Annotated in this window: 42 protein-coding genes, 1 tRNA gene and 2 pseudogenes; 26 read left to right on the top strand and 19 right to left on the bottom strand. The window is 70.6% G+C overall.

Annotated elements, in window-relative coordinates:
• Positions 1 to 598, bottom strand: a pseudogene (locus QZ433_RS11690) (phosphate ABC transporter permease subunit PstC); the annotation flags it as partial.
• A 158-nt stretch (positions 599 to 756) separates the two neighbouring features.
• Positions 757 to 1,884: a PstS family phosphate ABC transporter substrate-binding protein gene (locus QZ433_RS11685; RefSeq protein ID WP_295783597.1), complete on the bottom strand. Its 1,128-nt coding sequence runs from the start codon at positions 1,882 to 1,884 to the stop codon at positions 757 to 759.
• 158 nt (positions 1,885 to 2,042) lie between these two features.
• On the opposite strand from QZ433_RS11685, the gene QZ433_RS11680 reads away from it, so the two are divergent.
• Both QZ433_RS11680 and QZ433_RS11675 read left to right on the top strand, forming a co-directional pair.
• Positions 2,043 to 5,987: a Pls/PosA family non-ribosomal peptide synthetase gene (locus QZ433_RS11680; protein WP_295783594.1), complete on the top strand. Its 3,945-nt coding sequence runs from the start codon at positions 2,043 to 2,045 to the stop codon at positions 5,985 to 5,987.
• Positions 5,984 to 7,282 carry a M1 family metallopeptidase gene (locus tag QZ433_RS11675; protein WP_295783592.1) on the top strand — a complete coding sequence of 433 codons (1,299 nt, stop codon included), beginning with the start codon at positions 5,984 to 5,986 and terminating at the stop codon, positions 7,280 to 7,282. The genes QZ433_RS11680 and QZ433_RS11675 overlap by 4 nt, the downstream gene beginning before the upstream one ends.
• A gap of 71 nt (positions 7,283 to 7,353) precedes the next feature.
• On the opposite strand, the gene QZ433_RS11670 is transcribed toward QZ433_RS11675, so the two are convergent.
• The 6 genes from QZ433_RS11670 to QZ433_RS11645 form a co-directional block, all read right to left on the bottom strand.
• The gene (locus QZ433_RS11670; RefSeq protein WP_295783589.1) at positions 7,354 to 8,139 is read right to left on the bottom strand and encodes a hypothetical protein; all 786 of its coding nucleotides are present in this window, start codon (positions 8,137 to 8,139) and stop codon (positions 7,354 to 7,356) included.
• 339 nt (positions 8,140 to 8,478) lie between these two features.
• The gene (locus tag QZ433_RS11665; protein ID WP_295783587.1) at positions 8,479 to 9,834 is read right to left on the bottom strand and encodes an HNH endonuclease signature motif containing protein; all 1,356 of its coding nucleotides are present in this window, start codon (positions 9,832 to 9,834) and stop codon (positions 8,479 to 8,481) included.
• A 293-nt stretch (positions 9,835 to 10,127) separates the two neighbouring features.
• Positions 10,128 to 10,661 (bottom strand): 4'-phosphopantetheinyl transferase superfamily protein, encoded by a 534-nt coding sequence (locus QZ433_RS11660; RefSeq protein WP_295783585.1) that lies wholly within the window; start codon positions 10,659 to 10,661, stop codon positions 10,128 to 10,130.
• Positions 10,658 to 11,596 (bottom strand): NUDIX domain-containing protein, encoded by a 939-nt coding sequence (locus tag QZ433_RS11655; protein ID WP_295783582.1) that lies wholly within the window; start codon positions 11,594 to 11,596, stop codon positions 10,658 to 10,660. The genes QZ433_RS11660 and QZ433_RS11655 overlap by 4 nt, the downstream gene beginning before the upstream one ends.
• Positions 11,593 to 13,761, bottom strand: coding sequence for an RNA degradosome polyphosphate kinase (locus QZ433_RS11650; RefSeq protein WP_295783579.1), 2,169 nt, complete (start codon positions 13,759 to 13,761; stop codon positions 11,593 to 11,595). The genes QZ433_RS11655 and QZ433_RS11650 overlap by 4 nt, the downstream gene beginning before the upstream one ends.
• A gap of 56 nt (positions 13,762 to 13,817) precedes the next feature.
• Positions 13,818 to 14,510 carry a response regulator transcription factor gene (locus tag QZ433_RS11645; RefSeq protein WP_295783576.1) on the bottom strand — a complete coding sequence of 231 codons (693 nt, stop codon included), beginning with the start codon at positions 14,508 to 14,510 and terminating at the stop codon, positions 13,818 to 13,820.
• A gap of 118 nt (positions 14,511 to 14,628) precedes the next feature.
• On the opposite strand from QZ433_RS11645, the gene QZ433_RS11640 reads away from it, so the two are divergent.
• The 4 genes from QZ433_RS11640 (at position 14,629) to QZ433_RS11625 (ending at position 17,847) form a co-directional block, all read left to right on the top strand.
• Positions 14,629 to 14,919 carry a hypothetical protein gene (locus tag QZ433_RS11640; protein ID WP_295783572.1) on the top strand — a complete coding sequence of 97 codons (291 nt, stop codon included), beginning with the start codon at positions 14,629 to 14,631 and terminating at the stop codon, positions 14,917 to 14,919.
• Positions 14,920 to 15,050: 131 nt separating this feature from the next.
• Positions 15,051 to 15,650 (top strand): FABP family protein, encoded by a 600-nt coding sequence (locus QZ433_RS11635; protein ID WP_295783569.1) that lies wholly within the window; start codon positions 15,051 to 15,053, stop codon positions 15,648 to 15,650.
• 2 nt (positions 15,651 to 15,652) lie between these two features.
• Positions 15,653 to 16,741 (top strand): glycine cleavage T C-terminal barrel domain-containing protein, encoded by a 1,089-nt coding sequence (locus tag QZ433_RS11630; RefSeq protein ID WP_295783567.1) that lies wholly within the window; start codon positions 15,653 to 15,655, stop codon positions 16,739 to 16,741.
• Entirely contained in the window at positions 16,738 to 17,847 is a 1,110-nt protein-coding gene (locus tag QZ433_RS11625) for an FUSC family protein (protein ID WP_295783564.1), read from the top strand. Before QZ433_RS11630 ends, QZ433_RS11625 begins: the two co-directional genes overlap by 4 nt.
• Before the next feature lie 7 nt (positions 17,848 to 17,854).
• Here the strand turns inward: QZ433_RS11625 and QZ433_RS11620 are convergent, their stop codons facing one another.
• Positions 17,855 to 18,643: a class I SAM-dependent methyltransferase gene (locus QZ433_RS11620; protein ID WP_295783562.1), complete on the bottom strand. Its 789-nt coding sequence runs from the start codon at positions 18,641 to 18,643 to the stop codon at positions 17,855 to 17,857.
• Between the two features lie 59 nt (positions 18,644 to 18,702).
• Here QZ433_RS11620 and QZ433_RS11615 point away from each other — a divergent pair, with 59 nt between their 5' ends.
• Positions 18,703 to 19,449 (top strand): phosphoglyceromutase, encoded by a 747-nt coding sequence (locus QZ433_RS11615; protein WP_295783559.1) that lies wholly within the window; start codon positions 18,703 to 18,705, stop codon positions 19,447 to 19,449.
• Between the two features lie 65 nt (positions 19,450 to 19,514).
• On the opposite strand, the gene phoU is transcribed toward QZ433_RS11615, so the two are convergent.
• Entirely contained in the window at positions 19,515 to 20,198 is a 684-nt protein-coding gene (gene phoU / locus QZ433_RS11610; protein ID WP_295783555.1) for a phosphate signaling complex protein PhoU, read from the bottom strand.
• A gap of 171 nt (positions 20,199 to 20,369) precedes the next feature.
• Here phoU and QZ433_RS11605 point away from each other — a divergent pair, with 171 nt between their 5' ends.
• Together QZ433_RS11605 and QZ433_RS11600 are read left to right on the top strand one after the other, a co-directional pair.
• Positions 20,370 to 21,584, top strand: a complete 1,215-nt coding sequence (locus tag QZ433_RS11605; RefSeq protein WP_295783552.1) for an ATP-binding protein — start codon at positions 20,370 to 20,372, stop codon at positions 21,582 to 21,584.
• Positions 21,581 to 22,264 carry a response regulator transcription factor gene (locus QZ433_RS11600; protein WP_108319321.1) on the top strand — a complete coding sequence of 228 codons (684 nt, stop codon included), beginning with the start codon at positions 21,581 to 21,583 and terminating at the stop codon, positions 22,262 to 22,264. The genes QZ433_RS11605 and QZ433_RS11600 overlap by 4 nt, the downstream gene beginning before the upstream one ends.
• Before the next feature lie 55 nt (positions 22,265 to 22,319).
• On the opposite strand, the gene QZ433_RS11595 is transcribed toward QZ433_RS11600, so the two are convergent.
• Positions 22,320 to 22,886, bottom strand: a complete 567-nt coding sequence (locus tag QZ433_RS11595) for a DNA modification methylase (RefSeq protein ID WP_295783549.1) — start codon at positions 22,884 to 22,886, stop codon at positions 22,320 to 22,322.
• A 171-nt stretch (positions 22,887 to 23,057) separates the two neighbouring features.
• On the opposite strand from QZ433_RS11595, the gene QZ433_RS11590 reads away from it, so the two are divergent.
• Both QZ433_RS11590 and ispD read left to right on the top strand, forming a co-directional pair.
• Positions 23,058 to 23,540 carry a CarD family transcriptional regulator gene (locus tag QZ433_RS11590; protein ID WP_056229249.1) on the top strand — a complete coding sequence of 161 codons (483 nt, stop codon included), beginning with the start codon at positions 23,058 to 23,060 and terminating at the stop codon, positions 23,538 to 23,540.
• A gap of 67 nt (positions 23,541 to 23,607) precedes the next feature.
• Positions 23,608 to 24,816, top strand: coding sequence for a 2-C-methyl-D-erythritol 4-phosphate cytidylyltransferase (gene ispD, locus QZ433_RS11585; protein WP_295783543.1), 1,209 nt, complete (start codon positions 23,608 to 23,610; stop codon positions 24,814 to 24,816).
• Here ispD and QZ433_RS11580 read toward each other — a convergent pair.
• Positions 24,813 to 25,274: a GNAT family N-acetyltransferase gene (locus QZ433_RS11580; RefSeq protein ID WP_295783540.1), complete on the bottom strand. Its 462-nt coding sequence runs from the start codon at positions 25,272 to 25,274 to the stop codon at positions 24,813 to 24,815. The two genes, ispD and QZ433_RS11580, sit on opposite strands and share 4 nt — an antisense overlap.
• Positions 25,275 to 25,342: 68 nt before the next feature.
• Here QZ433_RS11580 and cysS point away from each other — a divergent pair, with 68 nt between their 5' ends.
• Genes cysS through QZ433_RS11565 form a run of 3 tightly spaced genes read left to right on the top strand, consistent with a single transcriptional unit; the run spans position 25,343 to position 28,400 of the window.
• The gene (gene cysS, locus QZ433_RS11575) at positions 25,343 to 26,743 is read left to right on the top strand and encodes a cysteine--tRNA ligase (RefSeq protein WP_295783537.1); all 1,401 of its coding nucleotides are present in this window, start codon (positions 25,343 to 25,345) and stop codon (positions 26,741 to 26,743) included.
• On the top strand, positions 26,736 to 27,734 hold the full coding sequence (rlmB, locus tag QZ433_RS11570; RefSeq protein WP_295783534.1) for a 23S rRNA (guanosine(2251)-2'-O)-methyltransferase RlmB: 999 nt from the start codon (positions 26,736 to 26,738) through the stop codon (positions 27,732 to 27,734). Before cysS ends, rlmB begins: the two co-directional genes overlap by 8 nt.
• Positions 27,735 to 27,758: 24 nt before the next feature.
• A complete protein-coding gene (locus QZ433_RS11565; protein ID WP_295783532.1) occupies positions 27,759 to 28,400 on the top strand; it encodes an NAD(P)H-binding protein in 642 nt (213 codons plus the stop codon).
• 77 nt (positions 28,401 to 28,477) lie between these two features.
• On the opposite strand, the gene QZ433_RS11560 is transcribed toward QZ433_RS11565, so the two are convergent.
• Both QZ433_RS11560 and ugpC read right to left on the bottom strand, forming a co-directional pair.
• A complete protein-coding gene (locus QZ433_RS11560; RefSeq protein ID WP_295783529.1) occupies positions 28,478 to 29,800 on the bottom strand; it encodes a DUF4032 domain-containing protein in 1,323 nt (440 codons plus the stop codon).
• Positions 29,801 to 29,882: 82 nt separating this feature from the next.
• Positions 29,883 to 30,986 carry a sn-glycerol-3-phosphate ABC transporter ATP-binding protein UgpC gene (ugpC, locus tag QZ433_RS11555; protein ID WP_295783526.1) on the bottom strand — a complete coding sequence of 368 codons (1,104 nt, stop codon included), beginning with the start codon at positions 30,984 to 30,986 and terminating at the stop codon, positions 29,883 to 29,885.
• A gap of 214 nt (positions 30,987 to 31,200) precedes the next feature.
• On the opposite strand from ugpC, the gene QZ433_RS11550 reads away from it, so the two are divergent.
• The 3 genes from QZ433_RS11550 (at position 31,201) to QZ433_RS11540 (ending at position 32,704) form a co-directional block, all read left to right on the top strand.
• Positions 31,201 to 32,151, top strand: a complete 951-nt coding sequence (locus tag QZ433_RS11550; protein ID WP_295783523.1) for a thioredoxin domain-containing protein — start codon at positions 31,201 to 31,203, stop codon at positions 32,149 to 32,151.
• 42 nt (positions 32,152 to 32,193) lie between these two features.
• Positions 32,194 to 32,571, top strand: a complete 378-nt coding sequence (locus tag QZ433_RS11545) for a hypothetical protein (protein WP_295783522.1) — start codon at positions 32,194 to 32,196, stop codon at positions 32,569 to 32,571.
• 57 nt (positions 32,572 to 32,628) lie between these two features.
• Positions 32,629 to 32,704 (top strand) — tRNA-Thr (locus tag QZ433_RS11540).
• 31 nt (positions 32,705 to 32,735) lie between these two features.
• On the opposite strand, the gene QZ433_RS11535 is transcribed toward QZ433_RS11540, so the two are convergent.
• The 3 genes from QZ433_RS11535 to QZ433_RS11525 form a co-directional block, all read right to left on the bottom strand.
• The gene (locus tag QZ433_RS11535) at positions 32,736 to 33,209 is read right to left on the bottom strand and encodes a nucleoside deaminase (protein WP_295783519.1); all 474 of its coding nucleotides are present in this window, start codon (positions 33,207 to 33,209) and stop codon (positions 32,736 to 32,738) included.
• Between the two features lie 72 nt (positions 33,210 to 33,281).
• Positions 33,282 to 33,560 carry a hypothetical protein gene (locus QZ433_RS11530; RefSeq protein WP_295783516.1) on the bottom strand — a complete coding sequence of 93 codons (279 nt, stop codon included), beginning with the start codon at positions 33,558 to 33,560 and terminating at the stop codon, positions 33,282 to 33,284.
• 12 nt (positions 33,561 to 33,572) lie between these two features.
• Positions 33,573 to 35,462: an alpha-amylase family protein gene (locus QZ433_RS11525; protein ID WP_295783513.1), complete on the bottom strand. Its 1,890-nt coding sequence runs from the start codon at positions 35,460 to 35,462 to the stop codon at positions 33,573 to 33,575.
• Between the two features lie 259 nt (positions 35,463 to 35,721).
• On the opposite strand from QZ433_RS11525, the gene QZ433_RS11520 reads away from it, so the two are divergent.
• A complete protein-coding gene (locus QZ433_RS11520) occupies positions 35,722 to 36,663 on the top strand; it encodes a DMT family transporter (protein ID WP_295783511.1) in 942 nt (313 codons plus the stop codon).
• A 137-nt stretch (positions 36,664 to 36,800) separates the two neighbouring features.
• On the opposite strand, the gene QZ433_RS11515 is transcribed toward QZ433_RS11520, so the two are convergent.
• Positions 36,801 to 37,352, bottom strand: a complete 552-nt coding sequence (locus QZ433_RS11515) for a nitroreductase family protein (protein ID WP_108317329.1) — start codon at positions 37,350 to 37,352, stop codon at positions 36,801 to 36,803.
• A 14-nt stretch (positions 37,353 to 37,366) separates the two neighbouring features.
• Positions 37,367 to 37,774 (bottom strand): peptide-methionine (R)-S-oxide reductase MsrB, encoded by a 408-nt coding sequence (gene msrB / locus QZ433_RS11510; protein ID WP_108317317.1) that lies wholly within the window; start codon positions 37,772 to 37,774, stop codon positions 37,367 to 37,369.
• 71 nt (positions 37,775 to 37,845) lie between these two features.
• Between msrB and QZ433_RS11505 the strand changes: the two genes are divergently transcribed.
• From QZ433_RS11505 to QZ433_RS11470, 8 genes and pseudogenes are all read left to right on the top strand, one after another.
• A complete protein-coding gene (locus QZ433_RS11505) occupies positions 37,846 to 38,835 on the top strand; it encodes a DUF2332 domain-containing protein (RefSeq protein ID WP_295783508.1) in 990 nt (329 codons plus the stop codon).
• A gap of 9 nt (positions 38,836 to 38,844) precedes the next feature.
• Positions 38,845 to 39,099: a DUF3263 domain-containing protein gene (locus QZ433_RS11500; protein WP_295783505.1), complete on the top strand. Its 255-nt coding sequence runs from the start codon at positions 38,845 to 38,847 to the stop codon at positions 39,097 to 39,099.
• Positions 39,100 to 39,135: 36 nt separating this feature from the next.
• On the top strand, positions 39,136 to 39,738 hold the full coding sequence (locus QZ433_RS11495) for a LytR C-terminal domain-containing protein (RefSeq protein WP_295783502.1): 603 nt from the start codon (positions 39,136 to 39,138) through the stop codon (positions 39,736 to 39,738).
• 131 nt (positions 39,739 to 39,869) lie between these two features.
• Positions 39,870 to 40,070: a cold-shock protein gene (locus QZ433_RS11490; RefSeq protein WP_108317321.1), complete on the top strand. Its 201-nt coding sequence runs from the start codon at positions 39,870 to 39,872 to the stop codon at positions 40,068 to 40,070.
• 171 nt (positions 40,071 to 40,241) lie between these two features.
• Entirely contained in the window at positions 40,242 to 41,861 is a 1,620-nt protein-coding gene (gene groL / locus QZ433_RS11485; RefSeq protein WP_295783495.1) for a chaperonin GroEL, read from the top strand.
• Between the two features lie 126 nt (positions 41,862 to 41,987).
• Complete coding sequence (locus QZ433_RS11480) at positions 41,988 to 42,392, top strand: YbaB/EbfC family nucleoid-associated protein (protein ID WP_295783492.1); 405 nt, start codon at positions 41,988 to 41,990, stop codon at positions 42,390 to 42,392.
• Positions 42,393 to 42,528: 136 nt separating this feature from the next.
• Positions 42,529 to 42,711: a hypothetical protein gene (locus QZ433_RS11475; RefSeq protein ID WP_295783489.1), complete on the top strand. Its 183-nt coding sequence runs from the start codon at positions 42,529 to 42,531 to the stop codon at positions 42,709 to 42,711.
• Positions 42,708 to 43,033 (top strand): annotated as a pseudogene (locus tag QZ433_RS11470) (hypothetical protein); the annotation flags it as partial. The gene QZ433_RS11475 and the pseudogene QZ433_RS11470, both read left to right, overlap by 4 nt.

Raw genomic sequence — 43,033 nt, 5'->3', positions numbered from 1 at the left:
CCGTGATGATCCTCCCGATCGTCACGGCGAGGACGACCCCACCGGTGAACATCGTCGAGCCCGTGGTCGAGACCGGGCCCTGGAAGAGCGGGATCCAGCCCAGGTACTGGTTGAGGAACTCGCCCACCGGCACGAGCAGCGGGCGCATGACGATGATGCCCCACAGGCCGAAGACGATCGAGGGCACGGCGGCCAGCAGATCGACGATGTAGCCGAGGAAGCCGGCGATCCGACGCGGCGCGTAGTGCGAGATGAACAGCGCGATGCCGATGGCGACCGGCGTGCCGACGACCATGGCGATGAGCGCGGCCCAGATGCTGCCGAACAGCAGCGGACCGACGTACTCCCAGAAGTTGGTCCAGCTGCCGTTCTGGTAACCGGCGAGGTCGCCCTCGGTCCAGTTGCCGGTGATCGCGGGGATGCCGCGGATGATCAGGAAGATCGCCACCCCGGCGAGGATGATCATGATCGACACGGCGGCCGTGGTCGACAGTCCGAGGAAGACGGTGTCGCCGACGCGGCGCTTGCCGACGATCGTCGTGCGGGGCGGGGTCGGCGAGGACGGGGCGGTGTCTGTGTCGGCGACGGTGTCAGTCACGGGGGACCTCACGCTCGGCACGGGTCATGGGGTTCTCCTCGGTCGGGTGTTCGGTGAGGATGTCGGCTCAGCGGAGCGATCGACGCGGGTCGAGCGTTCCGATCAGCCCGGCCCGACCCGCGCGAGGAGCACGAGTCGGGCCGAGTCCGAACAGATGTTTACTTGATGGCCGAGAGGGTCTCGGCGGCGGCCTCGAGGACCGAGTCGGGCAGCGGGGCCGAACCGGCGTTCTTGGCCGCGACCTGCTGGCCGAGGGTGCTGGTGACGAAGCCGAGGTACGACTTGGTCAGCTCGGCCTGCTTCGAGTCCTTGAACGTGGTGCAGGTGATCGCGTACGACACGAGCGGGATCGGGTAGGTCTCGGCGGTCAGCTTGGAGTAGTCGAACTTCTTCGACAGGTCGCCCGCGACACCGTTGCTGGCGTCGACGGCAGCGGCCTCGAAGGTCGCGGTGACGGCCTCGGGGCTGTAGGCGACGGCGGTGCCGTCCTGGATGACCGCGGCGGCGTTGAGGTCGCCGATGGCCGAGTGGTCGGCGTAGCCGATGGTGCCCGTACCGGCCTTGACGGCCTCGACGACGCCCGAGCCGCCCTTCTGCTTCGAGACGTTGCCCTCGATGGGCCAGTCCTTGCCCGCGGGGGCGGTCCACACCGACGACTGGGTCGCGGCGAGGTAGTTGGTGAAGTTGGTGGTCGTGCCCGAGCCGTCCGAGCGCGCGACGGTCGTGATGGGACCGGCGGTCAGGGCGGTGCCGTTGTCGGCGGTGATGGCCGGGTCGGACCAGTCGGTGATCTGGAGCGCGAAGATCTTGGCGATCGTCTCGCCCGAGAGCTTCAGCTCGGTGACGCCGGGGATGTTGAAGATGATCGCGACGCCGTCGAGGTAGACGGGGATGTTGACGCCGCCCTCGGTGCACAGGGCAGCCGACTGCGTGGTCTGGTCGGCGTTCAGGGGGGCGTCCGAGCCGGCGAAGTCGTACGCGCCGCTCAGGAAGTTGGTGACACCGCCGCCGGAGCCCTGCGACTTGTCGTAGTTGATCGTGACGCCCTTGGCCTGCGCGTTGTAGGCGCTGGTCCACGCGGCCTGCGCGTTGGACTGCGCGCTCGAGCCGCCGGCGGTGATCGTGCCCGAGAGGTTGGGGTCGATCGTGAATGCCACGTCCGAGGACGAGGGCGACGAGGACGAACCCGCGGCGTCGCCGGAGCCCGAGGGGCCGGCGCAGCCGGCGAGGGTCAGGGAGGCCACGGCGGCCACGGTGCCCAGCTGGGCGAGTCGGGAGAGCTTCACGATGTGAATCCTTCGCATGTTTGGGGACGGAACCCGGTGCAGGGTTCGACGGGAACGCTAAACAGCGACTCTTAAGAGTCTGCGTTGCACGGGTGAACGGAAGGTGAACCGGGGCGGCCCGTCCGGGGTGTTTCCCTGGGAGTTGTACCCTTCGTGCCGTGACGACCTCCGCTTCCGCCGCCCAGGCCCCGCTCGACCGGCTGGCCGCTGCGGCGCCCGCGCGCACGTTGATCGACATCCTCACCGACGTCGCCGTACGGCATCCCGAGGCATCCGCCATCGACGACGGCTCGGGGGCGTTGAGCTACCGCGAACTGCTCGCGCGGGTCTGGCGTACCGCGGCGGCGCTGCACGAGGCGGGCGTGCGGCGTGGCGATCGCGTCGGCGTGCGCATGCCCTCGGGCTCGAAGGAGCTGTACGTGTCGATCCTCGCCGTCATGGCCGCGGGGGCGGCGTACGTGCCGGTCGACGCCGACGACCCCGACGAGCGCGCGCGCCTGGTCTTCGGCGAGGCGGGGGTGCGGGGCATCGTCGCGGGCGACGGCGAGTTTGTCGCGACGGATCCGGATGCCGCTCTCGTGCGCCTCTACGACGGTGACGCGCCGCACCCCGGCACGAACGCACTGCCGGTGGTGGCCCCGCCGACCGTCGACGACGATGCCTGGATCATCTTCACCTCGGGTTCGACGGGCGTTCCCAAGGGCGTCGCGGTGTCGCACCGATCGGCGGCGGCCTTCGTCGAGGCCGAGGGGCGCCTGTTCGTGCAGCGCGAGCCGCTCGGTCCGGGCGACCGCGTCCTCGCGGGGCTGTCGGTGGCCTTCGACGCCTCGTGCGAAGAGATGTGGCTGGCGTGGGGACACGGCGCGTGCCTCGTGCCCGCGCCCCGCTCGCTGGTGCGCTCGGGAGAGGACCTGGCTCCGTGGCTGCTGCGCCAGGGCATCACCGTCGTCTCGACGGTGCCGACGCTGGCCGCGATGTGGCCCGCGGACTCGATCGAGAACGTGCGCCTGCTGATCTTCGGCGGTGAGGCCTGCCCGCCCGAGCTCGCCGCGCGTCTGGTGGCCGAGGGCCGTGAGGTGTGGAACACCTACGGACCCACCGAGGCGACGGTGGTCGCCTGCGCCGCCCCCCTCGACGGCTCGCTGCCCGTGCGCATCGGTCTTCCCCTCGACGGGTGGGCGCTGGCGGTGGTGGATGCCGAGGGCCGGCCCGTCGCCGAGGGCGAGGTCGGCGAGCTCATCATCGGGGGCGTCGGCCTGGCGCGCTATCTCGACCCCGCGAAGGACGCCGAGAAGTACGCGCCGATGCCGACGCTCGGCTGGGAACGCGCGTACCGCTCGGGCGACCTCGTGCGCTTCGAGGCGGCGGGTCTGGTGTTCCAGGGGCGCGCCGACGACCAGGTCAAGGTCGGCGGCCGACGGATCGAGCTCGGCGAGGTCGAATCGGCCCTGCAGGACCTCGACCGCGTGAGCGCGGCGACCGTCGCGGTGCGCACGACCGAGGCGGGCGTGCCCGTGCTGGTCGGCTACCTCGTCATGGACGACGGCGTCGAGCTCGATCGCGCGGCCGCGCGCGCGGCACTGGCCGAGCGGCTGCCCGCCGCGACCATCCCCTTGCTCGGGGTCGTCGACGTCCTGCCGGTGCGCACCTCGGGCAAGGTCGACCGCGCGGCCCTTCCCTGGCCCCTGCCCGGGGTGGACGCTCCCGCGGCGACCGACTTCTCGGCTGACGAAGCCTGGCTCGCCGAGCAGTGGCAGGCCGTGCTCGGACTCGCCGTCACCGACCGCAAGGCGGACTTCTTCGACCTCGGCGGCGGTTCTCTGGCGGCGGCGCAGCTCGTCTCGCGCATCCGCGCGCGCGTGCCCGAGTTCTCGGTCGCCGACATCTACGACGTCCCGCGCCTGGGCGCGATGGCCAAGGCCCTCGGCCCGCAGTTGCACGACGACACCCCGTCGACCTTTCACCGTCCCGCTCCCACGCCCCGGTCGACGCAGTGGGTCCAGACGCTCGTGGGGGCGCCGCTGTTCATCCTCTCGGGCATCCGGTGGCTGCTGTACCTGCTGACCGCGTCGGCGATCCTTCAGCTCACCCCGGGCTTCGAGGTGCTGCCGGACGTGCCGTGGCCCGTGCTCGTGATCGGGCTGCTGATCTTCGCGACCCCGTTCGGACGCATGGCGATCGCCGTGGCATCCGCTCGTCTTCTGCTCGCGGGGGTGCGGGCGGGCGACTATCCGCGCGGAGGCTCGGTGCACGTCCGCCTGTGGCTCGCCGAGCAGATCGCGGATCAAGTGGATGCCGTCGGCCTGGCCGGCGCGCCCTGGGTGTCGTACTACGCGCGAGCGCTCGGCGCGAGGATCGGCCGCAACGTCGATCTGCACGCCCTTCCGCCCGTCACGGGACTCCTCGTCATCGGAGACGGGGCGTCGATCGAGCCCGAGGTCGACCTGACCGGGTACTGGATCGACGGCGACCTGGTGCGCATCGGAGAGGTGCGCATCGGCAAGGGCGCGACGATCGGTGCCCGCTCGACCCTGGCACCCGGTACGCGGATCGGCCGTCGCGCCGAGATCGCGCCCGGGTCCGCCGTCTTCGGTCGCGTCAAAGCAGACCAGTCGTGGGCGGGTTCCCCGGCTGTGCGCGTCGGCGGCACGGCCAAAGACTGGCCGGCCGAGCGACCGGCCGCGCCCACCCGCTGGCTGTGGGCCTACGCGGCCTCGGCCGTCGTGCTGGCGCTGCTGCCCCTGGCCTCGTTCTCCGTGGGTGGCCTCGTCCTCGCGCAGGGGCTGCGCGGCAGCGCGACCCTCGCGGCCGCGGCGGGCGCGGCCTTCGCCTGGCTCGTGCCGGCGGTCGCGGTCACGGGCCTGGTGTTCGCGGCATCCGTCGTCCTCCTCGTGCGGGTGTTCTCGATCGGCCTGATCGAGGGCACTCACCCCGTGCGCAGCCGCGTGGCCTGGCAGGCGTGGACCATCGAGCGTCTGCTGGATGCCGCCCGCACCATCCTGTTCCCGCTGTACTCCTCGCTGTTCACGCCCGTCTGGCTGCGGATGCTGGGCGCCCGCGTCGGCCGCGATGTCGAAGCGTCGACGGTCCTGCTCATCCCCTCGATGACCCGCATCGAGGACGGGGCGTTCCTCGCCGACGACACGATGGTCGCCTCGTACGAGTTGCACGCCGGATGGCTGCGACTGGGTCCCGTGCGCATCGGCAAGCGCGCCTTCCTCGGCAATTCCGGCATGGCCGCCCCCGGTCACCGCGTCCCGCGCGACGGCCTCGTCGCCGTGCTGTCGGCGGCTCCCGCCAAAGCGAAGGCCGGGTCGTCGTGGTTGGGCTCCCCGGCGGTGCGCCTGCGGCGGCAGTCGGCCGAGGGCGACGAATCGCGCACCTACCGTCCCACCGCCGCTCTGCGGCTCGCTCGGACGCTGTGGGAGCTCGGGCGTTTCGTCCCGGTCGTGATGACGTGCGGCATCGGGCTGGGTGTGCTGCTGACCCTCGCCGCCCTCTGGGACGTGTTCGGGCCGCTGTGGGCTCTGCTGCTGTCGGGCATCGTGCTGCTGGCCGCGGGCGCCGTCGCCGCCGGGGTGTCGACGGTCGCCAAGTGGGCGATCGTGGGGACGATCCGCGCGGGCGAGCAGCCCCTGTGGTCCAGCTTCGTCTGGCGCACCGAGGTCTCGGACACCTTCACCGAGATGGTCGCGGCGCCGTGGTTCGCGCGCGCTGCGGCCGGAACACCCGCCCTCGCGGTCTGGCTGCGCAGTCTGGGAGCGACCATCGGCCGCGGAGTCTGGTGCGACAGTTATTGGCTCCCCGAACCGGATCTCGTCACTCTCGGCGACGCATCTACGGTCAACCGGGGTTGCGTCGTGCAGACCCACCTCTTCCATGATCGAATCATGAGCATGGACACGGTCGAGCTCGAAGCGGGCGCCACGCTCGGTCCCCACAGCGTGGTGCTGCCGGCATCCACCCTCGGAGCGCACGCGACCGTGGGACCCGCCTCGCTCGTGATGCGCGGAGAGACCGTGCCGGTCGGCTCGCGCTGGAGCGGCAATCCCATCGGCCCCTGGCGCGCCGTCAAGGTCCGCGCCTACCAGTCGACGACGTGAGCGGCGCTGACCCCTACGCCCCGCAGAGCGGTGACACCTCGTACGACGTCGACTCGTACGACCTCACGCTCGGCTACCGCGTGCGCACGAACCGTCTCGAGGGTACGGCCACGATCGTGGCCGTCGCGCGCGTCGACCTCGCCTCGTTCGCCCTCGACCTCGTCGGCCTGCGCACGACGAGGGTACGCGTCGACGGCGCCGTCGCCCGCTTCGCGGCGGGCCCGCGCGTCCTGCGGGTGAGCCCGGCGTCGAGGATCGCCGCCGGGGACCGCTTCGAGGTCGAGGTGGTCTACGCGGGTGCTCCCGCACCGCGACGCTCGCGCTGGGGGACCGTGGGGTGGGAGGAGCTCACCGACGGTTCCCTCGTTGCGGGGCAGCCGATCGGCGCTCCGACGTGGTTCCCCTGCAACGACCGGCCCGACGACCGCGCGCGCATGCGCATGGAGATCACCGTCGACGACGGCTACGCCGTGGCGGCGACCGGCGTGGTCGGGGCCACCACCCGCCGCGGAGGGCGGGTCACCACCGTGTTCACCTCGAGCGTCCCGACGGCGACCTACTTGGCCGCGGTGCACGTGGGGCGCTACCGCACCACCCCCCTGGCCGGCAGCGGCGCGGGTGTCGTGCCCGCCGTGACGGTGACGGCCCCGCCGGCGCTCGCCGCGGCCTCCGACCGTGCTTTCTCGCGCGTCCCCGACATGCTGAGGATGTTCGACCGGCTCTTCGGCGCCTACCCGCAAGAGGCGTGCGCGCTGGTCGTCACCGCCGACGAACTCGAGATCCCCCTCGAGGCGCAGGGTCTCGCGGTGTTCGGCATGAATCACCTCGTCCCCGCCGCGCAGCGGCTCGTGGCGCACGAGCTGGCGCACCAGTGGTTCGGCAACAGCGTCGGGATCGCGCGTTGGAGCGACATCTGGCTCAACGAGGGCTTCGCCTGCTACGCCGAGTGGCTGTGGTCCGAGGAGTCGGGCGGCGATGACGTCGACGCCTGCGCCGCCGAGCATCACCGTCGCCTCGCGGCGAAACCGCGCGATCTGCTGCTCGTCGATCCCGGTCCGGACGACATGTTCGACGATCGCGTCTACAAGCGCGGGGCGCTCGCCCTGCACGCTCTGCGCCGGCAATTGGGCGACGGGGAGTTCTTCGACCTTCTGCGCGGATGGACCTCGGCCCACCGGCACGGACTCGTCACGACCGACGACTTCCGTGCGGCCGTCGACCGGGCCGGGGGAGCGGATGCCGTCGCCCTGCTGTCGCGATGGATCGACCGCGAGGAGCTTCCGGCTCTGCCGTGAGCGTTCATCGTTGCCCGGGGTCGGAGACGCTGTCGCGCCAGAGCGCGGCGAGGACCGTGCGGCCGCTCCGGTCATCCCTCCCAGCCGCGCACGCGATGCACGACGAACGATTTGGGATACGAACCCCGTGGTGAGCCGACCTCGAAGATGTCGATGAGCAGCGCGAGCGGGTAGTCGGGCGCTTGCGGGAAGCATCGCAGGACGGTGCCCTCGCACCCGATCAGCGTTTCGCCGTCACCCCAGACGACCGTCCAGGTGTGGGGTCGACGAGCATCGATTGGCAGGAGCGCCTCGTGCATGTCCGTCATGAGCCGCGTGTCGTGGTGCGCCTTCACGCCGAACCGCGCCCGCGTGGTCTGCGGGCCGATCGCCTCGGCATCGATCTCGAAGATGCAGATCTCGCCCGCGTCGTCCGCGGAGAGATGTTCCGTTCCGACCAGCCAGGCCGCGACCATCGTTCCCTCGTCGGCGGAGGCCGAGATGGTGACGTCGACGCGTCCGCGTGACGGGGCGAACAGCAGGGACACCGGGACCTCGGTGCGCACGGTGAGCTCGTCAGCGCGGTGACGATGCATACCCTGGCGGGACCCCAGCGGGCCTGAGAACGTCGCGGTCTGCAGGTTCGAGACTCTCAGGGGCGCATCCTCCGGTCGCCAGTGCGGCTGATCTTCGTCGATACGCAGGCGGATTCCATCGGGTTCGCCGTTCCATCGTGCGGCGGCGCGCTCGGGCGTCGACCACTGGGGCAGGTAGGCGCTGACCCAGCGGGAGGGATCAGGCGCGCCGTCCGAGAAGTCATCGTCGAGATCCGCCGGGCGGGACGGGGGCGGGGGAAGCAATCTTCCGGCGGTGTTCACGAAGCATTTGTACCGCAGGTCGCGAGCCCGCTCGCCTGCCCGGAACGGCGCGGCTCGTCGGTGCCGCGAAGCATCACCCGGGAGGGCCGGGTGAGGTGCGATCGACGTCCGGCCGTTGCTCCCTGGGACGGGAGTGCTCGAAGACGGAAGATGCGTATGGGACCGCGGCGGCTACGGATTCGGATCCAGCACATTGTGGGTGCAGGCGCGGGCAGCCCTTCCTAAGCGGGAGGGACTGCAGCGAGGGCTCGTGTTCGGGATTGCGGCGCGGGTGCGTGGTCGGGGTTGCGGTGCGGGCGTGTTTGGCGTTCGGGCGCGGTGGAGCGCCGGGTCGTCGGGTCAGAACGGTGGGGGTGTGTCGTCGTTGTCGGGGTCGGGTGGGGGCGGTTCGGGTGGGAGGAAGCGGACGGCGGGGGAGTAGGGGAGGGGTTCGTCGGTGTAGGTGCGGCCGGTGGGGCTGGTCCAGTGGAGGGTGCCGCCGGGTTGTTGTTTCACGCTCCAGCGGGTGAATTGCTTCTGGGTGTGGTGGCGTTGGCAGAGGTGGGCGAGGTTGTGGACGTGGGTGGGGCCGCCGAGGGCGTGGTCGTGGGTGTGGTCGATTTCGCAGCGGATGGCGGGGGTGGTGTAGCCGGGCCATCGGCAGTGGCGGTCGCGGGCGCGGAGGTGGCGGTCGATGGCGGTGGTGCGGTGGTAGGTGTCGGTGTGCAGGACGGTGCCGGTGATGGGGTGGGTGATGACGCGGTCCCAGGGGAGGGTGGTTGTTTCGGTGAGGGCGCGGGCGGTGGGGGCGTCGAGGGGGCCGTGGCCGATGAGTTCGGCGGGGTCGTCGTTTTCGCGGGTGGGGTCGAGGATGGTGAGGGCGGGGACGACGATCTGGACGCGGGCGCGGATGGTGCCGAGGGTGCCGGGGCCGTCGTCGGTGCGGGTGGGGTCGGCGGTGGGGCTGGCGGTGAGGAGGAGGTCGGTGAGGATGTCGGCGCGAAGCTGCGCGGTGGTGCGTTCGTCGGTGGCCTCGACGGGGGTCGGGTCGGCGGTGGTGCGGCGGTCGATGAGGGCGCGGGCTTGGTGGGTGAGGCGATCGTAAATGCCCACGGCCAGCACGGTGGGGAGGGTGGCGATGAGGTCGGACATGCCGTCCTCTGCGGTGACGATGCGCACGCAGCGGGTGTCGCGGCCGCGCTGGTGACGTTCGGTGAGGGTGGTGGGGTGCAGGCGTTCGGCGAGGACGGCCAGGCGTGAGCGCAGTCGTCCGGGGCTGAGGCCCTCGCCGGCGGTGGCGGCGGCGAGGGCGTCGAAGTCGTGTCGCACCTCGACGGGGAGGGGGCGGCCGATGTCGAGGATCGCGTTCACGTGCGCGCGGGTGAGGGAGCCCGCCTGCCAGGCGGTGAGGGTGTCGGGGTAGTCGTCGACAAGGGTCATCGCGCGAGTGATCTGGGTCTGCACGGTGCGGTCGGAGAGGTTCTCGGCCGCGGCGATGTCGGAGGCCACCTCGCGAAGGGCCAGTTCGGCGGCGCGGGAGGACGCGCACTGGCCGGCCATGACGTCCAGGGCCAGGTGACCGGCCTGGGCGAGGGCGCGGGTGCGATCGGCTTCGGCTGCGGCGACGGCGACGCTGGCGCGGCGGACCTCGTCGACGAGCGCCGAGAGGACGCGGGGTCCTTCGGTGGGGTTCGTCGGGGAGGTGTCATCGTGCATGTGTGCATGCTAGCGGCGACCTCCGACATCGAGACCGACGGAAAACCCCAGGTGGGGATAACCTTCCGTCCTCATAGGGTGGGAAGGAGAAGTGCCTGCGCGGCACGAAGGGGGCGGTGTTGTCGACGAGCTCAGCCACCCGTGTGCAACGGGGCGGATCGGTCGGGTCGGTGGCTTCGCCAGGCTCAGCCACCTCGAGTAGGACAGGTCGGGCCGGTGGCTTCGACGAGCTCAGCCACCCCGTTCGCGACACGCCGGGCCGGTGGCCGCGACAGGCTCAGCCACCTCACCGGTCACAGCCTGGGCGCGCTCGTCGCCACCGCCACGACGAGCCCCGCGGGGCCCTCGACATCCCACCCGCGCCAGTCTCCGGCGGCGTCCTCGCCGCGGATCCGCGCCCGCCATCCGGCCGCGTCGAGCGCGACCTCGACGCGCGCGGGGTCGACGGCGAGGCCGCGGCCGTCGGCCTTGAGCACCGCCTCGATCCGCGCCCAACGGCGCGCGGCGCTGTCGGGCATCCGTCGTGACTCCGGGGTCAGCACCCGTTCGAGTCCGCCCGTGCCGAAAGGCACAGCATCCACCCCGATCCGCTCCCCGGGACCGCCCACCGCCGCGACCGCCCAGCCCGGGGCGTACGACACCGAGACCGCGGCATCCGCCCCCTCGACACGCACGCGCCCGTGAGCGCCCCCGCATACGGGGCAGCGGGACACGAAGCGGGCCGACGGCAGGGCTTCGCGCAGCAGATCACGCGAGACCGCGCGGCGCGACGCCCCCGCGGGTACCTCGCGCCAGAGGACGCGGATGCCGAGGGGCAGCGTGATCACACCTGCGGTTCGTGCGTCTCGATGGCGACGATGCCGGCACCGGGGTGTTCGACGGGGACGTGCACGACCGAGAAGGCGGCGGGATCCAGCGCCGAGGCGCTGCCGAGGTAGGAGCCGCTCATCGTCCCTGTCGCCAGGGCGAGCTCGTGCAGGATGTCGGGCAGCACCGGACCGTGACTGGCCAACACGACGGGCTTTCGCGACCGCACCCGCTGCCCGATGATCGATCGGGCGTCGGCGCGACCCTCTTCCCAGGCGTCCTGGCTGATCGACTCGCAGAACTGCACCCGTTGGCCGATGGCCTGGGCGATCGGCGTCGCGGTGCGCACGCACCGCTCGGCGGGACTCGAGATCACTCGACGCACTCCGAACGCCAGCAGGGGACCGACGATCCCCTGCGCCTGCCGCCGTCCGCGGGTGGTGAGCGGTCGGGCGGTGTCGCTGCCCTCCCACTCGTCGCGCGATCGCGCCTTGGCGTGCCGCAGCACGACGATGGGGAAGGTCGGCAGCGCCTGCTCGTCGACGACGCGGCTGAACTCGTCGAGGATCTCGATGTCGACCGGGTAGCTGAGGTGTTTGCGCGCCTTCTTCAGGCTCACCCACTCGATCGCGGCGACCTCTTTGTTGGGGACGAAGCTCGACGTGCGCACGGCGGCCTCCGTCGCCTCGGCGGCCCAGTAGTGCACGATCTTGGTGCGGCCGTTCGGCATCCGGTAGCGCGACACCCCGACGGGCACGCCGAGCGCGACGCGCAGGCCGGTCTCTTCGCGGATCTCGCGGACCGCCGTCTCGGCGAGCGTCTCGCCCGGGTCGACCTTTCCCTTGGGCAGGGTCAGGTCGCGGTACTTCGTGCGGTGGATCAGAAGGATGCGCAGCTTGCCCTCGACGATCCGCCACACGACGCCGCCGGCGGCATAGACCGCGGTCTCGGTCATCGGGCCGTCCGCGCGCGCCGCTTGCGCTGCACCAGCGCCATGGTGCGATCCTGCAGATCGACCAGGGCCGTGCCGTCGGCGGCGACGCTGTGCCGGACCCATTCGCCCTCGGAACCGAGATGCCAGGAGCTCGTGGCGTCGTCCATGGCGAAATCGAACAGCGAGGTGAGTTCGCGCACCTGGTTCTCGTCGACCACGCGGACGAGAGCCTCGACACGGCGATCCAGGTTGCGGTGCATCATGTCGGCACTGCCGATGAACACCTGCGGATCGCCGTCGTTGACGAAGGTGAAGATGCGCGAGTGCTCGAGGTAGCGGCCGAGGATCGAACGCACCGTGATGTTCTCGCTCATCCCGGGGACGCCCGGCTTGATCGAGCAGATGCCGCGCACCCACACCTCGACGGGGACGCCCGCCTGGCTGGCACGGTACAGCGCGTCGATGATCTGCTCGTCGACCATCGAGTTGACCTTGATGCGCACGCCCGACGGTTTGCCGGCGAGGGCGTTCTGACGCTCCTTGTCGATGTGACGCAGCAGCCCCTTGCGCAGGTGCAGAGGGGCGACGAGAAGACGCTTGAACTTCTTCTCGATCGCGTAACCGCTCAGTTCGTTGAACAGACGCGTCAGATCGCGCCCCACCTGGTCGTCGACGGTGAAGAGGCCGAAGTCCTCGTAGATGCGGCTCGTCTTGGGGTTGTAGTTGCCGGTACCCACGTGGCTGTAGTGGCGCAGGCGCCCCTCTTCTTCGCGGATGACGAGGGCCAGCTTGCAGTGCGTCTTCAGCCCCACCAGGCCGTAGACAACGTGCACGCCGGCCTTCTCGAGCTTGCGCGCCCAGACGATGTTGTTCGCCTCGTCGAAGCGCGCTTTGACCTCGACGAGCGCGAGCACCTGCTTGCCGGCCTCGGCGGCGTCGATGAGCGCCTGCACGATCGGGCTGTCGCCCGAGGTGCGGTAGAGCGTCTGCTTGATGGCGAGCACGTGCGGGTCGCGGGCGGCCTGCTCGAGGAATGCCTGCACGCTCGTCGCGAAGGACTCGTACGGGTGGTGCACGAGCACGTCGCCCTTGCGGATCGCTCCGAACAGGTCGGCGCGACCGTTCTGCTCGGGCGGCTGGAAGGCCAGCGCCGTCTTGGGCACGTGCGGGGGGTAGTGCAGGTCGGGCCGGTCGATGCGCGACAGGTCGAAGAGGCCGCGCAGGTCGAGCGACCCGGGCAGGCGGTAGACCTCCTGCTCGGTGATGTCGAGCTCGCTCAGCAGCAGCGCCCGCGTCACGTCATCCATGTCCTCGGTGATCTCGAGGCGGATCGGCGGGCCGAAGCGGCGGCGCAGCAGTTCGGCCTCGAGGGCCTGGATGAGGTTCTCGGTCTCATCCTCCTCGATCGTCATGTCCTCGTTGCGGGTGAGGCGGAACGCGTGGTGGTCCAGCACCTCCATGCCGGGGAACAGGTCGCCGAGGTGATTCGAGATGAGCTCCTCGAGCGGGAGGTACCGCACGCCGGGGCCGTCGCCGGGCACCTCGACGAAACGGGGGAGCATCGGGGGCACCTTGAGGCGCGCGAACTCCTGCCGACCGGTGCGGGCGTTGCGGATGCGGATCGCCAGGTTGAGCGACAGACCCGAGATGTAGGGGAACGGGTGCGCCGGATCGACCGCGAGGGGCATCAACACGGGGAACACGTTGCGCTGGAAGTACTCGGTCAACCGCTCGGCGGTCGCCGCGTCGAGCGAATCCCAGGTCACGACCTCGATGCCGGATTCGGCGAGGGCGGGGCGCACCTTCTCGGTCCAGGCCGCGGCGTGACGCAGCTGCAGACGGTGCGCTTCGGCGGAGATGTCGGCGAGGACATCGAGCGGGGCCCGCCCGACGTTGGTGGGAACGGCGAGACCGGTGACGATGCGGCGCTTGAGGCCGGCGACGCGCACCATGAAGAACTCGTCGAGGTTGCTGGCGAAGATGGCCAGGAAGTTCGCGCGCTCCAGGACGGGGACCGCGGGGTCCTCGGCCAGCTCGAGCACCCGCTGGTTGAAGGCGAGCCAGCTGAGCTCGCGATCGAGGTAGCGGTGGTCGGGCAGCTGGTCGTCGTCGGCCTCGACGGCCTCGTCGAAGTCGTCGTCGTCGGCGTCGCCGAGCCCGGCATCCAGCGCGTCGTGTTCCATCATCCCCACATCATTGCAGGGGTCGGTGACACGCGCGTGAACGGCCGGTGCGCGGGTCGTCAGGCGGGGGCGGATGCCGTCGCCGGCGCCTCGTCCTCGTACACGTTGAAGCGGTAGCCGACGTTGCGGACCGTGCCGATGAGCTGCTCGAGATCGCCGAGCTTGGCGCGCAGGCGCCGGACGTGGACGTCCACCGTGCGGGTGCCGCCGAAGTAGTCGTACCCCCACACCTCGCTGAGCAGCTGCTCGCGCGTGAACACGCGGGAGGGGTGGGTGGCGAAGAAGTGCAGGAGCTGGAACTCCTTGTAGGTGAGGTCGAGCGGCTTGCCGTGCACCTTCGCCGAGTACGAGGACTCGTCGATCGTGATGCCCGAGGTCTGGATGCGGGTCGACACCTGGTCGGCGGCGCGGCGCCCCATCGCGAGGCGGATGCGCGCGTCGATCTCGGCGGGACCCGCTCCCACCAGCACGACGTCGTCGATGCCCCAGTCGGTGGACACCGCGGTCAGACCGCCCTCGGTCACGATCAGCACGAGGGGTGCCTCGACGCCCGTCGTCGTCATGATCTTGCACAGCGACTTCGCCCCGACGAGGTCGAAGCGCGCGTCGATGAAGATGACGTCCGCGCTGGGCGCGTTGATCAGCTGGGCCGCCTCGGCCGGGATCTGGCGCACGCGATGGCTGAGCAATTCGAGCGCGGGCAGCGCTGCACCCCCGCCGGGGGCGGAGCTGAGAACAAGAAGCTGAGCCACATCGACCTCCAAGCGCGGGCGGGCCGCGCACCCGATCATCTTAGAGTGACGCGCCGCGCCGATCCGATTCCGGGGCGATGCGCGTGCGCGAGCGGGCGTCGTGGGCGAAGATGAGAGCATGTCGACCCCGGATCTCGCACCGCGCCGCACCTTCGGCGGCGTCGTCGCCGTGTGGGTGCTCGCGGCGATCGCGGGCGTCCTCATCGGCCTGTTCGCCCCCGCGGGGTGGCGCGCCCAGTGGGTCAGCGTCGCCCTGGGCGGATGCGTCATCGTGTCGTTCGCGGTCCAGCTCTGGTACGGGCGCTCGCAGGCGTTCATCCAGCGTATGGCGCTGAGCACCCTGGGTGCGCTGGTGGTGCTGGGCGTCATCACGATGGGTTTCGGGCTGGCCGCACTCGTCTCGGGATAGGGTGGTGAGCATGGACCTTTTCGCGCTCGAAGCGTTCTTCGTGGGACTTCTCGGCCTCGCCTCGCTGGCGATCGCCTTCGTGTCCGGAACGGTCATCTGGAACCTCTACCGCGGCCAGCGCTGAGCGCCCCGTGATCGAGATCCCGACCGACCTTCCGGCCGACCTCGTCCCCCTCTCGTGGCTCGTCGGCGTGTGGGAGGGCACGGGCGTCATCGACTACGAAGCCGCAGGCCGCTCGTTCTCGGGTGAGTTCGCGCACCGCGTGAGCTTCAGCCACGACGGCGGGGCGTTCCTCAACTACTCGGCCGACGCCTGGCTCATCGACGGCGCCGAGCGCCGCCCGCTCGTGTCCGAGATCGGATACTGGCGCCTGGCTCGTCCCGTGACGGACTCCGACGCGGGGCCCGCCCTTCTGCCCGCGACCGCCGAACCGGTGACCCGCACCGCCGATGACGTCGAGGCGCTGCGCAACGCAGACGGCGGTTTCGACATCGAGGTGAGCCTCGCCCACGCCGACGGCGTGCTCGAGCTCTACGTCGGTCAGGTCAAGGGCCCGCGCATCGATTTGGCGACGGATGCCGTCGTGCGCACCGCGGGAGCCAAGCCCTACACCGCGGCGACCCGCCTGTACGGACTCGTCGACAACCATCTGCTCTGGGCCTGGGACATCGCCGCTCTCGGGCGTGAGCTCGGTTCGCACGCCTCGGCGCGCCTCGCCCGGGCGGAGTGACCATGTCCTCGTTGACCGACATCCCCGGCGCGGTGACCGACGAGCGGGGCCTTCGCCACGTGGGTTCGCCCGTCGCCGAGCAGCGCCGCCTGGCATCCGGGACCGCCCTCGCCCCGCTGGGCGATCGCCGCGTGATCTCGGTCGCCGGTGAGGACCGCCGCAGCTGGTTGGACTCGCTGTCGTCGCAGGCGCTCACGCACCTGGCTCCCGGTGTGTCGACCGAGCTGCTCATCCTCGATCCGCAGGGACGCGTCGAGCACGCGGCCTCCGTCGTCGACGACGGCGAGGTGACGTGGTTGATCGTGGATGCCGGCGACGCCGACGCCCTCGCGTCGTGGTTGACGCGCATGCGCTTCCGGTTGCGCGTCGAGGTGCGCGACCGCTCCGGCGAGCTGTTCGTCGTCGGGGGTGCCCGCGCCGCCGTGTCGCAACGCCGCGCCGTCGCGCCCGTGTGGGTCGACCCGTGGCCCGACGTCGCGCCGGGGGGATGGGGCTACGCCCGCGTCGACCCGCACCCGGGACGCGATCGCGATTGGGCCGAGGCCATCGTGGATGCCACCGAGTACGAGGATCTGCTGGGCGAGGCCGCGCGGGGCGAGCAGTCGCTCGCCGGGCTCGACGCCGTAGAGGCTTTGCGCGTGGCCGCGTGGCGCCCCCGGGTCGCGATCGACGCCGACGACCGTCTGCTGCCGCACGAGATGGACTGGCTCCGCACCGCCGTGCACCTGTCGAAGGGCTGCTACCGCGGGCAGGAGACGGTGGCCAAGGTGCACAACCTCGGTCACCCGCCGCGTCGCGTGGTCGCGCTGCAGCTGGACGGCAGCGACAACGTCCTCCCGGCCCGCGGCGACGCGGTGCGCGCCGGTGACGACGTGATCGGCGCGATCACCTCGGTGGCCGTGCACCACGAGGAGGGGCCGATCGCCCTGGCTCTGGTCAAGCGCAACGCCCCCGAGGGACTGCCGCTCATCGTCGACACCGCGGATGGCCCGCTCGCGGCGTCGGCCGAGACCGTCGTCCCCGCCGACGCCGGTGCGACGGCGTCGGTGCCCCGTCTGCCGCGACTCGGTCGCCGCCGCGCCGCGGAATGAGCGGCGAGGCGTCGTCGACCTCGGTCGGGGTCGTCGTCGCTCGATCGCGGTGGCGGACGACACTGGCCCGACGGGTCCACCGCGTACGCGAGTCCGTACCGGCGATCGCGCAGATCGTCGTGTCGGCGACCGCGGCGTTCGCCTTCGCCCACTTCGTGCTCGGCCATCCCGTACCCCTTCTGGCCGCGACCGTGACGGTGTCGAGCCTCGGGCTCGTCCGCGACGCCCGCCCGTGGCGCGTCGCCGAGACCGTGCTGGGGATGCTGGTCGGCATCCTGATCGCCGAGGTCGTGCTGTTGATCGCCGGTGCCGGCTGGTGGCAGATCGCGCTCGCGATGACGGTGACGCTGGTGGTGGCGCGGTTCCTGTCGCCCCAGCCCGGGTTCGCGCTGGCCGCCGTGGTGCAGTCGCTGATCGCCCTCGTGCTGGTGTCGGGCGCGCCGTTCCTGCGGCTGGTCGACGGGACGATCGGAGGCGTCGCGGCCCTGATCGTGACGGCCCTCATTCCGCGGACGCTCCGCCGCACCGAGCTGCGCGACGCCGACGAGCTGTTCGACGCCTTCGACGCCGCGGTCTCGACGATCGTCCGCGCGCTGCGCAAGGGCGACCGCGCCCGGGCGGAACGCGGCCTCGAGCGCGCGCGGTCGCTGCAGACCTACGTCGACGCGTGGAGCGGGTCGCTGGAGTCGGGTCGCGAGGTCGCCCGCATCTCGCCCTTCCTGCGCCGCCAGCGGGCGGAGCTGCAGCGGCACGAGCGCGTGCGCGAGGCCCTCGACCTGGCGACCCGCAACCTGCGCGTGGTCGCCCGGCGCGCGGCGTACCTGTGCGCTGACGGGCAGGCGCGTCCGATCCCCGCCGACCTGCTCGCCGAACTCGCCCGGGGTGCGGGGCTCGTGCGCGACGGTCTCGACGACATCTCGCTCGAGCCCGCGGCGCGCGAGACGATCGCCGCGATCACGCGCCGCCTCGACCCGTCCGTCCTGCTGCCCGACGGGGGCGTCGGAGAACTCAACCTCGTCGCCGCTCTGCGACCGCTCGCGGTCGACCTGCTGGTGGCCGCCGGGATGCCGACCGCCGAGGCGCGAGGGCTCCTGCCCCGGATCTAGGGAGAGTTCAGCGCGGGGCCACGGCCTGCCATGCGACCCCGACTTCGCCGAGGCGCCAGCGCTCGCGCCGGACGAGCGGCCAGCCGTCGGCGGCGAGGGCGAGCATCGCCGTCCGCCAGCGGTGCACGGGCCCGAAGGGGGCCACGGCCGCGGCGCGGGCCCACTCCCGTTCGAGGGATGCCACGAACCCGTGCACGCGTTCCCCCTCGACGTTGCGGTGGATGAGTGCCTTCGGCAGGCGTTCCGCGGCGATGGCGGGGGAGTCCAGGCCCGCGAGGCGCAGCGACACCGTGAGGGTGCGGGGGACGGCATCCGCCCCGATCTCCACCCACGTCGCGATGCGCCCGATCTCGTCGCAGGTGCCTTCGACCAGGATGCCGTCGGGCTGCAGTCGCGCGCACATCCGGCCCCAGGCGTCGGCGACGTCGGCCTCGTCGTACTGGCGCAGGACGTTCATCGCCCGGATGACGGCGGGGCGACGTCCGCGGGGGAGGGGCACCTCGAACCCACCGCGCGCGAAGGACACCCCCTCGATGCCCTCGGCCTGGCTCCGCCCCCGCGCGACGCGGTCGGGATCGATCTCGAGGCCGAGGACCTCGGCATCCGGTCGCTGCGATCGCAGGCGCGCCAACAGCTCCAGGGGTGTGACGGCGCTCGCCCCGAAGCCCAGGTCGACGACCAGGGGGTCGTCGGTGCGCCGCAGCACCGGGTGGCGTGCGATCCAGCGGTCGATGCGACGCAGCCGGTTGACCCCGGTCGTGCCGCGCGTGGGGCGTCCGACGGGCGAGGGGGTCACTCCGACATGATGCCAGGATGCGCACGGGCGCGAGCGCCCCGCGTCGCTAGCATGGAGACATGCCTCACACGCTGATCCTCCTCCGCCACGGGCAGAGCGAGTGGAACAAGACCAACCAGTTCACCGGCTGGGTCGACGTGCGACTCACCGACCAGGGCAAGGCCGAGGCGAAGCGCGGCGGCGAGCTGCTGGCCGAGTCCGGCGTGCTCCCCGACGTCCTGCACACCTCGGTGCTCAGCCGCGCGATCCAGACCGCCAACATCGCGCTGGACGCGGCCGACCGCCTGTGGATCCCCGTCAAGCGCTCGTGGCGTCTGAACGAGCGCCACTACGGCGCGTTGCAGGGCAAGGACAAGGCGCAGACGCTCGAGGAGTTCGGCAACGAGCAGTTCATGCTGTGGCGCCGTTCGTTCGACGTTCCGCCGCCGCCGCTGCCCGCCGACGACCCGTACAGCCAGGTCGGCGACCCGCGCTACGCGGGCATCGACGGCGAGGTGCCCGACACCGAGTCGCTCGCGATCGTGATCGACCGCATGCTGCCCTACTGGCACAGCGACATCGTGCCCGACCTCCAGGCGGGCAAGGTCGTGCTCGTCACGGCGCACGGCAACTCGCTCCGGGGCCTCGTCAAGCACCTCGAGGGCATCAGCGACGCCGACATCGCCGAGCTCAACATCCCCACGGGCATCCCGCTCGTCTACCGTCTCGACGACGACCTCAAGCCCCTCGGTCCGGGCGAGTACCTCGACCCCGAGGCCGCCGCGGCCGGAGCCGCCGCGGTCGCCGCGCAGGGCAACAAGCACTGACGCCGCAACAGAAGAAGGGGGGTGGATGCCGTGGCATCCACCCCCCTTCTTCGTTCAGGCCGTGATCAGATGACCGGGCTCGGCTCGTGGGCGGTTTCGTCGTCGGCGCCGGCCCAGTCGCCGGTCGCCAGGTAGACGACCTTCTTGGCGACCGAGACCGCATGGTCGGCGAAGCGCTCGTGGTAGCGGCTGGCGAGCGTGGCATCGACCGTCGCGGTGGCCTCGCCCTTCCACGAGTCGCCGAGCACCTTCTCGAACACGCTGACGTGCAGCTCGTCGATGTCGTCGTCGGCGTCGCGGATCGCCTCGGCGATGCGCAGGTCCTGCGTGCGCAGCAGTTCGGCGAGCTTGCGGGCCACCTCGACGTCGAGCTCGCCCATCCGGGTGAACGTCGTCTTCAGGCCCTTGGGGATGGCACGCTCGGGGAATCGCGAACGCGCGAGCTGGGCGATGTGCTCGGCCATGTCGCCCATGCGCTCGAGCGACGCGCTCACGCGGAGCGCCGTGACGACGATGCGCAGGTCGCGGGCGACCGGCTGCTGGCGCGCGAGGATCTCGATCGCGAGCTCGTCGAGCTCGAAGGCCTTCTCGTCGATGATGGCGTCGGCCTCGATGACCTCTTCGGCCAGCGCGACGTCGCTCGTTCCGAACGCGCGCGTGGCCCGGTCGATGGCGACGGTCACGAGGTCGGCGATCTCGACCAGGCGGGCTTGGACGTCCTCGAGGGACTGGTGGAATACTTCGCGCATGGCGGGTACCTTCCTCGTCGGCGGCACGGCACAAGTGTGTCCCGCAACCTCCGGGATTCTTCCCAGCGAAGGTTAACGAGTGGTGCTGTGACAGTGAATAGTAACGTCTGCAGCCGCCCCGGAGGGGGTGAACGGCGGGTGACGCGTGATGCGCGCCTCTACGCTGGAGCAATGGAACAAACGCAGCTCGCGCTGCTCGCGCTCCTGGCGGGAGTCCTCATCGGAGCCGCGATCGTCGCCCTCGTGGTCGGCGCTCTGCGACTGCGCAACCGTTCGCTGGCGCAGACCTCGGTCGACGTCCCCGAGGGTGTGGACGCGATGCTGGAGGCGATGGACGACCCCGCCTTCGTGTGCGACATGTCGTCGACCGTGCTGGCCCTCTCGCCCGCCGCCGAGGTGTTCGGCGTGCAGGCGGGCGAGGTGATCGCGAGCGAGGAGCTCAAGCGCGTCGCGCGTGTCGCCCGCGACACCGGCGCCGGGATCGCCGAGAACCTCCGCCTCCGCCGCGGGGCGGCGCCCGCCGAGCCCCGTCTGGTCGCGGTGCGCGCCACGCCGATCTCGGGCCGACTCACGCTGCTGGTGCTGCGCGACATCACCGAGCGCGAGCGCGTGGAAGAGATGCGCCGCGACTTCGTCGCCAACACCAGCCACGAGCTGAAGACGCCGGTCGGCGCGGTCAGCCTGCTCGCCGAGGCGATCGAATCGGCGGCCGACGATCCCGCGCAGGTGCGGCATTTCGCCGCGCGCATGCAGGCGGAGGTGGCGCGGTTGAGCGCCCTGGTCACGCGCATCCTGAGCCTCTCGCGCCTTCAGGCCGCGGACGAGCTGCGCGACGTCCGCGACGTATCGATCGACGAGGTCGTCACCGCGGCCGTCGAGGCCCACGTCATCCAGGCCGATTCCGCCCAGGTCACCGTGGTGCGCGGCGGCACGAAGGGCCTGTGGGTCCGCGGCGAGCCGCAGATCCTCACTGAGGCGGTGGGCAACCTCATCGCCAACGCGATCGCGTACTCGCCCGAGGGGTCCAAGGTCGGAGTCGGGATCAAGCTGGACGACGACGTCGTCGAGATCGCCGTGACGGACCGCGGTATCGGCATCCCCGAGAGCGATCAGCACCGCGTCTTCGAGCGCTTCTACCGTGCCGACCAGGCGCGGTCCCGCCGCACCGGCGGCACGGGTCTCGGCCTGTCGATCGTCAAGCACGCCGTGCAGCGCCACGGCGGCGAGGTGCGACTGTGGTCCAAGCCCGACCGCGGCTCGACGTTCACCATCCGCCTCCCGCTCACCGAGGCGCCCGACCTGGACGGCATCCGTCCCAAACCGCGTCGCAAGGGCCGCAAGGGCTCTGTCACGACCCCCGTACCCGTGAAGGGAGACACCGCATGACCCGCGTTCTGATCGTCGAGGACGAGCCCGACCTCGCAGACCCGCTCGCCTACCTGCTGCGCCGCGAGGGGTACGAGGTCGAGATCGCCGAGGACGGCGCCCTGGCCCTCACGGCGTTCCGCGAGCGCGGAGCGGACATCATCCTGCTCGACCTGATGCTTCCCGGCATGCCGGGGACCGAGGTGTGCCGACAGCTGCGACTGACCTCGCAGGTGCCGATCATCATGCTGACGGCCAAGGACTCCGAGGTCGACATCGTGGTGGGGCTCGAGCTGGGGGCGGACGACTACGTCACCAAGCCCTACTCGACGCGCGAGCTGCTCGCCCGGATGCGCGCGGTCCTGCGCCGCCGCTCGCCCGAGGAGGGCGACCTCGACGACCGGGTGCTGTCGGGGGGCCGCGTCGTGCTCGACATCGACCGCCACACCGTCGCCGTCGACGGCGGCGAGATCAACATTCCGCTCAAGGAGTTCGAGCTGCTCGAGGTGCTCATGCGCAATGCGGGCCGCGTGCTCACCCGCGGGCAGCTCATCGACCGGGTGTGGGGCACCGACTACTTCGGCGACACCAAGACGCTCGACGTGCACATCAAGCGCATCCGCTCCCGCATCGAGCAGAACCCGAGCGAACCGAGCATGCTCGTGACCGTCCGGGGACTGGGGTACCGCTTCGAGGCGTGAGCCTCCGGGAACGACGAAGGCGCCGACGGAGAACCGCCGGCGCCTTCGTCGTATCTCAGGACGAGGGGGATGCCGTGGGCGTCGGCGTGACCGCGGACGTTCCCGACGGCGTCGGCTTGATGGTGATCGAGGGCTCGGCCGTGGGGGCGAGCGGGGAGAGGTACTCGAGGCCGCCGTCGAGCACGGGCACCTGCATGAGCGCGCCCTCGCCGTCTCCGGACTGGAAGTACACGGGCACGGTGGTGCCGGGAACCGCGTCGATGTCGTCGAGGCGCAGCGGCTCGACGTCGTCGGACAGGTCGCCCAGGCTGAGGGTGCTGCTGGCGGGGACGACGACCGACGACTTCACCGCCGACGATCCTTCGCCGACTTCGAGGCGCAGGGTCTGCGCCGAGGTGGTGTTGTTCACGATCGCGGCGACGAAGTTGCCGACCGTGCCGTCGCCGTTCGCGACGATCAGGGCGTTGCGCACCGCGAGGGGGCCCGACGACTCGGGCACGTTCACGCCGTCGGAGGCGGAGTACTCGATGGTGGTCGCCTGCGGAGCGATGAGGTTGCAGCCGGTCGTTCCCAGCAGAACGGCGGCACCCAGGGCGACGGACGCGATCAGGCGCGTTTTCACGGATCCTCCAAGATCGACAGACGGCATCGCGTCCATCCTACGGGGTCCGCGGTGCCGGTCACGTTTCCCGCGACGTCGGGCGAGGGCTCCGGTCGAGGGGTGCTGAGCGGGCGGAACAATAGCGCATGCGGGCCTGTGGTATCCTGGATGTTGCCGAAAGGACATAACTCCATGCTTTTTGAGGTTGGCGAGACCGTCGTTTACCCGCACCATGGCGCGGCCACGATCATCGAGGTCAAAGAACGCGTCATCAAGGGCGAGACGAAGAAATACCTGAAGCTCAACGTCACGCAGGGGGATCTCGTCATCGAGGTCCCGGCAGACAACGTCGACTTGGTCGGCGTTCGCGACGTCATCGGCAAAGAGGGTCTCGACCGTGTTTTCGAGGTGCTGCGTGCGCCTTTCACCGAGGAGCCGACCAACTGGTCGCGCCGTTACAAGGCGAACCTCGAGAAACTCGCGTCGGGCGATGTCATCAAGGTGAGCGAGGTCGTGCGCGACCTGTGGCGCCGCGATCAGGACCGCGGGTTGTCCGCGGGTGAGAAGCGGATGCTCGCCAAGGCCCGGCAGATCCTCGTGTCGGAGCTGGCTCTGGCTGAGAAGACCGACGAAGACCGAGCGAGCGTCGTGCTCGACGAGGTCCTCGCGTCCTGACTCACACGAAGACGCGCACCCGTCCGGGTGCGCGTCTTCGTGTTCCCGTGCGCGCTAGCGTGATCGGGTGACTCTGCGACCGGTTCCCCATCTCGCCGTCATCGTCGTCGCCGCTGGTTCCGGCACGCGACTGAACGGGGGAGCGCCGAAGGCCTTCGTCGGGATCGATGAGCGGTCGATCCTTCATCACGCGCTACGCGGTGTGTTCGCCGCGCCGCCCGCGCAGGTCGTCGTCGTCGTGCCCGAGTCGCTGCGGGGCGACGCGCTGACCGACGCGCGCGATGCGGCCGGGGACCGCGCCGAGCTCGTCACCGTGGTGGCGGGGGGAGCCACCCGACAGGAGTCCGTCGCCGCGGGGCTGTCCGCGCTGTGGGCGGACATCGAGACCGTGCTCGTGCACGACGCTGCGCGGGCGCTCACGCCGCCGGCGGTGTTCGAACGCGTGATCGCCGCCCTCGACGGCGGCGCCGTCGCGGTCATCCCGACCGTGCCCGTGGTCGACACGATCAAGCGCGTCGACGGTGATGGCCGGGTCACCGCCGCGGTCGACCGTTCCGAACTCGCCGCCGCGCAGACCCCCCAGGGCTTCCGTCGCGACATCCTCGCGGCGGCTCTCGCGGCCGCCGACGCGGATCACACCGACGACGCTGCGCTCGTGGCGGCCGCCGGCCACGACGTGCTCACGGTGGACGGCGATCACACCTCCTTCAAGATCACGACGGCCCCCGATCTCGACCGTGCACGTGCGCTCGTCCACGCCGCCTCGGTCGTGCAGCCCAGCGCGACGCGGACGGCTGCGCCCGTGATGCCGCGAGTAGGCCTGGGAACGGACGTCCACGGTTTCGGGGGCGATGGCGCCCTGTGGCTCGCCGGTCTGGAGTGGCCGGGCGAGACGGCGCTGTCTGGGCACTCGGACGGCGATGCGGTCGCCCATGCCATCGTCGACGCGCTCCTCGCGGCCGCGGGCCTCGGCGACATCGGTACGCACTTCGGAACAGACCGACCCGAGTTCGCCGGGGCGCACGCGGCGGCCTTCCTCACCCACACGCTCGGGTTGCTCGGAGCCGCCGGGTGGCGCGTCGGCAACGTCTCGGTGCAGGTGCAGGCCAATCGTCCGCGCTTCGCCGCCCGCCGCGTCGAGGCCGAGCGTGCCCTGTCCGCCGCGCTGGGCGGCGCGCCGGTGTCGGTGAGCGCGACGACGACGGACGGTCTCGGCTTCACCGGCCGGACCGAGGGCGTCGCGGCGTTCGCCACAGCGCTGATCGTCCCCGCCTAGAGCTCCCGCGTCATGAACGTCGAGAGCGGGTCCGGATGGTACGGCGCGAAGGGCGGGCACTCCTCGAATCCCTCGCTGGCGTAGAGGCGCCGCGCCGGCAGGAAGTCGTCGGTGCTCCCCGTCTCGAGCCACAGACTGCGGATGCCGCGCTCCCGCGCGTCCTCCATGATGTGCCGCAGGATCGCTCGCCCGACGCCCTGCCCCAGGTGCGCTTCGACCACGCGCATCGACTTCACCTCGGCGCGATCGACGTCGAGGTCCTTGCAGGCGCCGATACCCGCGAGCTCGTCGTCGACCCAGGCGGACCACACCGTCACGCCGTCCGCGGCGAGACGGTCGGCGTCGAGCGCGTGGACGCTCTCGGCCGGGGTGTTCTCGAGCATGCCGGCCAGGTGCGCGGCCACCAGGGCGCGTGTGGCATCGCCGGTGAGGTCGTCGACGTGGATGGTGAGAGGCATGTCCTCACGCTAATCGCGCGATGTTACGGGCACGGGTCGCCCCGAGGGGCGGCCGGTAGGCTGAGAGGGTGACCGTTCGGCTGTATGACACGAAAGCGCAGGCTCTGCGCGAGTTCGTCCCTCTCGACCCCGCGAACGTCACCGTCTACGTGTGCGGCCCCACGGTGCAATCCGGTCCCCACATCGGTCACGTGCGCGCGGCGCTGGCCTTCGACCTGCTGCGACGCTGGCTCGCCCACCGCTTCGGGCGCGTCACGTTCGTACGCAACGTGACCGACATCGACGACAAGGTGCTGGCCAACGCCACCGAGACCGAACCGTGGTGGGCGCTGGCGTACCGCATGGAGCTCGAGTTCTCGCGCGCGTACGGGGCCGTCGGCATCCTTCCCCCCACCTACGAGCCGCGCGCGACCGCCTCGGTCACGCAGATGCAGGAGCTGATCGCCGAGCTGATCGATCGCGGCCACGCATACGCCGCCGAGGGCGACGTGTACTTCGACGTGCGTTCGTGGCCCGCCTACGGCGAGCTGACCCGGCAGAGCCTGGATGCCATGGAGCCCGCCGCCGACGCCGATCCGCGCGGCAAGCGCGATCCGCGCGACTTCGCCCTGTGGAAGGGCGCGAAGGCCGGCGAGCCCGGTTCGGCCACGTGGGCGTCTCCGTGGGGCGCGGGACGCCCGGGCTGGCACATCGAGTGCTCGGCCATGTCGCGACGTTATCTGGGAGCGGAGTTCGACATCCACGGCGGGGGACTGGACCTGCGCTTCCCGCACCACGAGAACGAGATCGCGCAATCGACCGCCGCCGGCGACGCGTTCGCCCGCTACTGGGTGCACAACGGCCTCGTGACGGTCGACGGGCAGAAGATGTCGAAATCGCTGGGCAACTTCACCCTGGCGTCCGATGTCCTCGACGCGCACGACCCTCTCGTGGTGCGCTACGCCCTCGCGTCTGCTCATTACCGGTCCACGCTCGACCTGAGCGAGGCGTCCTGGGCCGAGGCCGAGACGGCCCTCGGGCGCATCCGCACCTTCCTCGATCGCGCGAAGCGCGTCGTCGAACCCGGGTGGACCGAGGCGAAAGAGGGTCTTCCCCCCGAGTTCGTCGAGGCCATGGACGACGATCTCGCCGTTCCCCGCGCACTCGCCGCGATCCACACGAGCATCCGCTCCGGGAATGCACTGCTGGACGCCGGCAAGTACGATGAGGCGAAGCAGGACGTGATGGACGTCATGCAGATGACGCTCGTCCTGGGCATCAACCCCCACTCGTCGCAGTGGGGTGACACCGGGAACAGCGCCGAGACCGCCGCGCTGGACGCCCTCGTCCAGACGATGATCACGCAGCGCGCGCACGCGCGCGCCGACAAGGACTGGGCCGCGGCCGATCGCATCCGAGACGCGATCGCCGCCGCGGGAATCACGCTGGAAGACACTCCAGCCGGAACCAATTGGAGTATCGATGGCTAAGCCTGGACGCCCGGGAGCACGCAACCCCGGCAAGAAGAAGGGCCCCCTCAAGGGCACCGGCGGGCACTCCCGCAAGGCGCTCGAGGGTCGCGGCCCCACCCCGAAGGCCGAGGACCGCGCCTGGCACCCCGCCGGAAAGCGCAAGGCCGCCCAGGAGCGATACGCCGCCGCCGGCGGCAAGGCGAAGCCGGGCGTTCGCGCCGTCGGCGGCAACGCCAACCGCAAGAGCCCGAAGGCGAGCGACGACACCGAGACCGTCACCGGTCGCAACTCCGTGCTCGAGGCTCTGCGCGCCAAGATCCCCGCGACCGCGATGTACATCGCGCAGCGCGTCGAGATGGACGACCGCGTCAAGGAGATGCTGTCGATCGCCACGAACCGCGGCATCCCGGTGCTCGAGGTCACCCGGCCCGAGCTCGACCGCATGGCCGGCTTCGACGGCGTGCACCAGGGCGTCGCGCTCAAGGTGCCGCCGTACGCGTACGCGCATCCGCAGGACCTGCTCGAGCAGATCATCGACCGCGGCGAGGTCCCGCTGCTCGTCGCCCTCGACGGGGTGACCGACCCGCGCAACCTCGGCGCGATCATCCGCTCCACGGGCGCATTCGGGGGTCAGGGTCTGATCATCCCGCAGCGTCGCTCGGCGAGCGTCAACTCCGCCGCGTGGAAGACCAGCGCCGGAGCCGCGGCACGTATCCCCGTCGCCCTCGCGGCCAACCTGACCGCGACGCTCAAGGAGTTCAAGAAGCAGGGCGTGTTCGTGCTCGGTCTCGACGGCGACGGCGACGTGTCGCTCCCCGCCCTCGAGCTGGCCGACCGCCCGGTCGTCATCGTCGTCGGATCCGAGGGCAAGGGTCTCTCGCGCCTGGTGACGGAGACGTGCGACCAGGTCGTGTCGATCCCGATCTCGACGGCGACCGAATCGCTCAACGCCGGCATCGCGGCATCCGTCGCCCTCTATCAGGTGTCGACGCTGCGCGCGAGCGTCTGACCCCGCCCCTCAGAAAGGAACGCCATGCCCCGCATCGCCGTCATCGGAGGAACCGGCTACGCCGGTAGCCATATCGTCACCGAGGCCGTGGGCCGCGGCCACACCGTGGTCTCGGTCGCTCGTTCGGTCCCCGCCGACCGCGTCGAGGGCGCGACCTATCTCGAGGGCACCGTCCTGGACGTGCCGGGGCTCGTGGCCCAGCTCGAGGGCGTCGACGTCGTCGTGTCGGCCGTCGCCCCGCGCGGTGACATGGAGGGCAAGCTCCGCCCGGCGATCGCCGAGCTCGTCACCGCACTGCCCGAGGGCGTGCGCGTGGGTGTCGTCGGCGGCGCGGGCGGATCGCTCGTCGCCGAGGGCGGTCCGCGCCTGATCGACACCGACGGCTTCGCCGAGGAGTACAAGCCCGAGGCGCGCGAGGCGATCGGCATCCTCGAGGATCTGCAGGCGGACGACACCGGTCGCGACTGGTTCTACGTGCACCCGGCCGGTGGCTTCGGCTCGTGGGCGCCGGGGGAGCGGACCGGCTCCTACCGCGACGGAGGAGACGTCCTCGTGGTCGACGACAAGGGCGACTCGTTCATCGGCGGGGCCGACTTCGCGGTCGCCGTCGTCGACGAGATCGAGAACCCGAAGCACACCCGGGGCCGCTTCACCGTCGGGTACTGACTTCGCACGGTCGAAGGCCGTGGCATCCCGGATCGATTCCGGATGCCACGGCCTTCGCCGTTCGCGGGACGGCGGGGTCAGACCAGGTCGCGCCAGTCCACCGAGTCGGTGTCGGTGGTGGGGACCTCGCCCGTGGCGGGGGCGTCGGCGTCGGACACCGTGGGGATCGACAGGGTGTCGGTGGGCGGACCCATCACCGTCGCCTCGTCGCGGCGGTGGCGCAGCACGTCGTCGATGTACGAGCTCACGACCTCGGCGAGCGGCACCGACCGACCGCGTGCCTGCGACATGTACCAGCGGTGCTCGAGCACCTGATGGAACACCTCGGCGGGTTCGAGCTTGGCGCGCAGATCCCACGGGATGGCCATGACGATCGGCTCGAAGACACGGGTGAGCCACTCGTGCGCGACCATCTCCTCATCGGCGCCGAGGCGCGAGACGCGCGCGCGGAACTCGTCGAGGTCGTTGAGCAGGCGACGGGCCTGATTCTCTTCGACATCGAGACCCGTCAGGCGCAGCAGGCGACGCTGGTGGTGGCCGGCATCCACGACCTTCGGCTGGATCGACACCTGCGTTCCGTCGCTGGCGGTGCGGATGGACATCTCTCCGATGTCGAATCCGAGCGCGTTCAGCCGGTGCACGCGCTCGGTGATGCGCCACGACTCGTCGACCGCGAAAGACTCCTTGTCGGTGAGGGCGCCCCACAGCGAGTGGTACGACGACACCAGGCCGTCGGCGATGGCCACGGCATCCACTCCGCCCTCGAGACGTCCGCCGGCCTCGAGGTCCATGATCTCGCCGGCGATGTTGGTGCGGGCGATGTCGAGGTCGTGCGCGCGTTGGCCGGGGCTGAGGCGGTTGCCGTGCAGCTCGCCCGTCTCGGCGTCGACCAGGTACGCGGCGAACTCGCCCGCGTCGCGACGGAAGAGCGTGTTCGACAGCGAGACATCGCCCCAGTAGAAGCCCACGTTGTGCAGGCGGACGAGCAGCACCGCGAGGGCGTCGACCAGTCGGGTCGCCGTGTGCGGGCGCAGCACCTGCGTGAAGAGGGCGCGGTAGGGGAGGGAGAAGCGCAGGTGCGCGGTCACCAGCGCCGCGGGCAGCGGGCGACCGGACGCGTCGGTACGTCCGGCGATGACGGCGACGCGGTCGACGCAGGGCGCGGCGAGACGGTCGAGGTTGCCGAGCATGTCGTACTCGCGGCGGGCCATCTCCTCGGTGGTCTCTTTGATCGCCACGACACGGCCCGAGAGGTTGGCGAAGCGCACGAGGTGGCGCGAGATGCCCTTGGGGAGGGCGACGATGTGGCTGCTGGGCCAGTCGGCCAGTCCGGTCGACCACGGCAGCTGCAGCAGCCCCGGGTCGACGGTGCTGGCGGTGATGCTGAGCGATTCGGACACGGGAGCCTCCGGGAAAACGGTGCGGCGCGGCCCCGGCCCGACCAGGTCGGGATGCCGAGGACGCGCCGCGTCGATGCGTGGGTCAGGCCGAGGCGATGGCCCGGTCGGTCAGGCGCTCGCCCGACTCGAGGTCGAACACGTGCACGTGTCCGGGGACCGGCGCCAGCACGACCGTCTCGCCCGCGTTGGGGTGACGACGACCGTCGACGCGCGCGACCAGGTCGGTGCGCTTGCCGTTGATGTCGGTGTGACCGTAGAGGTAGCCGTCGGCGCCGAGCTCCTCGACGAGGTCGACGACGACCTTCAGGCCGCGGCCGTCGGCCGGGGCGACCTGGATGTCCTCGGGACGCACACCGATGGTGACCTCGGAGCCGTGGGCCTTGCCGATGGTGTCGGCCTCGACGGGGACCACGAGGTCGCCGAAGCGCACGCCGCCCTCGGCCAGGTCGGCCGTGAAGAGGTTCATGGCGGGCGAGCCGATGAAGCCGGCCACGAAGACGTTCTTCGGGGTCTCGTACAGGTCGCGCGGGGTGCCGACCTGCTGCAGCAGACCGTCCTTCAGCACGGCGATGCGGTCGCCCATGGTCAGGGCCTCGGTCTGGTCGTGCGTGACGTAGACCGTGGTGACGCCGAGGCGACGCTGCAGCGACGCGATCTGGGTGCGCGTCTGGACGCGGAGCTTCGCGTCGAGGTTCGACAGAGGCTCGTCCATGAGGAACACCTGGGGCTGACGGACGATCGCGCGACCCATGGCGACGCGCTGACGCTGACCACCCGAGAGGGCCTTGGGCTTACGGGTCAGGTACTGCTCGAGGTCGAGCAGCTTGGCGGCCTCGAGGACGCGCGCGGCGCGCTCTTCTTTGCCGACGCCGGCGATCTTGAGCGCGAAGCCCATGTTCTCGGCGACGGTCATGTGCGGGTACAGCGCGTAGTTCTGGAAGACCATCGCGATGTCGCGGTCCTTGGGGGGCACGTCGGTGACGTCGCGGTCGCCGATGAGGATGCGGCCCGAGTTGACCTCTTCGAGGCCGGCCAGCATGCGCAGCGAGGTGGACTTTCCGCAGCCCGAGGGGCCGACGAGAACGAGGAACTCGCCGTCTGCGACGTCGAGGTTGAGCTTGTCGACCGCGGGGCGGGTTCCGCCCGGGTACAGACGGGTTGCGTTGTCGAAGGTGACGGACGCCATGTTTTCTTCTCCTTCACCGGCAGGTACGTGCCGGACGATCCGTAGTGAATGGAATGAACGGGGGCGACCCCGTGCGCCCTCCCTTGGGCGCAATCGTCAGTATCGCACGTGTCTGGCCATTTCTCAGCCAGCCTCGTTAGCATCGTTGATCGTTCGCCCCACCCGAGCGATCCCCCCGATTTCATGCGGCAGACGTTTATGCCCGGAAGGTTCCATGTCCCACGACGAGACCCCGCACGTGCCCGCCGAACGCGATCGTCGCGAGGCGGTGCGTGAGAAGGCGCAGCAGGTCAAGGCGAAGCAGACGCGCTGGCGCATCGCGCGTCGCTCGCTTCTCGCGATCGGCGCCGTCGCGGTCATCGGCGTCGGAGCCGTGGGTGTGTCGGCCGCGCTGAACTCCCGAGAGGCGCGTTCACAGGCGCTTCCGGATGCCGCCAGCGACGACGGTTTCGTCATCACGAGCGCCTCGCAGGTCGCCGACCCCCTCGCTGATCAGACCGTCGACGGCAGTTCGGCGACCATGGCAGCGGGAGCTGCGGCCCCCACGACCGCGCCGACCCCCGAGCCCACGGGCTCGGCGGCGCCCGTCGACATCCGCGTGTACGTCGATTACATGTCGACCGAGGCCCGCGAGTTCCAGGCCGCCAACGCGACCCAGTTGTCCAAGTGGGTCACCGACGGTGCGGCGTCGCTGACGTACTACCCCGTCGCGATGCTCACGTCGAAGTCCAATGGGACGAAGTACAGCTTGCGCGCCGCGGGTGCCGCCGCGTGCGTGGCCACGCACGCCTCGGACCGGTTCTTCGCCTACAACCACGAGCTGCTCACGAACCAGCCCGCGGTCGATTCCGACGGCTACAGCGACCAGCAGCTCGCCGATATGGCGCAGGGCGCCGGGATCAGCGACATCGCGACGGTGCGCGCGTGCATCGAGGACGAGACGTATACCGCGTGGGCCAAGGCCGCGACCGATCGCGCGATCAAGGGGCTGCCGGACACGAAGGGTCAGGCGCTGACCGCGACCCCGACGGTCCTCGTCAACGGCACCGAGTACGTGGGCAACATGAACGACGCGAAGGAGTTCGCGCAGTTCGTGCTGACCGTCGACAGCAACGCGTACTACTCGACCGCGACCCCCACTCCCACGCCCACCCCCGCCGGTTGATCACGCAGGCGATCCCCACCCCTTCTATGAGATTCTGGTGACATGAACGACGAGCTCGAGGACTCACCTCCGCGGCGGTCCCGTGATCAGTTGATCGCGTGGGTCGACGAGTTCAAGCAACAGGGGCACCTCTTCGCGGGCCAGCTCAAGGTGGTCGAGCAGGAGGACGCCGACAGCCAGGACACCGGCCTGGTCGTCATGAACCTGATGAACGCAAAGGCGTCCATCTACATGCAGCCTCGCGGCTACGACGAGCTGCTCTGGGAGGCGACGCTGACCTCGCGTCCCGAAGACCTGACTCTCTCGCCGCACGAGATGGCGAGCCTCGCGGCCGAGTTGGTCGTGGCGGGGAATCTCTGCTCCTTCCTGCAGTTCAAGTCGCTCGAATGGGATCGAGAGAGCGGCACGCACACCCCGTGAGCGGTGCGGCCGCCCCGGTCGCTCTAGACTCGATGACCGGGACGCCCCGCGTCCCACGCCGGCTTGGCGCAATTGGTAGCGCACCGTACTTGTAATACGGGGGTTGCAGGTTCAAGTCCTGTAGCCGGCACCACACTCCCACGTCTGACGGTCGACCCGAGCGGTCAATCGCCGTGCTTCGCGGTCCACTCCTCGAACGGCGCGGTGGCGGCATCCACCCGGATCTGTTGCGCGGACAGGGCGCGCTCGTCGATCGGCTTCGTGTACTCGTCGTAGAAGGTGGCCAGGCTCATGAGCCGGTTGCCGTCCTCGTAGTGCTCGCCCTCTTCTTCGCGCGTGACGGCGAAGACGAGGCGATCGGGCTGGGCGTAGTACACCGCGCCCAGGCACATGGGGCATGGGTAGGCGGTGACGAACATGTCGTAGCCGGAGAGGTCACTGATGCCCTTCTCGGCGGCGGCGCGGATCGCGCGGATCTCGGCGTGCGCGGTCGGGTCGCCCTCTTGCGCGACGTGGTTGACCGCCTCGACGACGATCTCGCCGTCCTTGACGATGAGGCAGGCGAAGGGCTTGCCGCCCTCGCGGACGTTGTCCATGGCACGCGACACGGTGAGGGCGGAGAGGTCGTGGTCGTTCATGCCTCGACGGTAGACGTCCGTCGTCCGCCCACGCCGGGGTGGGCGTTGCGCGGAAGACGTGCTACCGCCGGCTCACGACAGCGCTCGCGCGAGGGCGACGAGGAAGATCCCTCCCGCCGCGATGGTGACCAGGCCCGCGAGCAGGGCACCGCCGATCGCCGCCGCGCGGAGCGGGCCGGGGCGTGACGCCGCCTCCCACGCGAACAGCAGGGCCGCCACACCGATCACGAGCATCACGAGGTCGCCGACCAGGCCCGCGGGCACCCACACCACGCTCGCCAGAGCCGCCAGTCCCGCGAGCAGAGCCAGGACATGGCGGATGTGGTGGCCCGGCGGGGGATCGATGGTCACGGGGCCCCGGGTTCAGCGCAGCCGGACGCGCAGCCACCGCACCCCGTGCGCGGCGACCGTGAGACCGGCCCCGAGCCACACCGGGTGCGCCGTGACGATGTCGAGAGCCTCGGGGGCGAGACCCGAGAGGGTCAGGGCGTCGATCTCGACCGCCGTGTCGGCGACGTTGGCCAGGACGAAGACGGCGAAGCCGTGATCTCCCGGGCGCAGGAACGCCACCACCGAGGGCACGCGCGCGTCGAAGGCGATCAGCTCGTTGCCGGCGAACTCGGGCGTTGCACGACGGACGTCGATGAGCCGTGTGAGGCGCGAGAAGACGCGACCGGCGGGGGTGGTGGCATCCGTCCTCTCGGCGTACGCCCGCTCGGGACGGAACGGGCGGTGCACCCAACGGCTGTCGCCGGCCTCTTCGGGCCGGTCGGCGTAGCCGTAGTCGTTGAGCTGGGCGACCTCGTCCCCCAGATAGAGCAGGGGGATGCCGCCGGTCGACAGCGCGAGGGCGTGCGCGAGCACGACGCGATCCCCGCCTCCCGCGTCGCCCGCCTCGATCCCGGCGAGCGAGGCGGTGGTCCCCGTGACCCGGGCGTCGCCGGTGCGGGGATTCTCTTGGAAGGGCACGCCCCGCGCGAACGATCCGGGCGCGCGACCGACGTAGAAGTCGTTGAGGAACCGGCGGTGCGGGTAGCCCTCGATGCCGAGCTCGGCGGCATCCTCGTCGGCGAAGGTCCACCCGATGTCGTCGTGGCTGCGGACGTAGTTGACCCACGCGGTGCCCGGGGGAAGCGCGTGGCGCCGTTCGAGAGCCTGCTGCAGCAGGCGCGCATCGCGCGTGGCCAGGGCCTCCCAGGTGAGGGCCATCTGCAGCGGGTTGTACGAGATCTGGCATTCCTCGGGCGAGATGTACGACACGACCTCGTCGGGGTGCACGATCGCCTCGGACTTGAACAGCAGGCCGGGAGCCGCCATGCGCAGGACCGCGTTGAACGCCTGCAGCAGCAGATGCGCCTCGGGGAGCGACTCGCACGTGGTGCCGAGCTTCTTCCAGATGAAGGCCACGGCATCCATGCGCAGGATCTCGACGCCCTGGTTGGCCAAGAACAGCATCTCGCCGGTCATGGCCTCGAAGACGGCGGGGTTGGCGTAGTTGAGGTCCCACTGGAAGTGGTAGAACGTCGCCCAGATCCACCGGCCGTCGTCGAGCTGCACGAACGAGCCGGGGTGGTCGTCCGGGAAGATCTCGCGCGTGGTCCGCTCGTACGCGTCGGGCATCTCGCGGTCGGGGAAGATCAGGTAGAAGTCCTCGTACCCCGCGTCACCGGAGATGGCCTTCTTCGCCCAGCGATGCTCGTTGCTGGTGTGGTTGAAGATGAAGTCGACCACCAGCGAGATGCCGGCGCGACGCAGCTCGGCGGCGAGCTCGGCGAGCTCCTGCATCGTGCCGAGCTTCGGGTCGACGCGGCGGTAGCTCGACACCGCGTAGCCGCCGTCGCTGTTGCCCTCGGGGCTCTCGAACAGCGGCATGAGGTGCAGGTACGTCAACCCCAGCTCGCGGAAGTACGGAATGGCATCCCGGATGCCGCTGAGCCCACCCGCGTACCGGTCGACGTAGCAGACCCCACCGACCATCCGCTCGTCGGTGAACCATTCGGGGTCGCTCGCCCGCCCGCGGTCCACGGCCTTCAGGTCGTCCGGCCGCGCCGCCCACGACCGCCGGGCGAGGTCGACGACGGACGCGAGGCTCTCGAACCCGTCGGCGCGGTCGCCGTACAACTGCACGAACAGGTCGTGCAGGCGTGGCAGGTGCAACTCGACATTGCCGAGAAACTCGCGATCGACGTGGTCGGCGGTGAGATCGGCCAGGATCGACGAGACGTCGTGGGGGCCGGGGCGCAGCTGGGTCACGGGGAAAGCCTGGCGCATCCGCGGGGGTGCGGTCGACAACGACCCGGTCTCGATCTGGCCGCGGCGGGCGCCGGCCTGATCCTCGCGAGCGTGAGCGTGCTCGCGCTGATCGCGCTGATCGGCGTGTTCGTGGGCGCGTTCATCCGGGAGCGGCGGGAGCGCCGGCTGCTGGTGGCGCCGTGACCCCGTGCGGAGGACCGCGACGCCGCCGCCGTACGATCGACGGTGGCCCACAGTCCGGGGGCGTGAGGGGAGAACCGTGTCGGAGCGCGGAACGATCGGCGTCGCCGTCGGCGGAGCGGTACTGATCGGTGCGCTCACCGCGCTGCAGGCTCGCATCAACGGGACGCTCGGGGCCGAGATCGGCGACGGGATCGTCGCGGCGGCGATCTCGTTCAGCTCGGGGCTCGGCATCCTGGTCGTCCTGTCCGTGCTCGTTCCCGAGGGGCGACGCGGATTCGCGCGGCTGGTCGACGGCATCCGATCGCGCACTCTTCCGCCGTGGATGCTGCTCGGCGGGCTGGCCGGCGCCTTCACCGTCGCGAGTCAGGGCCTGACCGTCGCCACCATCGGGGTGGCCCTGTTCACCGTCGGGTTCGTGGCGGGGCAGACGACCGGCGGCCTGGTGCTCGACCGCGTCGGATACGGCCCCGCGGGAGTCGTGCCGGTCACGGTGCGCCGCGTGGTGGGCGCGCTTCTCGCGATCGCGGGCGTCGTGGTGTGCCTGTCGGGCGATGCGCTCGGCGGGGTCCCCCTGTGGATGCTCATCGTCCCGGCCGTCGCGGGCGCGGGCGTCTCGTGGCAGCAGGGCACCAACGGCCGTCTGCGCGTCCGCGTCGAGAGCCCCCTCACCGCGACGCTCGTCAACTTCATCGGCGGGACGGTCGTGCTCGTCGTCGCCGCCGTGATCCACGCCGTCGCGGTGGACGTCCCTCGGGTCGTGCCGACCGAACCCTGGCTCTATCTCGGCGGCGCGGTCGGCGTGGTCTACATCTTCTTGTCGGCGGTCGTCGTGCGCCGCACGGGCGTGCTGCTGCTCGGGCTCGGCTCGGTCGTCGGGCTGCTGACGACCTCTGTGCTGCTGGATGCGCTCTGGCCCGCTCCCGCGGCTCCCTCCACGCCGGTCGCGCTTCTGGCCGCCGGCGTCGCGATCGCCGGGGTCGCGGTCGCCGCCGTACCGTGGCGACGTCGCCCCCGCTGAACGCGCGACGCTGCGGTGTCTCACGGCGCGCTCACGGTCCCGGGGCTCGACGGCACCTCAGGGCCGCGACGCGACCGAGAAGACGTCGACGCCGTCGGCCGCAGCCGACGGCGTCGATCGCGCCGGAACGGACGCGCTCAGAGGCGCGCCTCGTCGACCGGGCGCCGCTTCTTGCCACCGGGCAGACGTGAGATGTGCTTCGCGGCATCCACCGTCTTGCGACGCACAGGGCGCGTGCGCGGGGGCTTGCCGCCGACGTAGAGCCAGCCGAGCAGCACCTCGCCCTTCGCGAGACCGTGCGCCTTGGCGAGCACCTTGCTGCGGGTGTTGTCGTCGGTGCGCCAGAAGACGCCGAAGCCCGCTTCGTCGAGCGCGAGACTCAGCATGTGGGCGACACCGGATGCCACGGCCTCCTGCTCCCACGCGGGGATCTTCTTCGAGCGCAGATCGGCGACCACCGCGATGATCAGCGGCGCGCGACGGGGCTTGGAGGAGTACCCCTTCTTGCCGTCGGCCTTGTTCAGCGCACGCGCCAAGAGGTCGCGATCGGAGCCGCGGATCTCGATGAGGCGCCAGGGCCGCAGCGTCTTGTGATCGGCGACGCGGCCGGCTGCGGCGACGAACACCTCGAGCTCGGGGCCGGTCGGGGCGAGGTCGGTGACCTTCGACCACGACCGGCGGTCGCGCATCGCCTCGAGTGCGCTCACGCCTGCTCTTCGGGGGTGAAGTTCAGCGACAGCGAGTTCATGCAGTACCGGTCGCCGGTGGGGGTTCCGAAACCATCGGGGAAGACGTGCCCGAGGTGCGAACCGCAGTTCGCGCAGCGGACCTCGGTGCGCTGCATGCCGTGGCTGTTGTCATCGAGCAGCTCCACCGCTTCGGGGCGGACGGACTCGTAGAAGCTCGGCCACCCGCAGTGCGAGTCGAACTTGGTACCGCTCTGGAACAGTTCGGCCCCGCAGGCGGCGCAGGTGTACAGGCCGGCGCGGCTCTCGTCGAGCAGCTCACCGGTCCAGGCGCGCTCGGTGCCGGCCTGACGCAGCACGGCGTACTGCTCGGGGCTGAGCTCGGCGCGCCACTGATCGTCGGACTTGTCGACGGCGTAGGTCATGTGTTCTCTCCTTCGTCCTCCCCATTGTCTCGTGCGCGACGCGACCTCGGCCGTGGCGGGATAATTTCCCGATGGATCAGGATGCCGTGGATGCCGTCGTCGAACGCTACGGGCGCTTCGCGCGCGACGAGGCCCCGGGAAGATCCCGGGTCTACGAACAGTGGGCGGCGCGCATCTCGCGGGATCGCGAGCTCTCCGCAGCGCTCGCCGCGATCCCCGACACCCGTCGGCAGCCGCCGCTCGTCTTCGCCGTCATGCGTGTGCTGGGAGCCCCTGTCGGCGACATCGACGCCTGGGCCGCGTGGGTCGTCGACAACGCGGAGCCGATCGCCATCGAGTGCGGGCGGCGCAGTGTTCAGACCAACGAGCCGCTTCGCTGCGCGACCCTGCTACCGGCGCTGTCGCTGATCGACGGGCCGATCGCCCTGATCGAAGTGGGGGCGAGTGCGGGACTCTGCCTGTACCCCGACCGCTATTCGTACCGTTACCGCCGCGGCTCCGAGGTCATCGCCGTAGACCCGCCCGCGGGGCCGAGCACGGTGGTCCTCACCTCAGAGCTCTCCGGCTCTCCCGCGCTGCGGGTTCCCGAGATCGTCTGGCGGGCGGGGATCGACCTCAACCCGCTCGACGCGCGGGACCCCGACGACCGCGCCTGGTTGGCCGGTCTGGTCTGGCCGGGGGAGGAGGGGCGCCGGGAGCGCATCGTCGGCGCGCTCGACATCGCCGCGGACGACCCGCCCCTGCTGGTGGCGGGCGACGGCGCGGCGGCCCTGCCCGCCCTCGCCGCCCGGGCTCCGCGTGACGCCACGCTCGTCGTCACCACCCCCGGGGTGCTCGCGCACGTCTCCCGCGCGCACCGTGGTGCCGTGATCGACGCCGCACGTGCGGCGGGGCGGTGGATCACCCTCGACGCGCCGGCTCTGCACGACGGGTGGACCCGGCGGGTGGATGCCGAGCGCGGAGGGTTCTCGCTCGCCCTGGACGGCGACGTCCTGGGCGAGGTGGATCCACTCGGGGCGTGGGTGGCGTGGCATCCGCGATCCGGAGACGGGGCGCAGTAGCTTTGCCGGGTGACTCTGTCGGACCGAGACCTGGCCTTCCTCGCCTTCGAGGGTGAGTGGCGACGGCACGCGGGTGCGAAAGAAGAGGCGATTCGCGCCGAGTTCGAGATCACCCCCGCGCGGTACTACCAACTGCTCGGCCGATTGATCGACAGCCCCGAGGCTCTCGCCCACGACCCGATGCTCGTGCGGCGGTTGCGTCGTCGACGCGACGAGGCCGCCGAGCTGCACCGTTCTCGCGTGACGCGCTCGGCCACCCGCTGACGCGGGGCGCAGAGCTTCCTTCGATACGATCGTCGAATGGCCAGATCGACCTTCCCTCGGGATCGCTTCGACGACCTGCCCGACGCCTCGGGCCGCGTCGGCGCCCACCGCGCCGAGAAGCCCCGCTCCCGGGGATGGATCGTCTTCCTCTGGGCGGCGCTGGCCACGCTCGTGCTCATCATCGTCGGCATCTTCGCCACGCTGGTGGCGTCGGGGCGTATCTCCCTCGGCGATGACGCAGCCCCCGCCCCCTCGGTCTCGGCCGAGCCGACGACACCCGCCGTGGTCGACACCTCCTACTCGGTGGTGGTGCTGAACGGGACGACCGACGACGGTCTGACCGGCGAGACCCGGGACCGCATCGTCGCCGCGGGGTGGCCCGGCTCCTCGGTCGAGACGGGGGCGTCCGACAGCACGGATTTCGCGACCACGACCATCTACTATCTCCGCGACACCGACCTGCCCGCGGCTGAGGGGCTCGCGCAGACGATCGGCGGAGCCGAGGTCGCGCAGAGCGACTTCCTGCAGCCGACCGACGATCCCAACACCCCGGGCGACGAGAGCGACGTCAAGCGTCTGATCATCGTGCTCGGCCTCGACAAGGTGGCCGGCGCGGCCACCGGAACCCCGGCGTCCTGACCGCGCCGGAGCCCGGTGTTTCAGCGGCGTAAACACTTCGGTGCACCTACGTCAACTTTGCCCTGAAGGCCCCGCGACGCGGCATCCCCCGTGCTTACGATGACCTCGTCGTTCAGCAACAGGAGATTCGCATGACGCAGGGCACCGTCAAATGGTTCAACGCCGAGAAAGGATACGGCTTCATCACCGTGTCCGATGGACAGGACGTGTTCGTCCACTACTCGAGCATCGAGATGTCGGGCTTCCGCGTTCTTGAAGAGGGTCAGGCCGTCGAGTTCACCGTCGGCAGCGGGCAGAAGGGCCCGCAGGCGGAGTCCGTGCGACTGGCCTGAACGCTGCATCGAAGGCCGTGGCATCCGGGAATCGGATGCCACGGCCTTCGTCGTTCCCGGACGGGTGAGGCGGCTTGCACTCCCCAGGGGCGAGTGCCAGAATGAGTTAGCACTCGCTTTCGTCGAGTGCCAAAATCTGGAAGTCACCCGTCCGGGAGGGACGACACACTTATGGCAAAGATCATCGCTTTCGACGAAGAGGCCCGTCGCGGCCTCGAGCGTGGCCTCAACACGCTGGCCGACGCCGTCAAGGTGACCCTGGGCCCCCGCGGTCGCAACGTCGTGCTCGAGAAGAAGTGGGGCGCCCCCACGATCACGAACGACGGCGTCTCGATCGCCAAGGAGATCGAGCTCGACGACCCGTACGAGAAGATCGGCGCCGAGCTGGTCAAGGAGGTCGCCAAGAAGACCGACGACGTCGCGGGTGACGGCACCACCACGGCCACCGTCCTCGCCCAGGCTCTCGTTCGCGAGGGACTGCGCAACGTCGCCGCCGGCGCCGACCCCATCAGCCTGAAGAAGGGCATCGAGAAGGCCGTCAAGGCCGTCACCGACGAGCTGCTGTCGTCGGCCAAGGAGGTCGAGTCCAAGGAGCAGATCGCCGCCACCGCGTCGATCTCGGCCGCCGACCCCGCGATCGGCGAGCTGATCGCCGAGGCCATCGACAAGGTGGGCAAAGAAGGCGTCGTCACCGTCGAGGAGTCGAACACCTTCGGCACCGAGCTCGAGCTCACCGAGGGCATGCGCTTCGACAAGGGTTACATCAACCCCTACTTCGTCACCGACCCCGAGCGTCAGGAAGCGGTCTTCGAGGACCCCTACATCCTGATCGCGAACCAGAAGATCTCGAACATCAAGGACCTTCTGCCCATCGTCGACAAGGTGATCCAGGAGGGCAAGGAGCTCCTCATCATCGCCGAGGACGTCGAGGGCGAGGCCCTCGCGACGCTCGTGCTCAACAAGATCCGCGGCATCTTCAAGTCGGTCGCCGTCAAGGCTCCCGGCTTCGGCGACCGTCGCAAGGCGCAGCTGCAGGACATCGCCATCCTCACCGGCGGCCAGGTCATCACCGAAGAGGTGGGCCTCAAGCTCGAGAACGCGACCGTCGACCTGCTCGGCCGTGCCCGCAAGGTCATCATCACCAAGGACGAGACCACGATCGTCGAGGGTGCCGGTGAGTCGGAGCTGATCGAGGGTCGCGTGACCCAGATCCGCCGCGAGATCGAGAACACCGACAGCGACTACGACCGCGAGAAGCTCCAGGAGCGCCTCGCGAAGCTCGCCGGTGGCGTCGCCGTCATCAAGGCCGGAGCCGCGACCGAGGTCGAGCTCAAGGAGCGCAAGCACCGCATCGAGGATGCCGTGCGCAACGCGAAGGCTGCCGTCGAAGAGGGTGTCGTCGCCGGTGGTGGCGTCGCGCTCATCCAGGCCGGCAAGACCGCTCTGGCGAACCTCGAGCTCTCGGGCGACGAGGCCACCGGTGCGAACATCGTCAAGGTCGCCATCGAGGCCCCGCTCAAGCAGATCGCGCTGAACGCCGGTCTCGAGCCCGGTGTCGTCGCCAACAAGGTCTCGGAGCTCCCCGTGGGCCACGGCCTCAACGCGGCGTCCGGCGAGTACGGTGACCTGTTCGCACAGGGCATCATCGACCCCGCCAAGGTGACCCGTTCGGCTCTGCAGAACGCGGCATCCATCGCCGGTCTGTTCCTCACGACCGAGGCCGTCGTCGCCGACAAGCCCGAGAAGGTCGCCGCTCCCGCGGGCGACCCGACCGGTGGCATGGACTTCTGATCCACGCTGACGACAGAGAACGCCCCCTCCTCCGGGAGGGGGCGTTCTTCGTTCACAGGCCGGATCTGGATGAGAGTTCTCTTATCGGGGCGTTGCGTGCCGGGGCGTCCGGCTACGCTCGATCGAATGAGTGATCTCTTCTCTTCACGCGAGGCGGAGGCGGCGATCGCCCGTATCGAGCAGCAGGTGGCTGAGGCGCAGGTGCGCGCGGCGCAGGCGCAGCAGGTGCAGTCGGACATCGACGCGGTGCGGGCGACGGCGACGTCGCCGCGACGCGAGGTGGCGGTGACGGTGGATGCCACGGGCCGGCTGGTCGGTATCCGTCTGGCCGACGCGGCGTATGAGCTGCAGCCCGACGCGTTGGAGCGGCTCATCGTGGAGACGGCGGGGGCGGCGCAGCGGCTCGCGGGGGAGCAGGCGTTGGAGATCTCGCGTGCGGCGTTCGGTGCGGACTCGGCGATCGTGGACCGGTTGGCGGGTGAGATCGAGCGGCAGTCGCCGCCGTCTGCGCCGATGGGTTTCCGGGTCTGACGCCGTGGCGGAGCGTATCGCCGTCGATTCCGAGCTGATCGGGTCGCATGCGTCCCGGTTGGGTGCGGTGGCATCCGATATCTCCCTGGCACGGGACGCGGGGGCTTCCGGCGGGTTGAACGCAGAGGCGTTCGGGGTGCTGTGTTCATTCCTGGTGCCGCCGGCGACGGTGGCGGCCGATGCCGCCCGTTCGTTGATCGGCGCCGCGGAGGACATGGTGCGCCGTTCGGCGACCGAGATCGTCGGGGTCGGCGCGGATCTCGAGGCGTACGAGCAGAAAGTCATGGAGTGGGTGCGGGCGTTGGAGGCGGGTCTGTGAGCAACGCGCTCATCGCCGGTCCCGTCGACACCGCGACGCCGTTCAGCGGGGCCGGGCTGTTGGACTCCGGCACGCAGCTCGCGCACGCGATCGAGTCGGGCAACTGGGTCGAGGGTGGGCTGGCGGCGTTCAGTACCGCGGTGGACACCGTCGCCGCCGTCATCGACCCCTTGGGGTCGCTGATCGCCGCCGGCCTCGGCTGGCTGATCGATCATTTCGAGCCGATCAAGGGCTGGTTCAACGACCTCACCGGCGACGCCGGTGCGGTGATGGGGTTCGCGCAGACCTGGACCAACGTCCAGACCCAGCTGGATGCGTCCGC

Origin of the sequence: uncultured Microbacterium sp. (assembly GCF_913776565.1) — a bacterium.
In the GTDB taxonomy this organism is placed as follows: domain Bacteria; phylum Actinomycetota; class Actinomycetes; order Actinomycetales; family Microbacteriaceae; genus Microbacterium.
This window is presented reverse-complemented; position numbering and strand designations above follow the sequence as displayed.

Bases quoted from the DNA above. Each gene is read 5' to 3' on its own strand.
- QZ433_RS11665 (WP_295783587.1), bottom strand. From the start codon at position 9,834: ATGCACGATGACACCTCCCCGACGAACCCCACCGAAGGACCCCGCGTC.
- QZ433_RS11655 (WP_295783582.1), bottom strand. From the start codon at position 11,596: ATGACCGAGACCGCGGTCTATGCCGCCGGCGGCGTCGTGTGGCGGATC.
- QZ433_RS11650 (WP_295783579.1), bottom strand. From the start codon at position 13,761: ATGATGGAACACGACGCGCTGGATGCCGGGCTCGGCGACGCCGACGAC.
- QZ433_RS11640 (WP_295783572.1), top strand. From the start codon at position 14,629: ATGTCGACCCCGGATCTCGCACCGCGCCGCACCTTCGGCGGCGTCGTC.
- QZ433_RS11630 (WP_295783567.1), top strand. From the start codon at position 15,653: ATGTCCTCGTTGACCGACATCCCCGGCGCGGTGACCGACGAGCGGGGC.
- QZ433_RS11625 (WP_295783564.1), top strand. From the start codon at position 16,738: ATGAGCGGCGAGGCGTCGTCGACCTCGGTCGGGGTCGTCGTCGCTCGA.
- QZ433_RS11615 (WP_295783559.1), top strand. From the start codon at position 18,703: ATGCCTCACACGCTGATCCTCCTCCGCCACGGGCAGAGCGAGTGGAAC.
- phoU (WP_295783555.1), bottom strand. From the start codon at position 20,198: ATGCGCGAAGTATTCCACCAGTCCCTCGAGGACGTCCAAGCCCGCCTG.
- QZ433_RS11605 (WP_295783552.1), top strand. From the start codon at position 20,370: ATGGAACAAACGCAGCTCGCGCTGCTCGCGCTCCTGGCGGGAGTCCTC.
- QZ433_RS11600 (WP_108319321.1), top strand. From the start codon at position 21,581: ATGACCCGCGTTCTGATCGTCGAGGACGAGCCCGACCTCGCAGACCCG.
- QZ433_RS11590 (WP_056229249.1), top strand. From the start codon at position 23,058: ATGCTTTTTGAGGTTGGCGAGACCGTCGTTTACCCGCACCATGGCGCG.
- QZ433_RS11580 (WP_295783540.1), bottom strand. From the start codon at position 25,274: ATGCCTCTCACCATCCACGTCGACGACCTCACCGGCGATGCCACACGC.
- rlmB (WP_295783534.1), top strand. From the start codon at position 26,736: ATGGCTAAGCCTGGACGCCCGGGAGCACGCAACCCCGGCAAGAAGAAG.
- QZ433_RS11565 (WP_295783532.1), top strand. From the start codon at position 27,759: ATGCCCCGCATCGCCGTCATCGGAGGAACCGGCTACGCCGGTAGCCAT.
- ugpC (WP_295783526.1), bottom strand. From the start codon at position 30,986: ATGGCGTCCGTCACCTTCGACAACGCAACCCGTCTGTACCCGGGCGGA.
- QZ433_RS11550 (WP_295783523.1), top strand. From the start codon at position 31,201: ATGTCCCACGACGAGACCCCGCACGTGCCCGCCGAACGCGATCGTCGC.
- QZ433_RS11545 (WP_295783522.1), top strand. From the start codon at position 32,194: ATGAACGACGAGCTCGAGGACTCACCTCCGCGGCGGTCCCGTGATCAG.
- QZ433_RS11535 (WP_295783519.1), bottom strand. From the start codon at position 33,209: ATGAACGACCACGACCTCTCCGCCCTCACCGTGTCGCGTGCCATGGAC.
- QZ433_RS11515 (WP_108317329.1), bottom strand. From the start codon at position 37,352: ATGCGCGACCGCCGGTCGTGGTCGAAGGTCACCGACCTCGCCCCGACC.
- msrB (WP_108317317.1), bottom strand. From the start codon at position 37,774: ATGACCTACGCCGTCGACAAGTCCGACGATCAGTGGCGCGCCGAGCTC.
- QZ433_RS11505 (WP_295783508.1), top strand. From the start codon at position 37,846: ATGGATCAGGATGCCGTGGATGCCGTCGTCGAACGCTACGGGCGCTTC.
- QZ433_RS11495 (WP_295783502.1), top strand. From the start codon at position 39,136: ATGGCCAGATCGACCTTCCCTCGGGATCGCTTCGACGACCTGCCCGAC.
- QZ433_RS11490 (WP_108317321.1), top strand. From the start codon at position 39,870: ATGACGCAGGGCACCGTCAAATGGTTCAACGCCGAGAAAGGATACGGC.
- groL (WP_295783495.1), top strand. From the start codon at position 40,242: ATGGCAAAGATCATCGCTTTCGACGAAGAGGCCCGTCGCGGCCTCGAG.
- QZ433_RS11480 (WP_295783492.1), top strand. From the start codon at position 41,988: ATGAGTGATCTCTTCTCTTCACGCGAGGCGGAGGCGGCGATCGCCCGT.